Source organism: Hoeflea sp. AS60 (assembly GCF_038900115.1).
GTDB lineage: Bacteria > Pseudomonadota > Alphaproteobacteria > Rhizobiales > Rhizobiaceae > Hoeflea.
Window position 1 is genome coordinate 1 of sequence record NZ_JBBMQP010000008.1, and the last position, 57671, is coordinate 57671.

The window sequence follows — 57671 nt, forward strand, 5'->3', positions numbered from 1 at the left end:
ACTACGCCATGCTGGACGAAGCAGCCATGGCCGCATAACTTAAACCAAACGGTCTCCGGTAAATCCGGTGCGGTTCAAACAAAGTCGGAAAAATCTCGTCCATCGATCAATGGCTTAAGCGGAAATGTAAGATAATGTGTATTTTCTGACATTTGTGGATTGGTTCGATGCTTGACAATTCCGGTCTGCGCAGCCACCCATCGTCTGCAACACCGATGGTCGATATCGCCTGCGCTTGATCGGCCAACTTCGCTTTGCCTACATCGCTCGTCGCTTTTCTTTCTTCGAAGTTCTAACGTTCTTCGAACTCTTCGAACTCTTCGAACAAGTCGCAGACGAACAAACGCCCTGCGCAAATGCAGAGCGTCAGTGTGCTATTGCAGCGGATTAGGTATGGGCATCGCCCGTGTTAAATCCGCAGTATGTGATCAGTCACCGAAGTTTAGGTGACAGCAATCAACGAGCAAGGTCTCTTTGTAGAGGCTATCAAATTCTTTCCAGCCATAGCCATTGCGCCGGTGTTGGGGGCCTAAATTGTCGCTGATCACCATGCTATGAGATTTTCGGATCTTCTTTTTCCAACACGTCGGTGCAGCATCGTGTATCTGGCGATATTGGTGCCAGCAATTGCCTTTGATGTAGAAATGAAAGTGTGGGTTGGTGCGCGATCTTCCATGCTCAACGAAAACCAGACGTGGCAAACGCAGACCCTCTCTGAATTCTTTATGCGGAACAAGATGCCGATCAAGCACATTGAAGAAATGCTTGGCGTCGGATTTCAGCTCTCTATCGCTGATGTTCGCAGCGTCGTAATACGTAGCAGTTCCGAACAACCAAAATTTGCCGTCTCTAACCCAGCGGGTACCTTCGGCAACGATCCGCCTCTTCGTTTCCCAGTCCGTAATAAGTCTCTTCAAATTTTCTCCTTTGATAAATACGCATGAGCCGACCGCTTCAGTGTTTTGTGTATTTATCAACGACGAGGAAATTTATGACGGAAACTGTATTACGTGATATCTACCTGTATCTGCGGGAACATGAGCTGGTCCGCAACGAAAGCGAGTTCAGCAAGAATTGGTTGGGCAAGAGCGATTGCTACATGCGGACGCTGCGCTACAAGAAGGCGGAACCGAGTATCGGTAGTTTTGCAATCTGTGCAGTTAGGCTCGAACACACCCTCAAACAGCTGTCATCCCATTCGGTGGCAGAAGACCTTCGAAGATATGGTGAGCTTTGCCGTAATCACGTCACCGCATCAGCACCTCAAAATCTGCATCAGCTGAGAAAATCAGTTTGAGCCGGCCTCAAAGGCGGGCTGCTGTTTTCGCGTATGGAGTACTTGTCTGCGTAAGCTGGTGGTTCTGCGTCGGCGTCCTGCTTATCGCCGCATAAATACGTTTATGAAAAACTCGCTTCAGAATGAAATCAGGCACTTGATCGATGGGATAAGCGGCTGTTCGGAGGATGTTCGCATCCGCAATCGTATGGACGCGCTACAGTCCCTGCTTGATGCGGGTGACGAAATCGTTGCGCTGGCTCGAAAACTGACTAGCCAAACGGAGCCGTATATCAAAGAGCTGGCTGACAAGCCGAAACAGCTGGCAGCACCGAAACCACCTGGCACACAGAAAACGAGAAAAGCGAAGCCGAAAAGCCGGAAAGATCTGACACCGATACGACCAAAACCACCAGTCTAAAATCGGGCTGCTAGATCGCTGGTGTCGAAACAAGCCAGTATCTGACGGTTTCCACCGGCCTAGTGATCAAGCCTTAATGATTGCATTCGAATGGCAGACTGGCATAGCTGCGTCGGAGAGCTACACATTTCAGGTATTCATGTATGAGCGAGTGGAGCGACAATCAAAAAAAGTCGAACGCGAATTGGCGATCGCAGCTCTATGGGAAAATTGAAACGCAGACGAGCGAAAAAGAAAGGACATTAACGAAAGAAGAGGTCAAACGTCTGGCGAAACTGCGCGACATGCAGGATACGCTTAGACGTGGAAAAAACGTTCCCAACAGAGGATTGCAGGCTTGGCTGACAGATGGCGAGTATGCGGAACTCGAAAACGAATGGAAAACGCAGCAGGACTTTAGGAAAGAACTAAATGACAAACCAGCTGAGATTAAGACCTACGAGGCAAATCTTAAGAAGGCTATATTCAACGAGAATAGGGCCAATGGCGCTCGTTCAAAGGGTAATATAGCGACTGCTGCCAATTTCAGCAGTCGATGTGAGCGTCAGTGCGAAGAAGCATTAGAAATGCTTGAAGAACTCTTCCACAGAGACCCGTCGTTAATGGCTTGGTTTGATCGCTCTGTATCATTCGAAGTAGACGAAGCTCCAAATCCGTCACCGTCGAGTATGCCACGTGTTGTGACTTCACGTAGTTTGGACAGACAAGCTGATCACGCAAACATAATGTCGAAAGCTGATGTCAAACTGGCCGTCGTTGAGAGAGCCATTCAGCAACTGCGATTGGGTCGATAAACGCACATACGGCTTCGTACAGTGCCGTTGTCCGTTTGTGGTGGTATTTGTAGCTGCAATCCGAAAGACGCGACAGCATTCCAACTAGCCTACATTTCGATAGGTTCCCTCTACCATAAGTCGTGTCAGATGTTATCACGTTATACGGGAAGCATGACGTGTGATGAGGGGGCAATAGAATGAGCAGATGGTCCGAACAGCTAGAACAGCACGCGATATGGAAAACATTGACCTAATCCGATCTCATTTGTCTGAGGAGTTCGACGACACTAACGAGAGTACATTTGTTGAAAAGCGACGCCTATCCGAACTCATAGAACAGTATGCTGATGTAGTCCGCAAAATCCCCGCAGAACGGGCTCCGCTTAGCCGGATCGACAATCTTAACAGTCATCTTACGGGTCAGGTTGCAAACCAGACAGAGGCTTATTCGACATCTGGTGATGGTTCGCATCTCAAAACTGCAAACAACGAACTGACAACGCAACTGACAGAGTTGGGCATTCTTCGTTCGCTAATTGGCGACGCAGCTGAAGCGGGACAAATCACAACGCTGAATAAGTTGGCAGACGAATTTGTCGAAAGCGTTAGTAAAAAGCTGAAACATGTTGACGATACGATTTCAAAGCTGGGAAAGAAGATTGATGATCTATCTTCAACGCAGCAACAACTCACAGATGCATTTGCGGAGAAGAAGCAAGATGTCGATCAGATTGTCATTCAGGCGCAATCAGATTTTGCGCAAAGCCAGCAAGTGCGAGCAGACGAGGCTAAAGCTTTAGCGAATAAGCTCAAACAGGACTTTGAAGTTCGATTTGAAGAACTCCACAGTAAGCATAAAAAGTCTTTGGAAAAAATCGTTGCGGATGCGAAGTCGCAGACTGACGCGCTGAACAGCAATTCTTCGCAGCAATTGGACGAAGTCGTTTCCGATGCAAGAGAGAAACACCAAGCCATACTGGAGCTTTTCGAGCTTGTAGCGGTCGATAGCGTGGCAGCAGGCTATTTAAGGAATGCAGAAAATGAAGGCTCACAAGCCAATCTATGGCGCTGGATTAGCGTCGGCTTCATCAGCGCTGCTGTAGTGTGGTTGTTGGGCGTTTTCATATATACACAGATCACCAATTCGTCCGGCTTAGCTTGGACATGGTATCTCCCCGTTTTTTCGCTCACTATCGTCTTGCTCGGTGGAGCAGCGTACATGGCTCAGCAATCAACTAAGCACAGAATGAATGAGAAACGGGATCGCTGGTTCTATCTGCAAATGAAGGCGATTGACCCGTTTATTCGATCACTTGATGACGCCACACAGAAAGAACTGAAGAAGGAGCTGACAGCGAAGCTCTTTGGAAACGATCGAAGTGAAAGTGAACCCAACGTCATCAACGAACACGCAATCACATCGCTGACCAAAATGGTTACAGATATTTTGAAAGCTTCCAAAACATAGCAAGTGCCCTCTCTGCTGCTCTTTGCGGCTGTTTCTGTGCACTAAGGACCCTCCATATTGTGCAATGGGTTCACACTCGATTTCGCATATAGAACGAGTGGAGAAGTAATTTCGGTAGGAATTTCAATCCGTTGAAGGCAACGTAGTGGCACAACAAAGGAGAGCCACTATGTCGTTTATCACCCAAGTCAAACTCGCCGAGTTCAAATTCGGCGCACCGAAAAACCCGGTCTTCAACCGTCGTCAGAAGCTTGTTCAGAAAATCGATGATCAGATCAAGCTTGCACAGGACCACACCTACCAGCCAAGCAAGACGGTGTGGAAAAAGGACGAAGCGGGCGCAGCGTATAAGATCGAACAGCCCAAGCGCATCAAGCGTTGGTGGATCGAGCAGATCGACGGTACGGTGCTGCTGACCGTTCGCTATGGTGCAAAACCACTGGAATTTGCGAAGGGCAAGAACGCTGTCCACCTGCCGAACAAGGATGGCATCGAACCAACTCTGATCAAGCTGAAAGCGGCTGTTGAGGCTGGCGAACTGGACGATCTGTTGGAGAAGCAGGTTGGTTTTGGCAAGCGTACTGGTTAGCAAGGCGCAAGGGACCAGCAAATAAATGGCAAGACGAGGGATTGCATATTCTGCAGTCCCTTTTCATCCACAGTTTTTTGGATTAGCCTATTGAAATGATTATATTATTTAGATAACCGCATGAGTATTTCGACGGCTCTTTTGGCTGCTACAAGCGGAGTAACAAACAAATGTCCAAACTTAGTGCGCTTCCTCTGATTGTCGCATTCTCCTTCGGCATACTCGTCAAAACGGCGATTGATATCACTGGCGTGAATTTCTTCGTCAATGCACGCGCAGATGTTGCCGGAATGGACTATAGGGATTTGTACAACGATAGGGACTTTGAATGGGCAGTACAGATGGTCATCGAAAACTGCAACGTTGATGGCGAAAACATCGTTTGCTAGAAAGGGCCTCATTTGCAGACAATTTGCAGAGATCTATTTACATAATTTGACACTATATATAGCGTCAAGAAACGTAAGAATTAACTATATATAGTATAAATCGACGTTCGTTCACGTCGTGTTCTACATTGACATTGTAGGGGTCACAGGTTCAATCCCTGTTACGCCCACCATCCACCCTCTTTAGATCTAACAGTTTTTTGATCCGGGGTTCTTCCTGAAGACCATCTGAAAATCCTTCTGTCACAACTGTGGCACAGCATGGATCATTTCGATCGCAACATTCAGGAAACGCGGAGACCGCTGGCAAGTTCAGGTCAGACGCGCTGATCAACCTACCGTGTGAAATAGCTTTACATCCAAAGTAGATGCCCAACGATGGGCACGACACATGGACGCTCACCTCGACGCCACAACGCTTCCACACGACTATGCACGGCTCGATCGGCTCACTCATCACTGCCACATCCTCGAAACCGGAAACGACAGCTTCCGCTTCTAGAATGGCTCGGCGCAGGACGCCAAATCTGCCAGGGAAAAACAGGAACTTGGCCACCACACCAGACCCGAAACATAACTGAAAGGCAGGTCAAATCTCGGTGGAAATACCGGGGCATCTCTCATTGGAAATCAACAATCGTACGCTGACACCTTTCTGTTCGAGTGGATTTGATAGCGCTCAGTGTTTCCGAGCGCCGGCGTCCATTCAACCGAATACAAGATTGGTCTTCTGTGAAGGATATCAGATCGTCTAGATTGGCCGACCTTCAAGCAATCCCGTCGGGGCTGGATTTGGGAACCGCCGCGTGATCATCACAGCATAGAAGTCTTCGGCGATCCAGGACCGCAGTATGATTTTGACATCCGGCCGGTTCAGGATCGGGAACAGAAACTCAATTTGAAAGTTGCGCGACAATGTGGCCAGTGCAGCGATGCGGATGGCCTGCCGGGTGTGCCACTCTTATTGCAAGGTTCCGACCAGTTCCCGCCCCGTCTCACAGATCGCATCTGCATGAGCAAGCGCAATCCGCCGCGCATACGTGAGAACAAGCTGCTGCCCATGCCTTTCGACCACGGAATGTCCCAGATGCGCCCCAACTGTTTGATCTGACCAGATACTGCCGATTGCGACAGGTTCAGCCGCTCTGCCGCGCGCGTCATGTTGCCGTAATGAGGACCGCCCGGAAGTAGCGCAGGTGATTGTCGTTGAACTCGTCCATACATCTAAAAAACAGAACGATATCGAATAAACAATGAATTTTATCGTTCGGAACGCGTCGGCTATCACAGCGGCCAACCGACAACCCGCTTCAAGGAGACGCTTCCGTGTCGATTGCCGTCCTGCCATTTCTCGCGCCCCTTGCCCTTGCCTTCGCTGCCGTGCTGGCCTTTCGCGGGCCCGAAATGCGACCGGCGCGGGTCTTGCGAACCATAGAATGGATTACACTTGCCGCATTGGCCGCTGCGGTCTCGTCCGGGCTTGCGCTTCTTGCATCAGCTCCCGCCACCAGCGGCCTGATTGGCTTTGCGGGGTTAGGCTTCTCCATTCGGCTTGACGCGGTCAGCGCCGTCATGCTGCTGCTGGTCAGCTTTGTCGGCTGGGTCGTGATCCGTTATGCGGCGACCTACATGGATGGCGAGGCGCGGCAAGGGTCCTTCACCGGATGGCTTTGCGCAACGCTGACGGCCGTGATGATGCTGGTGATTGCCGGAAACATCCTGCAACTCCTCATCGCCTGGATAGCGACAAGCCTGTTCCTGCACAATCTGCTGCTGCATTATCCGGAGCGCGTTTCGGCGCAAAGGGCGGCCCGGAAGAAGTGGATTACCGCGCGGATCGGCGACGCGGCCCTGATGCTCGCGGCTGTCTGCCTCTATCTCCAGTATGACACGGGCGATATCGCTGACATACTCGCAGCAGCGCGCGTGAGCGAAAACCCATCCGGTGCGGCATGGATCGGCGCGGCACTGGCACTGGCCGCAATCTTGAAATCAGCGCAGTTCCCCATGCACGGCTGGCTGACCGAAGTGATGGAGACGCCCACTCCGGTTTCCGCACTGCTGCATGCAGGTGTCATCAATGGTGGCGGTTTCCTGCTGATCCGGTTCGCCGATGTGATGCTTCTGACGCCTGGCGTGCTGGCGGTTCTGGTCATCGTCGGCGGCTTTACCGCGCTGTTCGGCGGTCTGGTCATGCTGACGCAATCGGCCGTCAAGACCTCGCTGGCGTGGTCCACCGTGGCGCAGATGGGCTTCATGATCCTGCAATGCGGCCTGGCGCTGTTTCCGCTGGCGCTGCTGCACATCGTGGCTCATTCCCTCTACAAGGCGCACGCCTTTCTTGCATCCGGCGCGGCGGTGGACAGTGTGTCGGCAATCCGCCGTCCCGGCCCGGTGGCTATTCCCAATGGCGTGGCGGTCGGGCGGGCGTTCCTGATCGCGCTGGTCATCTATGCGGGTGTCGGCCTGATCTTCGGGGTAGACGGAAAATCGCCGCAGGCGATAGCTCTTGGTGCCATCCTGATCTTTGGCGTTGCCTATCTGCTGGCGCAGGGTCTGGCTGATGCCGCTCCCTGGGCCCTCACACTGCGCACCGCCATTTTCTCGGTTGCCGCGGCGGTCGGCTACTTCACGCTTCAGACCGGCGCTGAGTGGATGATGGCAGGCACCCTGCCCGCCACACCGGCGCCCGGTCCGCTGCAGTGGGCCTTGATTGTCCTCGCCCTCCTCAGCTTTGGCGTGGTGGCCGTTGCGCAGGCAATGTTCCCATTCTGGGCCTATCACCCGGCTGCAGCAGGGATGCGCGTGCACCTTTCCAACGGGCTTTATGCCAATGCCGTCTTTGACAAGCTGCTTGGCGGCTGGTCGACCAAGCAAACCTCCTGATTGATCGAAAGGACCAGACAGATGAACACGATTTCCACCCTTTCGCTCAGCTCGATTGCCATGGCTTGCGACACCGCGGCCAGGGCAATCCCACCGGTCTGGCCGCTTGCCTCTTCAGTCGCCGTCAATCCTTTTTTGGGTCAGACCGGGGAAACATTGGCCCAAGTCGGCGCACGGCTGGGCCGCGTCGGCGGCGTGCCAGTCACGATGCCACGCAAATGGTACAAGACCCGCATCGATGACGGGACCATTACCGACACGGACATCATCGCCGCACTGGACGCGCAGCAGGCATCGAGCCCGCCCGATCTGGCAGAGGTGAAGCGTCGGGCCGGCGTGGATGCCGCGACAATGTCCCCACTGCCGACCATTGCCGACCTTGTGGCGAAGGTGTCCGGTATCGACTGGCCGGGGATTGTCGCGGGCAGGTTCGGAGCCTGGGCCGCGGGCTATTTCGACCAGGGACAGGCGCTGTGGGCGGCGCCGCGCAGGCGGGGTGCCTATGACGCGTGGCGCCAGTATGCGACGCACGACCTGACGCCTGAAATCACAGGCCTCAGAGGCTTTGCCCAGTTCGTCAGTGAAACCCCCGATACGGCGGATGAGGCCAAGTTGCGCGCAGCAAACCGGTTGGGCCTGAGTGACGGCGCACTTGAAACCTACCTGCATCAGCTACTGTTTTCACTGGGAGGCTGGGCGCAGGCGGCTCGCTATCAATTGTGGCAGGCCGAACTGGCGGGCAAAAGCGACCACACCATCACCGATATTCTGACTATCCGGCTTGTCTGGGAAGAGGCGCTCCTCGCGCAATACGAAGATCAGATTGGCGAACACTGGCAGGAGGTGAAGACCGCCCATGCAACAGCTGTCGCGCCGGACACGGACCTTCAGGTCAATGCCATTCTGCAAGAGGCATGGGAGCGCGCGATACAACGCGATTTGGCCGCAACTCTTGCCACCCCGGCCCCAATGGTGGACACTGTACGTCCGGCAATGCAGGCCGCCTTTTGCATCGATGTGCGGTCCGAAGTGTTCCGGCGCGCCCTTGAGTCGGCAAACCCGGGCATCCAGACATTGGGGTTTGCGGGATTTTTTGGCCTGCGGGCATCTCACAAGGGGTACGCATCCGATGTGGATGAGTTGCGCCTGCCCGTGCTGCTGAATCCGAGCGTCACCTCATGCTCCCATGGCGTTGATGCGGGAGCGGATCAGGCTACCCGTTTCAAGGCCCGCGCGATCCGCGCATGGGGGCGGTTCAAGCTTGCTGCGGTATCCTCCTTCGCCTTTGTCGAGGCGACGGGGCCAATCTACGCCGGCAAGCTGATGCGTGACGCTCTCAACCTTGCGCCGAATGTCGCGCCGGGTGGCCCTGCACCTCGGCTGGAGCCTGCGCTGGACCTTGGAGCACAGACCGAAGCGGCGGAAACCATCCTGCGGGCCATGTCCTTCACCACTAATTTTGCACGGCTGATCATGCTGGTTGGACACGGGGCCAATGTGGTCAACAACCCATTTGCGAGCAGTCTCCACTGTGGCGCCTGCGGGGGCTATTCGGGCGAGATAAATGCCCGCTTGCTGGCTGGCCTTCTCAACAATCGCGATGTGCGCAGAGCGCTGGCCGAGCGCGGGATCAAGGTTCCCGAAGATACGCTGTTCGTGGCTGCACTGCATGACACCACCACGGACGCGGTCACGCTTTATGATGAGGACTGTGCGTCCCCGGATCATGCTGCGGATATCAGGCAGGCTAAGGACTGGTTCAAAGCTGCCGGCAAGGTGACGCGTGGCGAGCGGGCGTTGCGGCTGCCGCGGGCGGCGAACGATGGCGAGATTGCCATCCGCAGCCGCGACTGGGCCGAAACGCGGCCTGAATGGGCTCTGGCGGGATGCAAGGCGTTCATCGCTGCTCCGCGCCACCGGACGGCAGGCAAAAGTCTCGAGGGCCGTGCGTTCCTTCATGACTATAGCTGGAGCCAGGACACGAATTTTGGCGTACTCGAGCTGATCATGACCGCCCCGGTGGTCGTCGCCAGCTGGATCAGCCTGCAGTATTACGGATCGACCGTGGCTCCGCATGTCTTTGGATCAGGCAACAAGCTTTTGCACAATGTGACCGGCGGCATCGGCGTCGTTGAAGGCAACGGCGGGACGTTGCGCGCAGGCCTGCCCTGGCAGTCAGTGCATGAGGGGGAGAGCTATGCCCACGAACCGCTGCGTCTGTCGGTCTGCATTCAAGCCCCGCGCGAGGCGATGAACGATATCCTGAAACGACATGACGGTGTGCGGGCCTTATTCGACAACCGTTGGCTTCACCTGTTTGCGCTTGATGAAAGCGGTCGGATGGCCTGGCGGTACGACGGAAACCTGGAATGGTCGATCCTGACCGACGGGGCTCAACAGCCGCCTGAATTGAGGGTGGCGGGTTGAACGCTCAAAGGAGCATACCGTCGCATCTGCTGCATGGACCGGCATTTCGTTAGCCGCACCTGGAGTGTGGTCTAGTGCTGACATTAGCAAATTCTCAGCCAGAGCACATAAAGCGGGCATTCGCGGCGTATGGTCGAACGGCAGCACAGGCCGGAAGCGGAATTACGGCTTCTGTTCGCGGATGGTGTATAGATGTTGTCGAAAGTCTATCCTTACTATCCGACCTTTTGATCGACATGTGGGGCATAGCCCTGTTCGGGCTAAGCGCATTGTTTAGTTTCACGAGCTGTAAGGCCGCCAAATTTGTTCAGCAGTTTTGGCCACTCATCCGCTCATCCCCACTGAATGCGGCTCTTTCCGGATGGCAGGTTGTCGTTGCGAACGTTGACATCTGGCCGGCAGAAGCGGCCAATATGTAAGGCTAATCTCATATTCCAGTCGATTTTCATTTATATTCGTTTGACATTCGTTTTAGGTTCCCTTCTATTCGTCTGACGAGGAATGCAGGGTTTGGACTAACCTGCGATGCGCATTGGCAGTAGCTTTGTGGTCAATGTGGGAGCGAGGCTTGGGAGGGCTTCTTCTGCATGCTGGAATTGGACAATGTCTCCAAGGTTTCCAAGGGTGAAGCGCACATCAGTGACGTTTCGCTGCGGCTGGAAAGTGGAACGCTGAACGTGCTTCTGGGGCCGACCTTGTCGGGCAAGACCAGCCTGATGCGGATCATGGCAGGCCTTGATCGCCCGACACGCGGGCGGGTCATCAGCGACGGCAGCGATGTGACCGGGCTGGCGGTGCAGAAACGCAACGTCGCCATGGTCTACCAGCAGTTCATCAATTACCCGGCGATGACTGTCTATGAGAATATCGCCTCACCGCTGAGGATCGCCGGTGCCGACAAGGCGACGATCAAACGCGAAGTCGAGCGCGCCTCCGAGCTGCTCAGGCTTGGGCCCTATCTGCAGCGCACGCCACTGAATCTGTCGGGCGGGCAGCAACAGCGCACGGCGTTGGCGCGCGCCATCGTCAAGAAAGCCGGCCTGGTGCTGCTCGACGAGCCGCTGGCCAATCTCGATTACAAATTGCGCGAGGAACTGCGCGCCGAACTGCCGAAGATCTTCTCGGAATCAGGCGCCATTTTCGTTTACGCCACAACCGAACCGTCGGAAGCATTGCTTCTTGGAGGGAACACGGCAACGCTCAGCGAAGGCCGCATAACCCAATTCGGCCCGACCGTTGAAGTTTTCCGTAACCCGGTCAATCTGGTCACAGCGCAGACCTTTTCCGATCCGCCGATGAACCTGCTGGCGATGGAGAAGCATCAGGCCAAATTCATCAAGCCGGGCGTCCGCGACATCATGGTACCAGCGGGGCTTGCCCATCTTGCCGATGGTCCCTGCACGCTGGGTTTCCGTCCACATAATCTTTCGCTTGCCGCAGGGCCCGGCACGACCCCGCTGTCGGCCAAGGTGATGGTCACCGAAATCACCGGGTCGGAAAGCTATGTTCATCTCATTCATGAGGATGAGAGGTGGGTGATGCTGACCAAGGGCATCCACGATATCGACGCCGGCGAGATGCTGGAAGTTCATCTCGACACCGGGCACATGCTGGTTTTTGACCGCGACGGACATACGGTTCTCGCCCGGCCGGCGGGGGTATGAGGAACAAATATGGCCCGCATTGATCTCGACCATATCCGCCACGCCTACATGGCAAATCCGTCCAAAGACGAAGACTATGCGTTGCGCGAGGTTCATCATTCCTGGGATGACGGCGGCGCCTACGCGCTGCTCGGCCCCTCTGGCTGCGGCAAGACCACGCTGCTCAACATCATTTCCGGGCTGCTGACGCCGTCGGAAGGCAAGATCCTGTTTGATGGCCACGACGTCACCGGTCTGCAGCCGGAAGAGCGCAATATCGCCCAGGTCTTCCAGTTCCCGGTCGTCTACGACACCATGACGGTGGCCGACAATCTGGCCTTCCCGCTCAGAAATCGCGGCATGGCGGAAGTCGAAGTCCAGAAGCGCGTGGCTGAAGTTCTGGAGATGATCGATCTCGTCGATATCGCGGACCGCAAGGCACGCGGACTGACGGCAGATCTCAAGCAGAAGATCTCGCTCGGTCGTGGCCTTGTGCGCGCCGATGTCAACGCCATCCTTTTCGACGAGCCGTTGACGGTGATCGACCCGCACATGAAGTGGCAGTTGCGCTCACAGCTCAAGCTGCTGCATCGCCGCTTCGGCCACACCATGGTCTATGTCACTCACGACCAGACCGAGGCGCTGACCTTCGCCGACAAGGTGGTGGTGATGTATGGCGGCGAGATCGTGCAGATCGGGACGCCGCAGGAGCTGTTCGAGCGCCCCAGCCACACCTTTGTGGGCTATTTCATCGGCTCGCCGGGCATGAACGTGCTGCCGGTCACACTCGACGGAACAAACGCCCGGCTTGGACAGCAGGCGATCATGATGCCCGGTGCGGCAGAGCTTTCGTCCGGCAAGCGAATCGAACTCGGGATCCGCCCCGAATTCGTGAAACTTGGAACCGCGGGTATGCCAATCAGCGTCAGCAAGGTCGAGGATGTCGGGCGCCAGAAGATCGTCCGCGCCATTATCGAAGGCCATGAACTGGCTATCGTGCTGGACGAGGATTCATCCGTGCCCGCCGATCCGCACGTCACCTTCGATCCTGCCGGAATCAACATCTACGCCGACGACTGGCGCGTAAAGCTGGGAGGCTGAGATGGATAAGCCCTGGAACAACAAGGCCTGGTTCATGGTGCTGCCGATGCTGCTGCTGGTGGCATTCTCGGCCGTCATCCCACTGATGACCGTGGTCAATTATTCGGTGCAGGACACCTTCGGCAACAACCAGTTTTTCTGGGCCGGAACGGACTGGTTTTCCGATGTGCTGTCCTCGGCCCGCTTTCATGACGCGCTGGCGCGCAACCTCCTGTTCTCCGGCATCATCCTGTTGATCGAGGTGCCGCTCGGAATTTTCATCGCGCTCAACATGCCGCGCAAGGGACTGGGCGTGCCGTTCTGCCTGGTGTTCATGTCGCTGCCGTTGCTCATTCCGTGGAATGTGGTCGGCACCATCTGGCAGGTGTTCGGTCGCGTCGACATCGGCCTGCTCGGCTATACGCTCAACGCACTTGGCTTCGATTACAATTACGTCGGCGATCCGTTTGACGCCTGGGTAACGGTCATCGCCATGGATGTCTGGCACTGGACCAGCCTGGTTGTGCTCTTGTGCTATGCTGGACTGGTGTCGATCCCGGACGCCTATTATCAGGCGGCCAAGATAGACGGCGCCTCGCGCTGGTCGGTGTTTCGCTACATCCAGCTGCCGAAGATGAACCGGGTGCTGCTGATTGCCGTGCTCTTGCGGTTCATGGACTCGTTCATGATCTACACCGAACCCTTCGTTGTTACCGGCGGCGGGCCCGGCAACGCCACCACCTTCCTGTCGATCGATCTGGTCAAGACTGCCATCGGCCAGTTCGACGTCGGACCGGCTGCCGCGATGTCGCTGATCTACTTCCTCATCATCCTGTTGCTGTCATGGGTTTTCTACACCGTGATGATCACCAACGACGCCAAAGGCTGAAGGAGAGCGACCCGTGACCTATTCCGACAACACCGCTGCCTCCCAGACAAATCTTGACGCCACGGCTGCAATGGCGCGGCGGACGCGTCGTTCAAATGCGATCGCGCGCTTTTCTTTCCTGGTGCCACTGATCTACATCTTGCTATTGATGCTGCCGGTCTACTGGCTCATGAACATGAGCTTCAAGACCAACAATGAGATCCTGGGCGCCTTCTCGCTGTGGCCCCGCAATCCGACGCTTGCCAACTACCAGGTCATCTTCACCGATCCGGCCTGGTATAGCGGCTACATCAATTCGATCATCTATGTGGTGATGAACATGGTGATCTCGGTCGCGGTGGCGCTGCCCGCTGCCTATGCGTTCTCGCGCTATCGGTTCCTCGGTGACAAGCACCTTTTCTTCTGGCTCCTGACCAACCGCATGGCGCCACCGGCGGTGTTCGCGCTGCCGTTCTTCCAGCTCTATTCCGCCTTCGGGCTGATCGACACCCATATCGCGGTGGCGATTGCCCATTGTCTGTTCAACGTTCCCTTGGCGGTCTGGATCCTTGAAGGCTTCATGTCCGGGGTGCCCAAGGAGATCGACGAGACCGCCTACATCGATGGCTACTCGTTCCCGAAATTTTTCGTCAAGATCTTCATTCCTCTGATTGCGAGCGGGATCGGCGTCGCCGCGTTCTTCTGCTTCATGTTCTCATGGGTGGAACTGCTCATTGCCCGCACGCTTACCGTCACCGACGCCAAGCCGATCGCAGCCACCATGACCCGCACGGTATCGGCCTCGGGCATGGACTGGGGCGTGCTTGCCGCAGCCGGCGTGCTGACGATCATCCCCGGCGCGCTCGTGATCTGGTTTGTCCGCAACTACATCGCCAAGGGCTTTGCCCTGGGCCGGGTCTGAGGAGGCGCGCAATGGATTTCTCATGGATGGCCTGGACCGGCCCGACCGCAACTTTCTTCATCGTCATCTTCCTGTTGCTCGTCGGCATGGGGGTCTGGGAATACAAGGTGCCCGGCGGCTCGCCCCGGGTCGGAATCCTGCGCTTTGAAACCACACGCGGCGACCGTCTATTCGTCTCGCTCTTGGGTTCGGCGTTCATCAATCTCGCCTGGCTCGGACTAGTTGGTCCGAACCTCTGGTGGGCTCTTGCCCTGTCCGTGGTCTACGCCATCGGCGTGTTCCGCTACGTCTAGGGTCAATACCGGAAGCGGCAATACCGCCGGTTCCGTTTTCGCAAGTCGGGAGGAAACTGCAATGCGGAAACATTTTCTACTTTCAACAGTGGCTATGGCGCTGGTGTTCAGCGCAGGCGCCGCGCAAGCGGGCATGGAAGAGGCCAAGAGCTTCCTTGATGCCGAAATCGGCGATCTGTCGACGCTTTCGCGCGCCGACCAGGAAAAGGAAATGCAGTGGTTCATTGATGCCGCAAAACCCTTTGCCGGCATGGACATCAAGGTCGCATCCGAAACGCTGACCACCCATGAGTATGAATCCAAGACACTCGCCGCGGCCTTTGCCGCGATCACCGGCATCAATGTCACCCATGACCTTATCGGTGAAGGCGACGTGGTCGAAAAGCTGCAGACGCAGATGCAGACCGGTGAGAACATCTACGACGCCTATGTCAACGATTCCGATCTGATCGGCACCCACTGGCGCTATCAGCAGGCCCGCTCGCTGACCAAGTGGATGGCCAATGAGGGCAAGGACGTCACCAATCCGATGCTTGATCTTGAAGATTTCATCGGGCTGAGTTTCACCACTGCGCCCGATGGCGATCTCTACCAGCTGCCCGACCAGCAGTTCGCCAACCTCTACTGGTTCCGCTATGACTGGTTCAACGACGAGAAGAACAAGGCCGATTTCAAGGCCAAGTATGGCTACGATCTTGGCGTGCCGGTGAACTGGTCGGCCTATGAGGATATCGCCGAATTCTTCACCGGTCGCGAAATCGACGGCAAGAAGGTCTATGGCCACATGGACTACGGCAAGAAGGACCCGTCACTCGGCTGGCGCTTCACAGACGCCTGGCTTTCCATGGCCGGCAATGGCGACAAGGGCCTGCCGAACGGCTTGCCGGTCGATGAATGGGGCATCAAGGTGGACGAAAATTCGCGCCCGGTCGGCTCCTGCGTTGCACGTGGTGGCGACACCAACGGCCCAGCCGCTGTCTACTCGATCCAGAAATATCTCGACTGGATCAAGGCCTATGCGCCGGCATCCGCTGAAGGCATGACCTTCTCTGAGTCCGGTCCGGTTCCGGCCCAGGGCGAGATTGCCCAGCAGATGTTCATGTACACCGCGTTTACCGCTGACATGGTCAAGGACGGCCTGCCGGTGGTCAACGAGGACGGCACGCCGAAATGGCGTTTCGCACCAAGCCCGCATGGCGTCTACTGGAAGGACGGCATGAAGCTCGGCTATCAGGACGTGGGTTCCTGGACGCTGATGAAGTCCACGCCTGACGACCGCGCCAAGGCCGCATGGCTCTATGCGCAGTTCGTGACCTCGAAGACGGTCGACGTCAAGAAGAGCCATGTCGGTCTCACCTTGACCCGTGAGTCGACGATCCAGGACAAGAGCTTCACCGAGCGTGCTCCGAAGCTTGGCGGCCTGATCGAGTTCTATCGTTCGCCGGCCCGCGTCCAGTGGTCACCGACAGGCACCAACGTGCCTGACTATCCGAAGCTGGCTCAGCTCTGGTGGCAGGCAATCGGTGACGCTTCCTCAGGCGCCAAGACTGCCCAGGCAGCCATGGACTCGCTGTGCGCAGAGCAGGAGAAGGTAATGGAGCGCCTGGAGCGTGCCGGCATTCAGGGCGACATCGGCCCGAAACTCGCCGAAGAGCATGATCTGGCCTACTGGAACGCCGATGCCGTCGCGAAGGGCAACCTCGCGCCGCAGCTCAAGATCGAGAACGAGAAAGAACAGCCCATGACCGTCAACTACGACGAACTGGTCAAGAGCTGGCAGTAAGTCTTTCCGGCTCATGCCGTGACCACAGAGATTTTGATCGGGGCCTTCGGGCCCCGATCTTTTTCTTCAACCGGAATATCCTAACCATGTCTGGTCTTATGATTTTGCCGAGGATCGCACGCACAATGGAAGGAAAATCCGCATGCTCAATGTTATCGACGAGTTCCCCGAGAATGCATCACGATCAGGGTCGAGAGAAAGCTGAAGGCTGTTGATGTCATTGACGTGCTATCCAATCCCTTCATCGTGCGGGGCAACCCTGAGCATATCCGTTCTGACAACGGCAAGGATTTAGGGTTTCGCTCGCCCTGACATCAATTTGCCCTAGCTACCGGCTCAAGAAAGACATGGCAGGAGTTACAGCCCGGTGATCGCAACTGCAGAATTCATAGCTTCACGAGAGGTGGGTTTGGCCCGCTTGGCAGCGTTCACACCAATCGCTGGACAGCACTATTCTTCAGCCCGGAACTATGATCGCGGGCCAGGTCAGCACAATTCAGTCTCACAACTATCGCCCTATCTGCGCCGACGGCTTGTTACCGAAGAAGAGGCGGTTATGGCTGCCGTTCGCGGGCACGGTTTGGCAGGCGCCGAGAAATTCAACCAGGAAGTGTTCTGGCGCACCTACTTCAAGGGTTGGCTCGAGCAACGGCCCGTAATCTGGGATCTGTATCGAGACGGCTTGCAAGCAGATCTGGACCGTCTCGAGAACGACCGCGACTTTAGAAAAAGGCTTGATCGCGCCTTGGCAGGCGAGACCAGGATCGAGTGCTTCGATTTCTGGGTGAAAGAACTCCTGGAGACCGGATATTTGCACAACCACGCTCGCATGTGGTTTGCGTCAATCTGGATATTTACCCTGGAACTGCCATGGCGTCTGGGAGCAGATTTCTTTCTCAGGAACCTGATTGACGGAGATCCTGCCTCCAATACGCTGAGTTGGCGCTGGATCGCTGGATTGCACACAAGAGGCAAGACCTATCAGGCCGAAGCCTGGAACATCGCAAAGTTCACGGATCAGCGTTTCATTCCAGTAGAGGGCAAACTTTCCCCGGTTGCGGACGCTCTGGTCAACGAAGAGCCAAACGGTTTGCCGCCCATCGCTGCGATCAGGAAACCAGTTCTCCCCGACCAGCATTTTTCCACTGGTTTACTGATCACGGAAGAGGAGTGTCGGATCGAGGCGTTGCCTTTGTCTGATTTCAACATCAAGACAGTTGCGACGCTTGGTGCGAGCCACTTGCGCTCAACCTTGCCAGTCAACACCATCGTTCGTGGCTTCGAGCTCGCAGCATTGGCTGACACAGTTGAACGCCTTGGATGCTCGGCCCAAGAGTTGATCGCGAACGACCCCAAAGTTCTCCTCAATTGGGCCAAGGAAGCAAATGTATCGCAAATCCTGACAGGCTACATTCCTGTCGGCCCGCTGCGCGATTGGATGAAGCTGGCCCAGTCTCATCTCGATGCTGAAGGCGTTTCCCTTTGTGAATGGCAAAGGGAATGGGATGCGTTGATCTGGCCATACGCAACTGCCGGATTTTTCAAAGTGAAGAAACAGATCCCACGGATCCTGCAGCAACTGGGAATGCCGGATTGCTGAAGCGAGTGCGGGCTTGAAATACGGCAAGGATCAAAAGGCCGAGCACGGCCTTTTTCGACACAGGCGCTTCCTACCGTGAGCAAGCTGCAACGTTTCGCCGGCGAAGATAGACATTCTCCCGTTCCGCACCAGTTATATGATGGCGCTCTCGGCCCAAACATCTAAATTCGGACGGCTTGGTGAGGATGACAGCAGGGGCCTTTCGATCGCTAGCTGTGGAATCTCAACGGCCAGTCAGTTTCGCAATTGAAACACCGCTTCGGGTCACGCAATGAGTGGCGTTACCCGGAAGACCAGTCAGGACACTTGAATGCCCAGCAGACTTGCATACCACCGGGAGGACAAATCCGTCCTACCTCGTTTGCTTTTCCTTGTTCCCTTCATCGCCGCATTGATGGTGATAGGCCTAACGTCATATGCGCCAGCGGTCGCCGCAGATTCTGATGAAGCGTGGCAGGCGTGGACGACCGACGATTATGCGCCAAACGAGCTGATCGGTGGGATTTGGTCATCAAAGGAACAGGCATTTGTCAGCCCTTCGAAGCTTTTGGAAGCCGTTGGCGGAGCGCGATTCATCCTTCTTGGTGAGAACCATGACAATGCCGTGCATCATCATCTCCAAGGATGGATCATCCGGAACGCGCGGTTGTCGGGACATCTATCTGTGGTGATGGAGCAGATAGATGTTAGCAAGACACAGGCGCTCGAGACTTTTTTGGCGCAATCCGATCCTGACCCGATGAAGCTTGGTGAGGCGCTGGATTGGCCCAATAGCGGCTGGCCGGATTGGGAATTGTATCTGCCCGTCGCGCGCGCAGCCCTCGACAGGAGGGCAGACATTCTGCCCGGGCTCCCTGCGACAGAACAAACTCGCCAGATTGCCAAAAACGGACTTTCGATCCTGCAACCAGCTCGATTGTCAGAGCTCCAGTTGGATCAACCGCTGCCAGTTGCTGAGGCACAAGCTTTGCGACAGGAAATCGTGGAGGCACATTGCGATCTTCTACCAACGAAAGCGATTCCGGCCATGGAGTCTGTGCAGAGGTTTCGCGACGCCTACATGGCGGAGGCCATGTTGAAGGCAGGAACCAAAGGCCCGGCGGTCCTGATCTCTGGAAACGGTCATGTCAACAAAGCTCGCGGCGTGCCCTGGTATCTCGACCAAGCTGGTGCCGACGGGGTCATCGTGATTGCACTGACAGAGACCATACCTGAGGCCCGGACAGCGTCGAATACACCAGCGAACGACGACGTGGCAGACTATTTTTGGTTCACAACCCACGTAGACCGAGGTGACCCGTGCGCGATGCTGATCGACGCCCCGGTTACGTCCGAATGAAGGACCTTGACCCAGTTCTGATTTTTAGTGGCGTGAGCAAGTCTTTTGCCAGCGCCGATGGACTGGTGCAGGTTCTTCGTGGCGTTGACCTTGCTATCAGCCCAGGTGAAACGGTAGCGCTGACCGGCGAATCCGGAAGCGGTAAAAGCACGCTTCTACATATTGCCGGAGCGCTGGATACGGCAGATCAGGGCACGGTGCACCTCGCCGGTCACAATCTGGCCGGGATGTCGGATGCCAAACGCGCGGCCGTTCGACGCCATGACGCAGCTGTCATCTTTCAGCAATTCAATCTTATCCCGTCGCTAAGCGTAGCAGACAATATCGCGTTTCAGGCACGCATTGCCGGGCGCGCGGACGAAGCTTTGATAACTGACCTTGCAGACCGGCTGGGCCTGTCCGATCAGTTGCGTAAATACCCGGAAGCCCTGTCGGGTGGCCAACAGCAAAGAGTTGCCATAGCCCGGGCAATCGCTGCCCGGCCCCGCTTGTTGCTTGCGGACGAGCCTACGGGCAATCTGGATGAAGCTACCGCCGCCGAGGTTCTCGACGAGTTGCTGGCGCTGGTCGCAGACACCGGGGCCGCTCTTTTGCTGGTCACGCATTCACCGGCCATTGCCGCGCGCATGGGCCGCCGGCTTCACCTGAGCAAGGGACGCCTTGTATGAACCGGGCCTGCCTTGCCGCGCTTCTGTCGCATTGGATACGCAATCCGCTGCAGCTCTTTGCCTTTCTCGCGGGTTTGGCGCTTGCCACGGGCTTGTGGTCAGGCGTTCAAGCAATCAATGCAGAGGCACGGGCAAGCTATGACGCTGCCGCCGCAACACTTGGCGACGGGCAATTCGACCAGATCGTGCCAGCGACCGGAGATGCCATATCCCAGGAGGATTTCGTTACCCTCCGGCGCGCAGGTTGGTTGGTTTCACCAGTGCTTGAAGGGCAGATCAACGGTGTTCGGATACTGGGTTTTGACCCTTTGTCGTCACCCATTGGATTTGGTGTGTCGGAGGAGACACAAACCGGTGATCTGAGTGCTTTTCTGAACGGCGACCAGCTTTTTGCGAACGCCGAGACCGCCGGGCGATTTCAGACCGGCATCCGCGTAGTGATCAACCCTGCCGTCGCGTCCGGCATTGCGGTGGGTGAAATAGGAATGGTGCAGCGCCTGCTGAACCGCAGCTACTTGTCTCGCTTGTTCGTGCAGCCTGACCAGCCTCTGCAGCGGCCGGCACTTGCCGACATCGCCCCGCACCTGAGGCTTAAGGCCGCCAGCCAGACAGCAGATGTAGGTGAACTGACCGACAGTTTTCACTTGAACCTCACCGCCTTCGGATTGCTCAGTTTTGCCGTGGGCATTTTCATCGTCTACAGCACTATAGGGCTTGCGTTCGAGCAGCGCCGCGGGATGGTGCGGACGTTGCGCGCACTGGGGATTTCGTTGCCCCGTCTGATCACGCTGATGTTTATCGAAGTTTTGCTGCTGGCGCTGGTCGGCGCCTGTCTGGGCATCTTTCTGGGCTACATCGTTGCTGCGATGTTGCTGCCGGATGTCGCAGTGACCCTGCGTGGCCTCTACGGCGCCGATGTAGCGGGCACATTGCAGTTCCGGGCGTCGTGGTGGGGGTCTGGCATGGCCATTGCAATACTGGGATCTTTGGCAGCCGCCGCCGCAAAGCTTTGGCAGATTGCGTCGATGCCAATTCTCGCCAGTGCACAGCCCCGCGCGTGGGCTATGCGATCGGGTCGGGCGCGGGGTGTACAGGCAATCCTGGCTGCGACTTCGTTGCTATCTGCGGCTGGTCTTGCATGGTTCGGAACCGGGCTGATGGCAGGCTTTGCGCTGCTCGGGTGTTTTCTGATCGGTGCGGCTCTGACCGTACCTTTACTGATGCACCCTTTTCTAGCCTTCGCCGCCGGTGCCGCCAGGACGCCCGTTGCGCGTTGGTTCTGGGCTGACACCCGCCAACAATTGCCGGGTCTCGGTCTTGCACTCATGGCGCTGATGCTTGCTATCTCTGCCAATGTGGGCGTTTCAACCATGGTGTCGAGCTTTCGAATGACATTTGTCGCGTTTCTGGATCAGCGGCTCGCACCAGAATTGTATGTCGAGGTGGCGAATGCAGCGCAAGCCAACGCAATAGAAACGCAATTGCCGGATAGCGGCATTGTGGTCCTGCCGCTGCTTGCGGTCGACGCGCAGATTGCAAAGCAGCCAACGCGCCTTTTCGGTGTCCGGGTGGGTCCGACCTATCGCGAAAACTGGGTGTTTCTGGATGCGGAGCCAGACGCGTGGGACAGGGTCAGCGCAGGCACGGCAGCGGTGGCAAACGAACAACTGGCGCGCCGTGCCAGTCTTTGGGTTGGCGATAGCGTCGCGCTTGGGGAGGAATTGACGGTGACCCTTGCGGCAATCGTGGCGGACTACGGCAATCCACGTGGGCAGCTGGTTGTCGGAGAGGCTCTTTTCCGCAGACTGCACCCAGAGGTCGCCCCCCGTCAATTTGGGCTGCGCACCGACGATCCCGCGAGTTTGCGCAACACCCTCGTATCTGATCTGGGCCTTGCAGACAGCGCGATAACAGACCAGTCCGCGCTCAAGGCGATTTCTCTGCAGGTGTTTGACCGCACCTTTACCGTCACGGCAGCTTTGAACGTGCTCACGCTTATAGTCGCGGGGTTTGCCATGCTGATGAGCCTTTTGACACTTGCGGACCTGCGCGTGCCACAACTTGCACCGGTTTGGGCCCTTGGAATCACAAGACTCAAGCTCGGGCAGCTCGAGCTTTTGCGCACCGGAGTGTTCGCTGTGATGGTCTGCATCATCGCTTTGCCAGTCGGCCTGGGAATGGCATGGGTGTTGCTGGCAATCATCAACGTGGAGGCTTTTGGCTGGCGCTTGCCGATGTTCCTGTTTCCCGGCGAATACTTTCGCCTGTTCCTACTGTCCTTGTTGGCTGCAATTGCTGCGGCCAGTTGGCCTTCCGTGCGGTTGATGCGGTTGCCACCTGCAAGGCTTCTCAAGGTGTTTGCCAATGAACGTTAAGGTCTTTGCGTTTCTCATCTTTTGGCCCTTGAGCGCCTTGGCCCAAGGGTTTGCAGGGCTCGGCACCGACGCGGACGGCTTTGCCACGCCACAGCCGCAGCCCGAGTTCAACTTCCCGGCCGATCATGGGCCGCATCCTGATTACCGGATCGAATGGTGGTACCTGACCGCAAATCTGAAGGCGGCAGACGGGACAGCCTATGGCCTCCAATGGACCCTGTTTCGAACCGCTTTGAGCCCGGGCGAGGCCGATGGCTGGGCATCGCCTCAGGTCTGGTTCGCCCATGCTGCTGTCACGACCCCTGATGCGCATTTCGCGACAGAACGCTTTGCTCGCGGCGGGATCGGCACTGCGGGTGTGCAAGCTGATCCGTTTCATGCGTGGATCGACGAATGGGCCATGACGGGACCGGATTTGAACACGCTGAACCTGACCGCGCAGGGGGCAAATTTTGGATATGACATGACACTGGAAGCTAAGGGGCCGTTGGTGTTTCACGGGCAAGAGGGTTTTTCCGTCAAATCGGGCGAAGGACAAGCCAGCTACTATTACTCGCAACCGTTCTATCGCATCGCAGGGACGCTCGAATTGCCCTCAGGTCCGGTGGAAGTGACAGGCAGCGCGTGGCTGGACCGCGAATGGTCCTCACAACCCCTGTCAGAGAACCAGTCGGGGTGGGACTGGTTCTCGCTTTCGTTTGACAGCGGTGACAAGCTGATGGGGTTTCAATTGAACCAGCGGGACGGCACCCACTATAGCGCCTCCACATGGGTCGATGCAGACGGAGGGGCCACGGCCTATCCTGATGGTGCGTTTACGGCTGAGCCGATATCGCAGACGCGGGTCGCCGGGCGCGACGTGCCGACCGAATGGCAAGTGCGACTGCCAGACCGCGATCTGGACGTGCGCATATCGGCCATGAATACACAGGCATGGATGCCGCTGAGCATCCCCTATTGGGAGGGTCCGGTGACGGTGAATGGCAGCCATAAGGGCGTCGGATATCTGGAGATGACGGGATATGAGTGATGCGGACGATCTGGTTGCTTTTCTCACCGCTGCTCGGCAGCAATTACTGCGTGAGACGGCGGACAGCCATTACCTTGCGCACTACCCAAACTTTGCCACCGTATCGAACCCACAATAAGCGGTTTACGATTCCGCTTTGCTCTTCGAGCGCCCCCAATTTTCCCCTGCAACAAGGTCGATACCTCATCAGCGACTTGCCGCATTGGATCAGGCGCAAAATGTGCATATCTCTGGGTCGTTTGTGATTGAGAGTGGCCTAGAAACTTGTCCACGATATTTGGACTTTGGGCCGATGAAACCACTGAAATTGCGAAATCATGCCGAAGCTCGTGTAACCTCAGATCATCAAGTGCCGCCAACTTCCTTACTTTGCGCCAGATTTGCTCAATACTTATCAGCGTCATGCCCCCGATCGAGGACAAGAAATAAGCGGCGACCCCGTTCGAAGGTGTTCGGCTCGCCTGCCGGATGGCAACATAGGTGATGATTGGTGCGGATCGGGGCGGATTGCGGATTGCCTGAACCTCCACTTTTCACGATTGGTTAACCATGATCGGTCAATATTTGACCGAGGCGTTTACGGCTCGAAAAGTGTCCCCAGCCAGGAACGGAACCGGATATGGCAATAGTGACCTTCGCCAATACCAAAGGCGGCGCAGGCAAGACCACGGCGGTTCTCCTGGTTGCAACGGAGCTTGCGCGCATGGGTTTGCGCGTAGTGGTGCTCGACGCCGATCCACAGCATTGGATTTCGCGCTGGTATGAGCAACTGGGTGCCAACTGCCCTGACAGGCTCGAAGTCGTCCCCTATGTTTCTGCGGCCAACCTGGAGCGTCATGTCCGTGCGCATCGCAGCAATGCAGATTTCGTGCTACTTGACCTGCCGGGAGCCAGAAGTACCCTGCTTGCTCAGGCCCTGGGCTATTCCAACTATGTGCTGATTCCCGCGCAGGGTTCTGCCATGGATGCGCAAGGCGCTGCAAATGTCATTGACCTCCTGCACTATCTCGATGAGAAGGCGGGCATCCGCATTCCCCATTCTGTGGTCCTCACCCGCGTCAACCCGATCATCACCACCCGAGCGCTACAGGGCGTCAAAGCCTTGTTGCGGGAAAAGCGGGTGCATCTGATTTCCACGCCGATCATCGAGCGCGCGGCCTTTCGCGACGTCTTCAGTTGCGGCGAGACGCTCTATTCCATGGACCCGAAAAATGTCAGCAATCTCGCGCGCGCGCAGGAGAACGCCCAGCTTCTAGGCCAGGAAATTCTGCTGCGCCTGCAGCATGCCATTGCCATAGCTCCTCAACGAAATGAGCCGCAGCGGCTGGTTGCCTGATCCAGCCGGGCGTTTGGCCTTGAATTACCGCAGCTTGGCTTAGAAGAGGGCGTCGTCGAACAGATCGTCATCCGAAACGGCTGGTGCCAAGGTCGGTTCGGTCGTGGCCTCGCTCGCCTTGGGCCAGCCGAAAATCGCGGCATGGACGTCCCGTTCTGATTTCATCGTATAGGTGCGAAAGATATCCGCCGACAAATCATCCAGCACGTCATCCAGACCTTCGCAGTCCGGCTCATAGGACAGGGCCTCGGCAGCGAGCGACCGGCAATCGACGAGAATGGCGGTCACCTCCTGATGGAAATCAAGGCCAGCGGTGGCCGCTGCCACCTTGATGGTCACTTCCTGGCCGCGACCACAAAGATCGTCGACTTGCGCTTCGAGTGTCTTGTCCGCCTGGGTGACATGGGAGAGCGCGATCTCGATCCGGCCAACCAGTTTGGGGCCGGTACCCGCGCCATCGCCTGTGTGACCATGGCGCAGTGCGATAGCCTGTTCGTTCAGCTGGTTCAGATCCCCAAGCGCCCGGTCCGTCACCTCATCAAGCTTGGTTGAGAAGGAGCGCAGTTCGTTGGTGACGACGTTGATGGCGCGGCTTTCTTCCCCGAGCTGGGTGCAGCGCAAGTAGGTGTTGAGCGCCATATACTGAATGTCGTTGCGAACGAGCTGTATGGTCTTCACGCTCTCGACCAGTTCCTTGACCATATCACTGGCGCTGTCGCTGAGGCGGGCTGCCTCGCTTGCCGATTGCTCGATACCGGCCACCGCATCGCGGGCAAGCTCCAGACTGTTCTGCACGAAACCCATGGCAGAGCGTTCGGATGTGTCCGTCCGCGCTGGCAACATGGACTGCTGCAACTTCATGAGAACCGTGGCATCGTTGGAGAATGCCCCGATATTTTGAACGATCGTCCCGCATTGGGCCTTGAATTCGGCAGCGATCGCGGTGAGCTGATCGCGTACCAGCCGGGTGATCAGCATCTGGATACGGTCCTGATCTTCAGCCGATAGGGTCGCTGCAGCCTCGCGCGACAGATAGTCGTCAGAGATGGCAAATGCTGCCTGGCAATGCTCTATACGCTGACGCGTGACGTCACCGATTTGCAGCGACGAAAGCGTGCTTGCAAGGCGTCCCTGCACCTTCAGAGCAAGCTCTCTTACCTGATCAGCAATGTCGGCGAGCGTCTTGCGTTGTGTCTGGATCGCGTTGGCATTTTGCACCAGGTCTTGGGCGATGGCAGGTATCGCGTGTTCGTGAACTGCAAGCACCTCCCCACCGGCGTTGGCGCTATGAATCAGACCCTGCAGCGAATGAATACACTCGGCAAAAGCCTGCACCTCGCGGGTGGCAAACTGGATGCGTTCGACGATCTCCTCGGCAAAGCCCGCGAAATCGGCAATTCCGGCGCCGGTTATCTTTGCCGTCATGGCAAAGGCGCGCAGATAGCGCAGTGTGTCTTCCATCGCCAGCACCTCTGATGCGAGTGATTTGCCGTATTGGCTGATACTCTCAAAACGCTCGCGCCTGGCAAGCTGCTGCGCGGGGAGCGCGGCTATGAGCTCGCCGGTGCGCAGCAGTTCAGCGGTCGCTTCCTCTGCCTCATCTTCCCGAAGCGCGTTGGTAATGTTTTCCAGTGCTTTCAGAAGCCCTGAGAAGACATCGAGTACCGACACCAGAACGGTTCCGCCATCCAGAAATCGTTGCTCGATCTGCGCAAGAGCGTCCTCGAGTTTTTGGCCAATGATATCCGTTGGACTGGAAATATCGGCGGTCTTTTGTAATCTGCGGGTGTTCATGCTGAGCCCTCGTTGTTCTTTCAAAATGTTGGCCTGGACGGGGGATCCCCGCGCGGGCTCAGCCGAGATGCCGGCGACTGGCTGCCAGAATTTCACGTGCGATCTGCTCAAGCGGTACAACCCGGTCAACGCCGCCCCGGGCTATCGCTTCCTTCGGCATGCCAAAGACCACTGATGTCGCCTCGTCTTGAGCCAGCGTGAAGGCGCCTGCCTTGTGCATTTCATCCATGCCGCGAGCTCCGTCGTCTCCCATTCCGGTCATGATCACGCCCATGGCATTGGCGCCGGCTGATCGGGCGGCAGAGCGAAACAGGACATCGACTGAAGGCCGATGGCGCGAGACCAGTGGACCGTCCTTGACAGCGACGATATAGCGGGCACCCTGCCGTTCGAGCATCATGTGGCGGCCACCAGGTGCAATCAGCACGTGACCACGCAAAACGGGATCTCCGTGCTCGGCCTCCTTTACCTCTACCTGGCACAACGTGTTGAGGCGCGAGGAGAAGGCGGAGGTGAATTTTTCCGGCATGTGTTGGACAATGACGATGCCCGGCGCATTGGCCGGTAGCGCCACCAGAAGTTCGCGAAGCGCCTCGGTGCCGCCGGTGGAAGCGCCGACGCAAACCACCATCTCAGTGGTCTTCGCCATGGCCCGCCCCGTCGGCGGTGGCAAGACGGCGTCGGCGGTAAGCTTGGCCTGGGTTGCCCCTGCAAGCGGCGGCCGCCGGCTTACGCCCTTCACTCTGGCAGCCGCTGCGCCCTTGACCGTTTCGCGGATCATCGCACCGGATTCAGACAGATGGTCGGCCGCGCCAATCTTGGGCTTGAGAATGATGTCGACCGCGCCTGCCTCCAGTGCCTGCATCAATGTCTGCGACCCCTCCTCCGTCAGCGAGGAACACATGACAACCGGGATAGGATGCTGGGACATCAGCTTGCGCAGGAACGTGATGCCGTCCATTTTCGGCATTTCCACGTCCAGTGTCACGACGTCGGGCACTTCCTCCTGGATGCGGCGTGCGGCGACGAAGGGGTCAGAAGCCACACCCATCACCTCGATATCCCCGTCCGCTTCCAGAACCTGCGTCAATGCTTGCCGGACGCTTGCCGAGTCATCCACGATCAATACGCGTATCTTCTTCGCCATTTGCGTGCTCAGATCTTCTGAAAAACGGTATTGGCCACCTGCTTTACTGGCAGATCAAACCCGGTGATGGTTTCGGAGTGGCCGACATAGAGATAGCCGCCTGAAACAAGCTTGTCGCAAAGACGTGACAGGACCTTGTGCTGGGTCGGCTTGTCGAAATAGATGAGCACGTTTCTGCAGAAGATCACGTGCATCGGGTCACCGACGGAATAGGCCGAATCCATCAGGTTGAGGCGTGCAAAGCCCACCTTGCTGCGAAGTTCCGGGTGGATGCGAACCTCACCGCGGCGCTGATCGACAGGCTCCATGACATAGCGCCGTCGCCGGTCGCTATCGACCGGGTCCAGTATCGCCGTGGAAAACACGCCGCGCCGCGCAGTCTGCAACACATCGGTCGACAGATCGGTTGCAAGGATTGTGTAGTCCAGCCCGTGCTTGGCCTGGATGAAATCCTCCAGCACCATCGCCAATGTATAAGGCTCGGCACCAACCGAGCAGGCGGAACTCCAGAACCGCAGCTGACGGTGCCCCTTCGACAGCAGATCTGGAAGCGCATTTGCGGCCAGATGGTCGAAATGCTTCGGCTCCCGGAAAAAGTCGGTCTTGTTGGTCGTCACCGCATCGATGAGGTGAATGGCCTCTGTCTCGATACCCTCATGCTTGAAAAGATAGTCACAATACTGATCAAGGGTGGTCAGTCCGGTTACGCGCAACCGGCGGCGCAGCCGCCCCTCCAGCATCGTCTTTTTGGTCACCGGCATCTTGATTCCGCTGTAATCATAGATGTAGCGCGAAAGCAGATCGAAGTTGCGGGGACTGAGACCATCTGAGCCTACCTCGCCTTCACGAGTGGAGCGATGGCTGCGCGCGGGCGGTCTCTCCTGCAAAGCGGTGGAGCTCATGCTGGCTCCATCCGCACTTGTGACAAGGTGCCTAGCGACCGGACATCTCCGCTCGTGAACAGATTGGCAAGATCGACAATGACCACAAAGTCGGAGGTGCGCCGGACGACACCTGCGATGTAGTCAGATGGCCACCGGACGCCGATATCCGGAGCCCCCTCAATTGCGTCGCACCGGAATGCGGTCACTTCGAACACACGGTCGGCCAGCAAGCCAAGCGTAAGTGCACGCCCGTCAAGTGGCACATCGATCACCAGGATGCGCGTGTGTGGTGTCTTCTGGGTTGCCGTCATGCCCAGTCGCAAACGAAGGTCGATGACCGGCACCCCCTGTCCGCGCACGTCACGCAGACCAAGCAGGTAGTCCGGGCCGTTGGGGATCCGGAAGGGATCCTCGTGATCGAGGATCTCCCGGACGACTTCAACTGGAACGGCAAAGCACTCGTCTGCAAGGCTGAACGTTACATATTGAGCTTCAGACTCCGGATTGGCCATCACGCGCTCTCCTTGAAATTGGCGTCTTCGCCGTCAGGTCCGCCCATCGCCATGTCGATGTTAAAACCGGAGGACTTCTTCGCGGTCTTGTTAGGCTGTGCCATCTTCTTGGCGGGTGATGGAGCAGCCATCTTTGCAGCCGTTTTCTTGAGCTGCTGGACCTGCATGTTGCCAGTTGAGCTGGCGGCAGTATCAACCTTGAAGAAGGCGATCGATGCCTGAAGCTCTTCGGCCTGGGCGGCGAGCTCTTCGGACGTTGCCGACATCTCTTCAGAGGCACCAGCGTTCTGCTGGGTTACCTTGTCGAGCTGCTGGATCGCCTCATTGATCTGCGAGGAGCCGATGTCCTGCTCGCGGCAGGCAGCAGAGATTTCCGAGACCAGCTCAGCAGTCTTGCGGATATCGGGGACTAGACGGGTCAGCATTTCGCCGGCCTGGGTGGCAACCGATACGGTTTCACCAGAGAGGCCAGAGATTTCAGCCGCTGCTGCCTGGCTGCGCTCGGCGAGTTTACGCACTTCCGAGGCCACCACTGCAAAGCCCTTGCCATGCTCACCAGCACGGGCCGCTTCGACTGCTGCGTTCAGCGCAAGCAGGTCGGTCTGGCGGGCGATTTCCTGAACGATCGAGATCTTCTCGGCGATCGTGCGCATGGCAGTGACGGCCTTGTCCACGGCCTGGCCGCTTTCCTCGGCATCGACTGCCGACTGGCGGGCAATCTTCTCCGTCTGGGCAGCGTTGTCTGCGTTCTGTTTGATGTTGGCGGCCATTTCTTCCATCGAGGCCGAGGCCTCTTCGGCAGAGGATGCCTGTTCGGTCGCACCCTGTGAGAGCTGCTCGGAACCCGACGAAAGCTGCTGGCTGCCGGAAGACACGTTGTCTGAAGCCGCCAGTGCATCGCCAACCACGCCGCGAAGACGCTCGACCATCGACTCAAGCGACAGGCCAAGTGTATCTTTGTCCGACAACGGTTTCGGTGCCACGGTAAGGTCGCCATTTGCAATCTTCTCAGCGATTGAGGCGGTCTCGCGCAGGTTGGCGGTCATGATATTGACGTTGTCGACCAGATCCTTGATCTCGTCGTTGGTCTTGATCTCGATGTTCTGGTTGAGATCACCGATTGCGACAGCCTTGGCGAGCTCATTGACGCGCGACAGGCCGCGGCTGATGCCCATGGCGATCCACAAGGCGATGACAACGCCCGCAAGCAAAGCGATGCCCGTTATGCCAAACACGATGTTTCGCGTCATCTCGTACTGGACGTTCGTTGCTTGATCTGCTTCGAGCATGGCGTCACGATTACGCCCCACGGATGCGTCGATCAGGCTTTCCATCTGGTCGACGATTTCGCGACCGTCATTGCGAACCAGTCTGCCCGCCTCGGTGGCGTTGCCGAGCCGGATCTGATTCTGGATGCGTTCGTCGATCTGCGCATACTGCTGGGACAGTGTCCGCACTTCAGCCCACGCGCGGGCGCTTTCGCCAGTGGCGCTGGCCTCCAGCTTGTCAAGCCCTTCGGCAAAGGCCGCCTTGTTGCGGATGATAGCCTGCTGGAATTCATTGACGCGTGCCGGATCATCAGCAAGCACAGAATTGAGCTGTGCGCGGACAATGCGAAGTTGCGTGTCACTGAGGTTCTGTGCCTGCTGCAAACGCGCTGCCGGTCCCTGAATAAGATTAGTCACGGCCTGATTGAGATTTGAGAGGCTATAGATTCCATAGCCTGCGGTGATCGCGAGCATCAGGATCAGCAAGCCGAAGCCTAATGCGAGTTTAAGTTTAATGGTAAAGCGCATAGTGAAAATATCCTGCTTTGCGTTGCGAAAATCTGAACAAATATCCATCGACGGATCGCCGCCGTACGTCGCGAAGGTTGATGAAATCAACTCCCCGAATGCCGGTGACCGGCTTTTCAAACCCGCAACTCATTTGCAGGGAATTGTTGGGTGCCTTTCGCAGGCACCCAACGGTCGCCAAGATGGCTGATGCCGCTTATGCGCTCTGGCGAAAGTCGGCGTCGTCGCTGTCAGGTCCGCCCATCGCCATGTCGAGATTAAAACCGGAGGACTTCTTCGCGGTCTTGTTAGGCTGTGCCATCTTCTTGGCGGGTGATGGCGTAGCCATCTTTGCAGCCGTTTTCTTGAGCTGCTGGACCTGCCTGTTGCCAGTTGAGCTGGCGGCAGTATCAACCTTGAAGAAGGCGATGGATGCCTGAAGCTCTTCGGCCTGGGCGGCGAGTTCTTCGGACGTTGCCGACATCTCTTCGGAGGCACCGGCGTTCTGCTGGGTCACCTTGTCGAGCTGCTGGATCGCCTCGTTGATCTGCGATGAGCCGATGTCCTGCTCGCGGCAGGCAGCAGAGATTTCCGAGACCAGCTCAGCAGTCTTGCGGATATCGGGGACCAGACGGGTCAGCATTTCGCCGGCCTGGGTGGCAACCGATACGGTTTCACCAGAGAGGCCGGAGATTTCAGCCGCTGCTGCCTGGCTGCGCTCGGCGAGTTTACGCACTTCCGAGGCCACCACTGCAAAGCCCTTGCCATGCTCACCAGCACGGGCCGCTTCGACTGCTGCGTTCAGCGCAAGCAGGTCGGTCTGGCGGGCGATTTCCTGAACGATCGAGATCTTCTCGGCGATCGTGCGCATCGCGGTAACAGCCTTGTCCACAGCCTGACCGCTTTCCTCGGCATCGGTTGCCGACTGGCGTGCAATCTTTTCCGTCTGCGCGGCGTTGTCTGCGTTCTGCTTGATGTTGGCGGCCATTTCTTCCATTGAGGCCGAGGCCTCTTCGGCAGAGGATGCCTGTTCGGTAGCACCCTGCGAGAGCTGCTCGGAACCCGACGAAAGCTGCTGACTGCCGGAAGATACGTTGTCTGAAGCCGCCAGCGCGTCGCCAACCACGCCACGAAGGCGCTCGATCATGGCATTGACGTGACCAAGCAGCATGCCGATTTCATCGTTGGTCCTGATCTCGGCAAAACTTGTCAGATCGCCGTCGGAAACACGCTGCACCGTAGAAACCGCTGTGCTGATGCCCTTGCTGATCGACACGATGATCCAGATTGCGGCGCCGAGCGCAGCAATTGCGGCAACGACTGCAAGACTGATCACTATCGAGCGGATGCTTGTGTACTCGTCATCCGCGTTCTGGTTGGCCACCACAAGTCGCCCGCGCTCGAGTTCGAAGACCTCACCGAGCAGAGTGTCGATTTCAGAAGTCGTCGCACGTGCGGTCGTGGCAGAAATACGCTGCGCCGAATCGGGATTTCCTGCCAACATGAAGTTGCGGATCTGGTCGTCCTGCTTGCGGAAATCGGCGGTCAGGTCACTGAGCTTGTTCCAGAAGACCATGCCCTTTTCAGTGGCTTTTCCGAGGATGGTCTCGAAGGTCTTGTCGAATTCGGCGCGTGCCTTGTCGCTGTTGGCGATGTATTTTTCGGTCTCGCTGACATTGATTGCCGACAGCATGTTCTTCTGCTGACGGATCTGCTGCAACTGGGCAATATTGAGATCCTGAGCAGCGCTCAGTCGTTCGGCCGGACCGTGAAGTGCATCGCCCCACTGTGTATTGACGTTGGCCAGGCTGATGATGCTGTAGCCGGCGGTGCCCACCAGCATTAAAATTACAAAACTGAAAGTCAGAAGCAGTTTGAGTTTGATGGTAAAACGCATGGTTCCCTCACGCTCTATCAAGCGGTTGCTTTGATTGTTGATCCGCGCTGCGACGAGAAGATCGCCTGCAGGTTTGGAAGTATGATGAATTCCCCGTCTCTCTTGACGAGCGCGTGGATGTAATCTGGCCGCCAGCGCATGCCCACGATTGGCGGCGGCTCGCTGGCGGAAGCGGGAAGCCTGGTGACTTCATGCACCTTGTCGGTCCGGATGCCGATCAGGGACAACTCCCCATCGAAATCCAGTTCCGTCACCACGATCCGGCTGTCGATGGTGACCTCTCCGGCTTCCATACCGAAGGCAACCCGGATATCGGCGAGCGGAATGACCTTGCCCCTGAAGTTGATCACACTACCGACAAAAGGCATGCTTCCAGGCACACTGGTTTCCGGCAGCAGATCAAGGATCTCCTGAACGACCGTCGCCTCTATGGCGAAGGTTTCGCCGTTGAGCGTAAAGGTCAGAACCGAAAGGTCGTCCGCGCCCATGAAGACCGCGCGGTGGTCTGTCTTGATGTGTTGCTCGCTCATCCTGCTGCCCGCAATTGGGCCTCCTGTTGCTGGCCTGCTGCGATCAGATGCCCCACATCCAGAATGAGCGCGACATTGCCGTCGCCAAGGATGGTTGCACCTGAGAAGGAAGAAACCTGATCATGCAGTTTCGACATGGATTTGATCACTGTCTGGTGGTCGCCGATGATCTGGTCCACGACCAGACCGACACGCTCCCGTCCGGTCGAGATAACGACGACCTTCTGATACTGGTCGGGCTCGCTGCCGGTACGGAAGAGTTCGCGAAGACGCACGAACGGCACCAGATCATCGCGCAGCGAGATAAAGCTGCGGCCTCGCGAGCGAAGGTCTTCTTCGATCGACAACTCGAGACATTCCTCGACGGCTGACAATGGAATGACGTAGTTTCCGTGGCCAACACGGACCAGCAGCCCGTCTATGATCGCAAGCGTCAACGGAATGCGCAGCGCGATCTCCGATCCGGCACCCTGTTCGCTCTTGACGTCAATGGCACCGCGCAGGGCTTCGATGGTCTTCTTGACCACATCCATCCCAACGCCGCGGCCGGAGAGGTTGGTGACCTTCTCTGCGGTTGAAAATCCGGGCTGAAAGATCTGCTGCAACAATTCCTGGTCGGACAGAGCTTGCCCGGGCTGGATGAGCCCGTTGGACTCGGCTTTCGCGCGGACCCGGTCGCGATCGATGCCGCGTCCGTCATCCTTGATCGTGATCACCACTTCGCTGCCGGTCTGATGGGCCGAAAGCGTGACCTTGCCAACTGCAGGCTTACCCGCCGCGATGCGATCTTCGGGCAGTTCCAGCCCATGATCGATCGAGTTGCGCACAAGGTGAACGAGCGGATCGGCAAGCCGGTCGATAACGGTCTTGTCGACTTCGGTGGCTTCGCCGGTCGTCACCAATTCTATTTCCTTGCCGGTTTCGCGGGAAAGATCGTGCACCAGGCGGCGAAAGCGGCTGAACAGGCTTGCAACCGGCATCATCCGCAGCACCATCATCGTATCGCGCAGCTCACCGGCCAGGCGCTCTATTTCCTCTGACACGGACCGGAGGCCAAGATCGGTAACCGAACCAGCCATCTGACTCAGGCGCGATTGTGCGATCACCAGTTCGCCGACGCGGTCCATCATTTCATCAAGGCGAAGTGCAGGAACGCGGACATTGTCAGCTTGCTTCTGCGCCTTGGGATCACCAGTCGGCGCACGCTGGCCGTCACGGATAGCTTCAGCATCGCTGGCCTGCGTCTTCGGAGCGACGACTGCCTCGGTTGCGGCTTCAATCGCGGGTGTCACGTCCTTCAATTCCATGACCATGTCATCCATCACGAAGATGAAGACATCCTCGATGTCGGATCGCGGCTTGTCGGTGACAATGGTCGCACTCCAGCCGAGATGGAGTTGCCGCGGGTCGATCTCTTCGAGTGCGGGCACATCCCGGGTGTCCACCGTCAGGTGGCATTCGCCGAGATCGCGCAGTTCATCGAGCAGACCCAGCGGATTGGTCCCGTTGACCATGGCGTCTGCAGGAAGACGGAAATCAAGTTGCCATGTGCGCATCGCAGGCTCCGCAGCTGCAGCGGCAGTGGCCTCGGCAACCACGGCTTTGTCGTGAGCGGCGCCCACTTCGCGACCGACGGCGCGCTGCAACTGCTCAAGCAGCTTTGTGCTCATGGCATCATGATCGCCATTCGGTTGATCCAACAGGGCCTGCATATGGCCCTGAGCATCGAGAACGGCGGCGATCAGTTCAGCCGTCGCAGGCGCTTCTCCCTTGCGAACGCGGTCAAACGCCGTCTCGCAATGATGGGTGAAGGCTGCCAGCTGGTCAAAGCCGAACATCGAGCCAGAGCCCTTCAGCGTATGCAGACCGCGGAAGACGGCATCGATTTGCGCCTTGTCGCCGAGATCACGGGTCAGATCCAGAAGGCCTGCCTCTATCACTTCAAGCTGTTCGGCGGCTTCTGTTCGGAAGACCGCGATTGGATCGAGAGTATCCATCAGCCGAGAACCTTTCGGGCGATCTTGACCAGACTTTCCGGATCGAACGGCTTGGTCAGCCAGCCGGTCGCACCCGCGGCCTTTGCCTGCTGCTTGAGCTCGCCGTCGGATTCTGTGGTCAGGAAGATTACCGGCGTACCCATGTAGGCGGGCAACTGGCGCAGGTTGCGGATCATTGTCAGCCCGTCCATGTTGGGCATGTTGATATCGGTCACAATCAGATCGAAACTGCCGACCTTCATCTTCTCAAGACCATCCGCACCGTCAACGGCTTCTGTGACACTGTAGCCGGCGGTTGTGAGTGCGATCCGCGTCGTCATTCGAATGCTGGCGGAATCGTCTACAGTCAGGATATTTGCACTCATCAGTTATCTCCATTGATACGCAGTATTGAGCCGTCAACGCCGGTGCCGGCGAAACCAGCTCTTTCCAGCGTGGTGGCGAAAGCACCGTCTTGGGCTGCGCGGATACGGATCCCGAAGCCATCGGCATCAGCCGCGGTCTGTGCCGCCACCAGAAGTTGGGGCAGCGTGAGATCGCAGTTGCAATCCTCGGAAATGTTGATTTCCAGCGGATGGTTGCTGTCGCGCGCGCTCTTGAGAGCTGCGACAAGCCTGTCTCGTGTCTCGGGTACGGTCTTGATCGTCAGGGTTCCTTCAAGGTGAAGAATGTTTGTTTCCTCGGTCATGCTGCTGTTCCCAACTTTTTGACTTTCAGAGCGGCGCTCTGGATGGCTTCATGCGTGGTGGCCCAATCGCCGGCAGGCACGGCCATCTTGATGTAAAGAGTGCGGATATGAGCCCAGCGGCGATTGAAAGCCCCGACACAGTCCGGGTCGAAATGGGTGCCGCTGCATCTGAGAATTTCGCGGTGGGCTTCGTCTACCGGCCATGCCTTCTTGTAAGGGCGTTCGGAGCATAGGGCGTCGAAGACATCGGCAACGGCGACGATCCGCCCCTCGATAGGAATGTCGGCACCCGAGAGCCCGTGGGGATATCCGGTTCCGTCCCATTTTTCGTGATGGCTTTCGGCAATGATGGCCGCGGTGCGAATGATCTCTGATGAGCTGTCGCTCAGGATTTCAGCGCCAAATGCTGCGTGACCACGCATTTCCGCCATCTCGTCGGCGTCCAGAGGTCCGGCTTTGAGCAGCACCGCATCGGAAACGCCGATCTTGCCGACATCGTGCAGCGGGCTCGCAAGATAGATTTTTTCAGTTCTCTGTTCGTCAAAACCAAGTTCGTCGGCAATCATTTTGGCGACGACAGCGACCCTTTCGAGTTGCAGAGCGGTTTCCCCATCGCGGCCTGCCATTGCCTTCGACAGGCGCCAGATAATTTCCTTTTCCTGGGCGGAAATCCTCGCCATCGCGAGATTTACATCCCTTTCAAGTTCTTGCGCACGATTGGCAAGAGTCCGCTGGGCAATGCGCAAACCCAGAAGGTTGCGAATGCGGATCGACAGCTCTGCAGTGTCAATCGGCTTGGTTAGAAATTCCGTTGCACCAGCCTCAATCGCGGCGATCTTGATCGCCGGGTCCGTCTCCGACGTCAGCATAATGATTGGGATGTCATCGCTCTGCCGAATATGGCGGACCTGCGAAATCAGCTCGATGCCGTTAATGCCAGGCATGTTGTAATCGACAAGTATAAGGTCCGCCTGCTGCGTTCTCAGGACTTCGATAGCGTTGTTCGGATCCAGAAAGGCTAGAACCTTGCAATTATCAATCGTTTCAATGGTTTGTTTCAAAAATGAAAGAACCGACGGGCTATCGTCTATCGCAAATATAATCATAGTAATTCCTATGATGCGCGGCATTATATGCACGGCAAAACGTTTCGATTTTGAATTTTTAGTATTAAAATAGCCGCATCATGCAGAATTACATTCGTTTTGAATGCAGGTATATACAGCGATTAGCGTGTATAGCCGTTAACGCGAACTTAACGCTGTATCTATTTTGGAAAATCGATCAAAATTTTGCGCTGCAGTGATGGGACTGCGTTTTTGTGATACTTGGATTTGCTAGTCACGACCCTTTTTCCATTTCTGGCGCGTGACAGATGGCGATTCGCCATACAAGGTCCGGTAGCGAGCGGCGAAATATCCCATGTGGCCAAAGCCCCAGCGCGCTGCGATCTGTTCGATAGTTATGCCCCTGTCGCCGCACAGAAGCTCTTGATGAATACGGCTGAGACGGATGCGCTGGATATAGGCATTGGGACTGGTCGACAGATGTTGCCGGAACGAATTTTGCAATGTGCGAATGCTTGCTCCACATTGGCGAGCCAGTTGTTCGATCGATATGTTTTCCGCAGCATGTGCATCCATCCACTCGATCGCACGCTGCAGATGGCGGGGAAGGCTTGTGGTTTCGGTCGCCGAATTGTCGATTTTCGGCCAGAACCCGACAAAGCTTGCAACCAGGGCATCTCCCAGCAGGAGAGCCCCGTTGGGAGCGCGCGAAAATGGATGGGCAGCCCCGGGATCACCAATCAGGAGATTTGCCATGTTCCGAATCAGGTCGATCCCTTCAACGCCGATTTCAATATGGGAACGAAAATTGGCGAGCCTCTGGCCGGGAGCGCCAAGCTCGTTGCCCAAGACGTGGGAAAAGCGGCTCAACGGAACCAGCACAGCCAGCTTCTCAGACCCGGGACAAGCAGTAACTTCAACTTTGCTCGTGTCCTTCAACAGCACGGCGCTGTTTGCTGCGGCATCGATCTCGGAGCCGCCTGCTCGGAACCTGTACCGGCCGGACTGAATAAAGTGCAACTCGAAATCCTGTCCTGCAGGATTACTATAGCTGGTCTTGTAGCCAGACTGGGATACGGTTCGCCATATACGCATGTTGAGCACGGTGGTGACCTCACCGCTCAGATCGAAAGGTTCCTTGTCTTCAATCTGGTCAACCTCGAGCTGGCCAAAGAGTTTGGTAAACTCATTTACCACCGCTCGACCACTGCTCAACTGAACCGTCAGCTTGTCTACTTTGGGCATGAAAATGACTTTTAAATATAAAAAATATTGATTTTATTCAAAGATTAGCACGAATCTAAACCGGCTTTGCCGAGCAATGCAACGGGCATTTGCGCATGGATCTGTATCCAGGCGAAATTCAGAACTTGCTGCACCATCAAGTTACATTTGATACAATCAGCATCGAAGGTTCTCGGCTTTCGCCCCATCCACCAAGACGCTCGCAAGATGAAAATCTCACACTTTTGAACGCAGACTGATGACCGCTGACACCACCGTTCGCAGTGTCGTGCTCTTTGTTCTTGGCATAGCGGGCGCGGAGGTCAGCTTCAGTATGTCATTCTACCGTTCCAGCCAGGATCCCAAAAATCCCTTGATGGTGCATAAGTGTCAGCGTTAAAGCGCTGAATTGCCTTGTGCTATCGACTGAGCGCCTGATTTATCGATGGAAAGCTCCAGATAGGACCGGCGGCCACGACCCGGCCCACAGGGGCCGGGTCGATTGCCTACACAGTGTGCCGCAAGCGCATTTTCAGGTGCTTGGGTTGCAAGTAAGTCTCAAGCCCCTCGGGCCCCAGTTCGCGCCCGAAGCCTGACATCTTCCATCCACCAAAAGGTGCCTGAAGGTCGCTGGTGTCGTTGACATTGACGCCAACGGCACCAAACTCCATCCGTTCGGCCAGCGTCCAGACCCGGTCGAGATCGCCACCAAAAATATAGGCGGCAAGGCCGTATTCCAGACTGTTGGCGATTGCCAGCATTTCGGCGTCGGTCTTGAACGTCGCCATGCCCATAACCGGGCCGAAGGTTTCTTCGCTCATCGGGAGACTATCAAGCGGCGCATCCTCGATCACCGTGGGGCGATAAAACAGACCGTCGTCGAAACCGCTTCCGGTGGCACGGCCACCGCCCGCAATGACGCGGCCACCTTTGGCCACGGCATCGGCGACATGCCGGTTCATTCGGGCGATCACACCCGCGTTTTGCACGGGACCATACCCGATGGACGGATCCAGACCGTCGCCGATCACCGTTTGATCAGTGAGCGAAGCCAGGATATCGGCAAACTCGCGAGCGACGGGAGCCGCCACGAGGATCCGGTTCACGGTGATGCAGATCTGCCCCATATTGGAGAACCCGCGCCTGTGCGCTGCGCGCGCAGCTTCCTCGAGGTCGGCGTCCTCCATAACGACAAAGGGTGCATGGCCACCAAGTTCGAGGCACAGACGCTTCATGTTGACCGAAGCGGCGCGCATGATTGCCTGTCCCGCAGGTATGGAAGCAGTGGCCGACAGCGCACGGATGCGAGGATGCGACGCCAGAGCTTCGCCTGCCACCGGGCCAAGACCGGGAATATCGGCAATGGTGCCTGCCGGGAACCCTGCCTCATGCAGGCAATCGACCACCATGGCGATGGCGAGCGGGGTCTCGTGCGGGGATTTAACGATGATCGGGCAACCTGCTGCGAGCGCCGGACCGATCTTCCAGCAATAGAGGTCGATCGGGTAGTTCCATGGCACGATGGCAGCCACGACCCCGATCGGGTGATAGGTCACCAGATTGCGAATGTTCGGTGCCGATGCCGGCCGGATCGAGCCGCCAACACGGACACCTTCTTCGGCGTAGTAGCGAAGAACTTCGCAACCGAAGAGGATCTCCTTCACGTTGTCAGGCACCGGCTTGCCCTGTTCCCTGGTGAGCAGGCGAGCCATGTCATCGACCCGCTCTTCGATCAGGCTCGCTGCCTTGCGCAGCATGTCAGCACGGGCCCTTGCCGGCATGAGCGCGAAAGACGTTGCCACCGCTTCCGCGGCATCTACGCAACGGTCAACTACGGCGGCATCAGCGAGCAAAGTCGAGCCTACCGGTTCGCCATTTGCCGGGTTCACAATCTCGAAGCGATCGAGGCCAGTCGGGTGTTCCCACTGGCCGTTTATGAAAAAACCACGCTCCATCTCAGCGCGCCTTCAGCCGGCGCGAAAGCTCGGCGTAGTTCAGGTCATTCTGGGCGTTGGCTGCAGCTTTCTCGGTCGTGTTGGGGCTGACCATCAGATAGGGATCGTGGCCCGCTTCGGCGACCAGTTCTGCTGTGGTCGAATTGATCGCATGGCCGATGGCAATCGCGATCGACGTTGAAGTTGCACCTGTCTTGCCCTTAACGCCTTCGATTTCGATCCCTGCGTCACCCAGAGGCACGCCGGTATCGATCACCACGTCAGCGATTTCGTAGAGCCGCTTGCCGCTCGAATGGCGGGATGGAACGCTGGAGGAATGGGGGATCGAAGTCACAGCTATCAGCGTCATCCCCTTTTCTTTCGCGGCGACTGCGATGTCGAGTGTCACCGCATTGATCCCGGAGTGAGAAAACATCAGCATAGTGTCACCAGGATCAGTCTCGTGACTGTCGAAGATCGCTTTGCCGTAGCCTTCCTGCGAGTGGATGAAGCGGTACTGACGGGCACCGCCGTCACCCAGCACTCGGTGGAACGAGATCATCGAACTCTCAACGATGGGGCGAAACCCGGTGACTGTGCCAGTGCGCGGATACATCTCCATCGCGGCGAAGGAGCCGTGGCCGGTGCCGAAGGTAAACACCAGCTTGTCATTCATGATCGACTGCGCACAGGCACGCGCGGCCTCTTCGATCGCATCGGTCTGAGTGTCCATCACCTGGGTCAGACGGTCCAGGACCGTCTGCAGATAGCGCTTTGGCATATCGCTCATTGTTCTTTTTCCTTTTGTCTGTTCAGCTCGTGATCGCGTTCAGTGCAATCCGGAAGAGTTGGGTCTCGCCTCGGTCAAGCGCGTCGACGCCAAGCTTTTCCTGGCTCAATGCATCAACCGTTCCGTAGCAGAGCGTTGCGACAGCGAGACCGAGATCCTGGCCCGCAGCAAGAAGAGCGGAGGTCTCCATATCCAGCGCCATCACGCCGCGGTTGTTCATGTCCTGCCTCATGGCATTGGCCCGCGCCTCGCCTTTTGCATCCATTCCGAACATGTCCCGGTAGAACGCGTCATAGGTGGCATAGAGCCCCCGGTGCGAAGCCTCGCCAGCGGCAGCCGCTGCCTCTGCCAGCGCGGCAGTGATTGCAGGATCCGCACCAACTTGCTCGTCGTTGGGAACACCATAGGCAGGCGAGGTCCCGTCGAAACCAATTGCAGCGTCGGATATGAGAAACTCACCCCCGATAGCGGGCGGAAAATACATCGCCGTGCCGATCCGCACGAAGCGCTTTATGCCGAGATCAGCAAACTCGTGCATGAGCACGGTGGCAATAGGTGCTCCCATGCCGAACGCGCCTACACTTACACGTTGGCCATTCCACAAACCTGTTACGGTCTTCAGACCCCGTTTGACCGGCAGAAACACCGGGTCGGTCAAAAGCGCACCAATCCGGTCGACGCGGTCGGGATCGCCGACAAGAATCGCGCTGTCGCCCAAATCTTCGGCGCTGTGCCCTGAGTACCAGGCTTGTTTCATTGTGAATGTCTCCTTTTCCGGTCCGCAAGAACTGCGGCCGCTGCTTTTATTCCTGCGCCTGCGGCTTCAACCGGGTCTGCTCCGGCCATTTCCGCGGCGATGTATCCGCCTGCAAAGCTGTCGCCCGCGCCGGTGGTGTCGGCGATATCGATCGGGGTTACCGGGACCTCGCGGCCCTGCCCTGCATCGGTGACAACAACGCAATCGCTACCGCGTGTCTCAACCAGCACCGCCGCGGTCTCGCCGATGAGCGAACGTTCTGATGCAGAGTGAAAAATCACGTCCGCCCTTGCCGAAAGCCGGGTCCGAAGATCCGGTGGAAACGCATCGGGATCGTTCTTGACCGCCCAGTAGAGCCTCGCGTCCTGAGGGCACAGCGCGCAGATGGCGTCCATCAGTTGCGACGGTCCTACAGAAACGCACAAATGCGTTGCTCCGGCGATCAGGGCCTTCTGTGCGTCGGTCAGGACCTCGGCCCGGCCCAACGCCGGGTCGTAGAGGCACATGCAAGTTCCGTTAGCCTGATAGACCATCAGCGCAGTGGGCGAGCGTGGGCTATCGACCACGCCGATACCCTCGGTCCCGATCCCCTGCGCTTCGAGCTTGGCGACAAACCCCTCGCCCTCACGTCCGGTGCCCACCCACATGATCGGCGTTGCCTGCTGGCCGGCCCGGACAGCAGCACCCGAAATATACGTCGGACAACCTCCCGCGCGGGGCCAGGCTTCCGGGTCACGGGCCGCAATCAGGGTGGTGGTGTCCCCCACTGCCTGACCGTCGAGCCCGACCGCGAAATCGAGGCTGGCATATCCGGTGACGACAAGTCGGCTCATGCGAGCAGGCCTTTTCCGGTTTCCAGATCAACAACCTTGCCGATGTAGCGTTCGATATCCTCGAGAGACGCCTCGCCGAGATTGGCGCGGTTGGTATTCGTCGCTTCTGCGACCACGTTCACTGCAAATCCGTTGGCGAAAGCATCGGTTGCCGTTGCCCGCACGCAGACATTGGTCTTGACCCCGCAAATCACAACACGTTCAACGCCCTGCTCAGTGAGAAACAGTGCAAGCTCTGTCGCGAAGAAGGCCGAGTAGCGCCGCTTCGTGATGAGAATTTCCCTCGCCCGCCCCTGCGGTCCAAAATCCTCGAAAAACTCGGCATTGAAACCGCCGACAATGCAGTGTTGCGGCAAGCGCGGCTGCTCGAAATCAACAAAACCTTCGCGGTGACGGTCGCAGACATGCACAATGATGGATTCACCCACCTCTGCCGCAGCAATCAGAGCACGGACAGGCTCGATGACCTCAGGCGCAGAAGGATAGTAGTTTTCGCCGTCGGGATGCAGAAACGAGTTTTGCATATCCACGACAATGAGTGCGGTCTTTGTCATTGTGCCCTCCTGAGGCTACGCATTTGGGTGATGACCAGCGCGACAAGCACCATGAGATAGGGTAGCGCGCCAATCAGCCGCGGAGGCAGCCCCACGGTCTGCATCCGTATCTGCGCGGCGTCGAGCAGTCCGAACAGCAGGCAGGCGGCAGCCGTCTGCCAAGGTCGGTCACGTCCGAAGTAAAAAGCTGCAAGAGCGATAAAGCCGCGGCCTGCGGTCAGGCCCTCGTTGAAGATTCCGATGGACGCCAACGCCAGTTGGGCACCAGCAAGGCCCGAAAGGAATCCGGCAAAAGCAGTCGATGCTTCCTGCATGAGTTTCGGCTTCAACCCAACCGAGCGCACAACCGGTGCTGCGTTTCCGGTCGCCCGGATCCAGAGGCCAAAACGCGTTGCACGAAGCAGAAACGGAAGGACGGCAATCAGCAGCACCGCAAAGATCGTCAGCGGATCGAGATTGGCCAGCATCGGACCAAGCAAGGGAACAGCCTCGACAGATTGCGGAAACACATGCGGCAGAAGCGCAACCTCTGGCAGACGCAAAGTGCCCGACGACCCGTATATTATGCTCATCAAGAACCCGATCGCACCGGCGGCAAGGACATTAAGCCCAAGCCCGGCAGTGATCATGTTCGCGCCGAGCCGGGTGATGGTTAGCGCAAAGCCCCAACCGATCACCATGCTCACCAGCGCCGCAGCGAGCGTTGCAACGAGCCAGCTTCCGGTGGCTGCAGAGACGATGACCGCAACAAATGCACCGACCAGCATCTTGCCTTCGAGTGCGATATTGACGATGCCGGCCTGCCGGTTCACCAGCCCACCAATGGCGGCAAGCAGGATCGGGGTCGTGAGGACGACACCAGCCGCCAGAACCTGTTCGATCATGTTTTCGACCTCCGGCGGATGGTAATTCGGCCCAGTTCGATGACCGCAAAGATCATCACAATGCCCTGAATGATATTCACCAGATCGAGCGGAATATTGGAGAAGAGCTGGATCGTGGTCCCGGCAGAGGCGAGCGCACCGAACAGGATTGACCCGATCAACATACCCAACGGTGTGTTGCGACCCAAGAGAGCCACCGCCATGCCCGTGAAGCCGTAGCCCGCAGAAAAGCCATCCGTGAAGCGGTGCAGTTGACCCAATCCATGGGCCGCCCCGCCCAGGCCGGCAACAACACCCGAAAGCACCATCGCAAGAATGATTGTCCGTTGGACCGACACACCGACGACGCGCGAAAACCGGCGGTTCAGCCCAACCCATGCACCCTCAAGACCGGCAGATGTACGCCGTGTCCAGAATGCATAGGCAGCAAGAATAGCGAGCGCGATGAGGAAACCGCTGTGCAAGGTGGCGGGCGGCATTAGCCGCGACAACTCGGCGGCCTCGTGAACCAGCGGAGTGACATTGTTGCCGGACTGGGCTGACAGGAACGGCCCGTTCACCAGATATCCGGTGATCGCGGCGGCAATGAAGTTGAGCATGAGGGTCGACACGACCTCGTCCACTTCCAGCTTTGCCAGCAGCCACCCCGGGATGAAAAGCCATGCCGCACCAAAGATAGCGCCAATTGCGAGGCAGATCGGAGCCAGCGCCCAGCCAAGCTCTGCAGGCAGGCTGAAACCGGCAACCACAGCCGCCAGTCCGCCGATAAGAAAGGCGCCGTCTGCTCCCACGTTGAACACGCCTGCCCGGAAACAAATCGCAGTACCGATGGCTGTGAACAGAAGTGGGGTCGCAGCCGAGAGGGTCGAAGCCAAGCGCCGCGGCGAACCGAATGCCTCGGTCAACATCAAAGAAAAGGTATCCAGAGGGTTTTCACCAATGGCGAGCAGCACAACCGCGCTGACCAGCAGCGCAATCAGCAACGGCACGGCAAAACCCAGACCTCGGTTCAGCCAGTTGGTCATACGCCAGCACCTTCCATAACCATAAGCCGTCCGATGTCACGTCGGTCGGCATCCGCTCCCAATTCCCCGACAATGCGGCCTTGGGCCAGCACAACGATGCGATCAGACAACACTTGCAGTTCGTCGAGCTCTTCCGAGACGAGGAGCACTGCACCGCCTGCATCTCGGAAATCCCGAAGAATGCTGTGAATGGCCGCAATGCCGTTCAGATCCACTCCCCGGGTTGGTTGCGATACAAGCAAGAGCTGCGGCGGCCCTGCGATTTCGCGGGCAAAGACCACGCGTTGTTGATTCCCACCTGAAAGGCTGCCGACAGGATCACGCAGGGTTCCGTACTTGACCGAGAGCCGCTTGAGGCGTTCGAGTGCTACAGCTTTTCGCGCCCTCAGGCTCAGCCAGAGCCCATTTGAGATCGGAGCCGCTCGATGCGCTCCAGCAATGGTGTTTTCCTCAATCGACGCCTCAATGGCGAGGCCTTCGTGCCGCCGGTCAGCGCTGATGAATCCGATTCCCGCCGCACGACGGCGGTCAGCGTCAAGTCCCGAAAGATCAGTGCCCTTCAGTTCAACCTTGCCTGTCGCCGCCCTCAGTCCAAAAAGAGCTTCCATCAACTCGACCTGACCATTGCCCGCAACTCCGGCAAGACCAACGATCTCACCGGCATGGACGGTCAGCGAAATGTCGTGCAATGGATGCGACTTCTCGACAGATGCCGCAGACAGACCCGTGACGTTCAAAACGATGGAGCCGGGTGTGCCCCGTTTCACGTTATCGGTGACCGGGTTGTGACCGTCCACGATATGTGACGCAATTTCTTCTCCATCGGTCTCTGAGACCGCGGCAGCAAAAGCAACCTCACCTTGCCGGATGACAGTCACCCTATCGGCAAGCGCGGTGACTTCGCGGATCTTGTGACTGATGAACAGGACGGCCGTGCCGTCTTCACGAATTCGGCGGAGCAGGTCGAAAAGTTCGGTTACCTGTTGCGGCGCCAGAACTGCGGTCGGCTCATCAAGGATAAGAATTTTCGTACCGCGGCGGAGAAGCCGGATAATTTCAACAAATTGCTGGATATGGACCGGTGCTGCGCCTGCCCGTCGATGCCAATCCACCTCAATGCCGATGCGCTGTGCCAGTTCCCGACCTTGGGCTTCGGCAGCCTGCCAGTCGATGCGTGCAAACGCGCCGCGACCGAAACTCACCGGCTCATCCCCAAGAACGAGGTTTTCCAGAAGGCTCAGATCCGGGGCAAGCATGAATTCCTGATGAACCATGCCGATCCCATGAGCCAACGCATCGCCGGGGCCTGAAAAGGCCACTTCGCGATCCATAACCGTGACGTGACCGCTGTCCGGACGCTCTATGCCCTGCAGCACCCGCATGAGCGTTGATTTGCCCGCCCCGTTCTCCCCGACGATGGCATGGATTTCACCAGGTGCCACAGAGAGGGAAATACCGCGGTTCGCCTGAACCGATCCGTAGCTCTTCCAGATATTGGCAGCGCTGAGCGCGATCGTCGTCATGGCATGCTCACAGCAATAGGATGTTGGTGCGGCGGGCCGAAAACGGCCCGCCGCGTTTTGCAGATGGTTCAACCGGGGAAGCCAGTTCTTTAGTTGTAGAAATCCGGGTAACCTTGGGAAGACACGTCCCAGACTTCTATGTCACCTGCAATGATGCCGGCCTTGGCGGCTTCAACAGCTTCCATGTACTCGGCCGGGATGATGTCTTTGGTGAATTCCATATCGGTAAGACCAACGCCATTCTCAGGCAGACCGAATTTCAAGGTCTGGCCACCGGGGAACTTGTCGGCGGCATAGGCCTTGATCAGTTCTTCAGTCGCAACATCGACGCGTTTGACCATCGAGGTCAGCACGTGACCTTTCGCAAGGCCATCCTGATTGGTGTCAACACCGATGGCATAATGGCCGGTGCTTTCGGCTGCGGCGATCACCCCCAGGCCAGTACCGCCTGCCACGTGATAGATGATGTCCACGCCGCTTTCGAACATGGCATTCGCCATCTGCTCGCCCTTTGTCGGGTCGCCAAAGGTTTCGGCGTACCCAACCTTGACTTCGATGTCAGGGTTCACGGACTTCGCACCCTGAATGAAACCGACGACGAACTTGTCGATGCCGGGGCTCTTGACCGCCGGGATAACGCCCAGGATTGGCTCAGGATTGATCCCCTCGACACCCTCTGTCGTGGTCATCTTCGCGGCAAGAACGCCAGCGAGGTAGGACCCCTGATGCTCGCCAAACAGGACCGACGCAATGTTGTCGCCGGTACGGACCTGGTTGAAGATGGCCCAGGATGTTTCGGGATAATCGGGAGCCAGCGCCTGCATTGGCTCGCCATGTGCATATTCGAGGCTCAGCACGAGGCCGAAGTTCGCGTCCGCCGCGCGGCGCATGATTTCCTCGCCCTGTGCCACCACATCGTTCGACTCGATGGCGCGCCCTTCAAGGCCCGTCTCCTTGATCCCGGCGGTAAAGCCGACATTGGCGGTGTCATTCCAGGATCCGTCGCCCAGCCCGCCTTGAGCGACAATCATCGCAACCGGCGCATCGGCTGCATAGCCAGGGACAGCAACGAGGGACAGCGCGATCCCGGCAAGAAGCTTCTTGAGTATCATTTTAGTTCTCCTGTTGATCTTTGTTATTTGTATTGTCGAGCACGATACGAAGCCGGTGCGGCACCTCGTGAGCCGTGCCCCGCACCAATTCCAGATCATATGTGTAGTAGTCGGCGAGATAGACGGCCTCGGCTGCCTCGATCAGGTTTCCCTCAGGATCGTAGCTCTGCCGGATCACCACCATCAGGGCAGCAGGCAACTGGATGTTGAGCGTCTCAGCCTCCACCGGGGTCGCAAGCCGGGCCGAAACATGTTCCGAACCGCGACCAATCGACAGGCCTGCGTCCTCAAACGCTGCATACAGCGAGGCATTGCCCTTCAGCAGCTGCCCCAGCTTTTCCGCCGACAGCCGCTCTATAATCCTTTCGGGAATGAAAGACCGGTGGATGGTAGCTGCCACCCCGTCAACATACCGCATGCGGGCAAGAAGCATCGAGGGCTCATGAGCGCCGTAGGCGCGAGCCTCTTCCTTGTCTGCCGGCCCGTAGGACAACACCTTCTGGGATGCGGTGCGCCCCTGTGCGTTGACGGTTTCCGAAAAGGACATCAGCCGCGACGACCGCCGGTGCAACGCGGGCAGCGCAACGAAGCTGCCTGCCCCCTGCCGCTTGATGACGATCCCTTCGGCAACCAGCGTGTCGATGGCTTTGACCACAGTGCCGCGGCTCATGCCGAACCGGCTTGCCAGTTCTGCCTCCGTTGGAAGCTGAGCGCCTGGCGGATACTCCCCGGCCACGACTGCCTCACGAAGCGCCTCGGCAAGGACGCGATAACGGGGATGGGAAACGGTTGGTTCCAAGTTTGTCATGCACCAACTATCAGCATGAAAATTTGATTAGTCAAGTTGCCATTCAACGAAATTTGCCTGACCAAACCTAACTAACCTTACCTCAATTCACGGCAAGAGAACGGCCGTATCCGCCTGCAAATATCAGAAATTACGGCACAATCAGGCTAATCGTGCGCGAACATCACACCCGGGAGGCTGCAGGAAATTTGCTCATACGAATTTCGAGGATATCTGTGTCAGCACTGACGGAAGATGTTGGAATGCATCATCCTCATAGTCTGCATCAAACTGAAGGCAGCCCAAACCCAAGGGGTAGATCAGGGCACGATCCGGGCCTTAAGTGCTCTCGGCCTGCGCAGAAGGCTGAACTTGAGGTTCGGCATGACGCGAAAACCATTCCTCCAGAAGACCATTGACCCGCTGGGGGTGCTCGAGCGGCGGGCAATGACCAGTGTTTGGGATCATCACAAATTCGGAGCCCGCTATGCCGGCATGAATTTCCAGAGCGCACTCAGGACGGGTAACCTCATCAGCATCGCCGACAATCACCAGTGTCGGACACTTGACCAGAGGCAGGTTCTTTCGCCCGTCAGGCCGCCCGATGATCGCGTGTTGCTGCGCGCGATAGGCATCGACGCCCAGGTCGACGGCACTCTGCTTCAAGGACTCACGTTGAGATGCCTCAAGGCTGTCAACGTCCAGACAGCTGAACGCTAGACTGCGTTCATTGGCTGCGGCCATCCCCTCCTGCTCCGCAGTCGCAAGATTATCGAGCCGGCGCTCCGTATTGGTCGGGTCTTCAGGCCGGGCAGACGTGGAGATGAGGGTAAAACTGATCAGACGGTCGCGAACTGCGGGCAGCATCTGCAAAGCAATATAGCCACCCATAGACCAGGCAACGAAATGAAACCGCTGCGGCAACTGGCCGGTCACGTAATCTGCCATTTCAGCAATGCTGGCCTTTGCGTGATAGCCGGTTGGCACAAAAACATCATAGCGGCTTTTCAGGTGTTCAATCTGATAAGCCCATGATGTGTGGTCTGACTGGAGGCCGGGAAGCAGCACGACTGTCTCAAGCATTGTGTATCTCTATCTTGTCTTGGTTGAGAGCTGCCTTGATGTCTTCGGCATGATGACACGCGGCCTGCTGCGCACCTTGAATTACGCGGAGCACCGGTACTTCAGCTGCGCAGCGCGCGTTGGCAAACGAACATCGGGTGCGGAAATGACATCCGGAAGGTGGATTGAGCGGGCTCGGCAATTCGCCGGCAATCTGGGACCGCTTGCCCCTGCTTTCCGGCATCGGAAGTGGCACCGCGGAGAGCAATGTGCGGGTGTAAGGGTGCGCCGGCTGACCGAAAAGATCTTGTGTTCTGCCAAGCTCGACAATCCGGCCCAGATACATCACGGCAACCCGGTCGGCGACATGGGACACGACCGAGAGGTCATGCGAAATGAAGACCAGCGTCAGCCCCATTTCCGCCTGCAGCCTTACGATCAGATTGAGAATTTGCGCCTGGATCGACACATCAAGCGCTGACACCGGCTCATCGGCCACGATCAGATCAGGACTGAGAGCGATTGCCCGGGCGATGCCGATACGCTGGCACTGCCCACCGGAAAGTTCATGCGGAAACCGGTCGAGATGAAAAGCGCTGAGGCCAACCTGCACGGCCAATTGCTCAACACGCCGGTTGATCTCTGAAGCACTGCCTTTGCGGTAATTCACCAGTGCCTCGGCAATAATGGCGCGCGCTTTCATGCGTGGATTGAGCGATGCATAGGGATCCTGAAAGATCATCTGGAAGCGCTGCCGCGCCGCCTTCAGGTCCCTGGCATTGAGTTTCGTGGGATCGACACCATCGAATGTCATCGTGCCCGAGCTGGGCTTTTCCAGCTGCATGATCAGCCGCGCGAGCGAAGATTTCCCGCAGCCGCTCTCTCCGACCAGACCAAGTGTCTCGCCACGCGGCACATTGAGTGAGATCTGGTCAACAGCCTGCAGGAAGCGTTCGGGCCCGCCGAACTTCTCGCGTCCCAGGGCGAAGGTCTTGCTGATCTTGTCGAGCGAAAGATAGGGTGCGGAACTCATGCCCAGGCCCTCACGATTTCAGTGTGTCTGATCGCCTCGTAAACCGTGTCCGAATGGATGCAGCGGGCAGAGTGTTCTGGCCCGATCTGATGCGGTGGCGGCAAGGGATTGAGACAGGCAGCGGTCGCAAAACTGCAGCGTGGTGCGTAAGCACAACCCTCCACAACCTTGTCCAGGCGCGGCACGGATCCGGGAATTTCAGCAAGGACACCGCGGTGACGGGTTTGCGTTCCGGGAAGCGATTGCAGCAATCCGGCCGTATAGCCGTGCGACGGGCGGGCGAAGAGCTTTTCTACCGGCGCCTCTTCAACGATGCGGCCAGCATACATCACCATCATCCGGTCTGCCGTGCTCGACACCACACCAAGGTCGTGGGTGATGAAGATCACGCTCATGCCGAGGTTTTGTCTCAGGTCAGCAATAAGATCGAGCACCTGCGCCTGCACCGTCACGTCCAGTGCGGTCGTCGGCTCGTCTGCAATCAGCAGTTCGGGATCGCACGCCAGCGCCATGGCAATCATCACCCGCTGGCGCATGCCGCCGGACAATTCATGCGGATAGGCTCCAAGCCTGTTTCGGGCATCGGGGATCCGCACCAGCTCGAGCATTTCCAGCGCCCGTGCTCTGGCAGCCTCGCCATGGAGGCCGCGATGCTTGCGCACCACCTCAGCGATCTGCATGCCGATTGTGTGGACCGGATTGAGCGAAGTCATCGGATCCTGGAAAATCATCCCAATCCGATTGCCGCGCACCTGTCGCATGGTGCGCTCGCTGGCGCCCAGCAATTCCTGATCTCCCAGACGCACAGACCCCGATACGATGCGCGCGCCATGCCGTGACAACAGCCCCATGATGGACATCGCGGTGACGCTCTTGCCGCAGCCGGATTCGCCGACAAGGCTCAGAATCTCGCCTTTGCGCACCGTGAAGGAAACATCATCGAGAGCTCGCACGACACCGGAGCCGTTGGAAAACTCCAGACTGAGATTGCTGACCGTCAGCACATCCTGCCCGGCAGCGATATGGGGTGGCATTGCAGTCATAGCGATCCCCTCCTGGTCTTGCGGGGATCGAGGGCATCGCTCAGCCGATCGCCAAGTATATTGACCACCAGCACCAGCATCGACAGCAGCGCACCGGGATAGGCCATCAACTCGGGGTGAATACGAAAATAGGATCGTGCATCGGCCATCATCCCGCCCCAGCTCGGAATTTCCGGCGAGGTGCCGACACCAAGGAAACTGAGCACGGCGGACGCAATGATCGCAGAAGCGCAGGCATAGGTCGCCTGCACCAGGACCGGCCCAAGCGTGTTGGGCAGAATGTGCCGCCAAACCATGGCGAGGCCAGATGTTCCGATCGAAGTGGCAGCAGAGACATAAGGCTGCTCCCGCACCCCGAGCACCACCGAGCGCACCAGCCGCACCATGCGCGGAATTTCAGGAAGCGTGATGGCGATGATCACCGTAACCACGCCCGCATTCATCAGGGATGCCAGGGCGATTGCCAGCAGGATCGCGGGGATCGCCATCATGGCGTCGTTCAACCGCATGATCACAGCGCCACCGATCCTCGACATGCCGGCATAGATGCCAATGGCAACGCCGAACACGGTCGTCAGTCCCGCCACAGAAAATCCGACAAGCATGGATGTTCGTGACCCGAACACCGCACGCGCAAAAACATCCCGCCCCAGATGATCGCGCCCCCAGATGGCGCTTTCCGAAGGGCCGGTCAGCCGCTCTGCCGGGTTGATCGCAATCGGGTCGCTCGCGAGCAGCGGCGCAAAAACCGCGACAAGAACAAAGAACAGGAGGATCGCCACACAAAATGCAGTCATGGGCTCGCGGACGATCCACGTGATCAAACGGCCCAACCGGAAGCGCTTGGGCGGACGGATATCGGCGATTATGTTATCCGACATGGGCCCTACCCTTTCACGCGTGGATCAAACAGCGCGTAGCTGAGATCGACGAGAAGATTGATGAGGATGAGCAAGGCAGAGAAGAACAGGATGACCCCTTGGACGACCGGATAGTCGCGTCGCGTAATGGCATCGACGGTCAGACGGCCGATACCGGGAATGTTGAAGACGGATTCGGTGACCACAACGCCACCAACCAGTGTTGCAAAACCAATGCCGATCACTGTGATGACTGGCACGCCGGCACTCTTGAGCGCATGCACGACAAGAATGCGGAATGTGCCGAGCCCCTTGGCGCGGGCTGTACGGGTGTAGTTCTCGTTCAAGGCCTCGAGCATCGAGGCGCGCGTGACGCGCGCAATCAGCGCGGCAAAGACCATCGCCAGCGCAATTGACGGCAGGGTCACAGAGTAAAGCGTTGCCAGAATGCCATCTTCCAACGGCTTGTAGCCCTGCACCGGAAACCATTTCAGTTTCACTGCAAAGACATAGACCAGCAGATAGCCGATCACGAACACCGGCAGCGAAAATCCCAGCACTGCGAAAGCCATGATCAGCCGATCAACCAGCCCGTTGGCGCGCCAGGCGGCAATCACCCCGAGCGGGACCGAGATCAGGACCGTGATGATCAGCGTCACGATGGCCAGCACCATTGTGGGCTCTATACGCTGAGCAATCAGTTTTGTGACCGGCTGGTTTGAGTAGACGGAGTCACCAAGATCAAGTTGCAGGGCATTCGCGGCCCAGATGCCAAACTGCACGACAACCGGCCGATCCAGATGCAGGCGTTCACGGATCTTTTCCACCTGCTGCGGATTGGCGTTGTCTCCGGCCAGAAGCACAGCCGGATCTCCAGGCATCAGGTGCACAAGCGAGAAGATGAAAATCGCCACCAGGGCAAAGATCGGGATAGCAGCCAGAAGCCTGCCAAGAATGTAACGGAGCATCGCAAACCTCTGATATGAGGGCCACCCGACATGCACCGGATGGCCCCTATCCTACTGCCTATTGAGTACGAAGTACTTCCCAAAAGAAGGGCACGGGGCTCTCGATGAAGCCTTCGAGGTTTGAAGCAATGCCCTGCGAGGGGAAGCTCTGCCCAAGCGGAACGTAGCTCACCAGATCATGGGTCAGGATCTGCATCTGCTCGGCCAGTTGTTTCTTGACCGCAGGATCCATTTCATCTGCGAACTTCTTGCGCAGGTCCTGCAGTTCTTCCGAACAGGCCCATCCGAACCAACCATCGCCACAGGCACCTGCGACATAGACATTGGTCATCGGATTAGACTGGTCGACAAAACCCCATCCGGTGAAGAACAGGTTCCAGCCGCCATTGGCCACCGGCTCCTTGCTCGCGCGGCGCGTTGCAACGGTTGCCCAGTCGGTGATTTGCTCCTCAACCACAAAGCCAGCTTCTTCAAGCATGGGCTTGAGTACGGAGTAATAGGCGTCATGCGCAGGAATATCGGTGACGTGCATCAACAGCACCGGGGTCCCGTCATAACCACCCTCCTTGAGCAAGGCCTTCGCCTTGTCGAGATCGCGTGTCAGCACTGCTTCGGTTCCGGCATCGGACGCATAGGGCGTGTCGCAGAAGAACACCGCCGCACATTCGAGATACCGTTCGGTGGCATTACCATAAGCTGCCTGCAGAAACGGTGTTTGCTCAAGCGACCACTGCAGCGCCTTGCGGATCTTGGGATTGTCGAAAGGCGGATTGAGATGATTGACAACCAGCTGCATCGAGTTTCCCGATTGACGCGCAGCGATCGGCTTGGCCGTATCCACACCGTCAAAGAAGGCGATCATGTCCGACGGCACTTCCTCGATCCAGTCGATCTCCCCGGCAATCAGCGCGTCCACTGCGGTTGCAGTATCGGGGATATAGACCAGCTCCACCCGGTCGAAATGCGCAACCTTGCCACCCGCAGCCATGCTGGACGGTTCGGACCGCGGCAGGTAGTCCTCGAATTTCTCGAACACGGCAATGCTGCCGGGAACCCAATCTTCGGGAACCAGACGGTATGGTCCCGAGCCGATAGGCGTGACCACTGGGTCCGTAGGATCGTTGGCAGCCATGCTTGCAGGCATGATCACCGGAATGTTTGACGAGATTTTGCCGATCGCCGGGATCACCTGTCCCCAGGGTTCATTCATCTGCATAATGATCGTCTTGTCATCGGGCGCGGAAATGGATGCCATCTTGGCAAGAAGCGTCTTGCCCAAACCGTCAGCCTTGCCCCAGCGCTGAAGCGATGCGACCGCATCAGCAGCGGTGACCGGGCTGCCATCGTGGAACTTCAGGCCGTCACGCAGGGTGATCGTGTAGGTCAGCCCATCGTCCGAGAGCGTGTAGCCCTCTGCCATCTGTGGCTGGACTTCATAGTTTGCGTCCATAGAGAACAACGTATCGTACATCAGATACGCCGCATTCCGGATGGTGAAGTTTGTCGTGGCGATCGGGTCCAGCGTGTTGATGTCGCCATTCATGCGCAAACGCAACGTTTCTTCCGCGCTTGCGACTGACACGCAGGCACTCAACATGGCGCCTGCCATCATCGAGGCCAACAGTGACTTTAATCCTACCATTATAATCTCCTCCCAACCGCTCCCGGCGGCACAAAACGTTACGTTTCGCTATTCCTCAATAGCTCATTTCCGCCGGTTAATTGACGATTAGAGCGCACGAAACGATTTGTGAATACAGAGTCTGGCAACATCTGACAAGGGGCAGCAGCGGGGCAATTGCCATGAATGTGTGGATTTGCGCGGTGCAAGCAGCATTCAATGGCGACAACGTAACGTTTTGTGTATTCTGCCGCCTCCGCAGGGAAAGGGACACAATTGGCGACTATCAAGGACGTGGCGCGTATCGCAGAAGTATCGATTACCACGGTTTCGGCCACGATAAATGGCACCGCGCCCGTCAGCAAGGCATTGCAGGAACGCGTCTGGGAAGCCGTCAAGAAGGCCGGCTACCACCCCGATCCGATTGCGCGGAACCTGCGCATGGGCACCTCGAAAACCATTGGCCTGATCGTACCGGACATCGCCACTCCCTGGGCGGCGCACCTGGCCAAGGCCATGCAGCGTGCCCTGTCGGATATCGGCTACAATATGCTTTTTGCCAGCAATGACGACGATCCCGAGCGCGAGTTCCGCGAAATCGAACTGTTCAGTTCCCATCGTGTGGCAGGCCTTATCATCGCGCCGACAACCCATGGGGAAGACTACGCAGGTCGTCTGGCGGCCGCCGTCCACACACCCGCGGTTCTGGTCGACAGGGTTATCGAAAACTCGCGCTTCGATTCAGTCACGGACGACAACCATTTCGGGGCCCAACTGATCACCCGTTACCTGCTCAAGCTCGGCCACAAGGACATCGCGTTTCTGGTGGGTCGCCCCGGCATTTCCTCATCGGATGAACGCTTTGCGGGATTTCTGGAAACCATGGCAGCGGCCAACGTCGATGTCCGCGATGAACTGATCCATCACCGCATCTATCTGCGTGAGCATGCCTTCGCATCCGTTCAAAAGCTGATGACGCTGCCCCGGCCGCCAACCGCCATAGCCTGTATCAACATCGCCCAGTTGCTGGGCACCATGGCCGGGCTGCAGAACATGGGCTTGCGCGTACCGGAAGATGTGTCGGTGATAAGCTTTGACGGTTTTCACCCGGCCGAAGGCTGGAACCCGAGCATTACCGCCCTGACCCAGGACATCACCACCTTGAGTACCAAAGCCGCCGAACTTCTTCTCGCCCGCATCGAAGGCAAGGTCGACCCTCAGCCCCAGATCATTAGGGTCGCACCAAGCCTGACAGTCAGAACCTCCTGCCGGCCGGTGCCAGACGAAACCTGAGCAACTACCAGCAGCACTAATGACACCCTCGTTTACCGGGGTGCCATTCGGCGACTTTCAAGCGTAAGATCTCGGCAGCGTTGCACTGCAAAGGCGGCCGCCTTTCGGGCGCTTTCATCGCATAACTGGCTGCATAGCCACTTGCGGGAGAGCGCCGAGAAAGAGCCCGGGCGGTCACCCGCAAATTGCTGTTGCGGTCAGATAACCACAGTCACAGCGGACGGATCTTCATCGACCAGAATCCTGAGCCCGAGCGCTGCCGGGATGTCGGTGAATTCCGCGATCTGAACAAAACCCTCCGCACCCGCTGTTCCATCAACATCGACTTCCAGGTATGCCCCGTTCATCTTCACGTAGTCCGCCACGTGGCCGACAACAGTTTCGGATCCGAGCAGCGCAGAAAGATCGATGACATCCCCCTCGGCGATATTGTAGTCGGCGATCAAATCGCAAATATCCGCGTCAGCATCGGCCAGGGCAGCCGCATCGAAGACGAAGGTGTCGGCTCCATCTCCGCCTGTCAAAGTATCGCTGCCAGCACCTCCATTGAGGAGATCACCACCGGCACCGCCAAAAAGCAGATTGTCACCCGCGTCGCCTAATACCGGCGCCTCATCCGCCCCTCTGACGGTAATCGTCACCGTTGCGGTGGCTTCGCCACCATTGCCGTCGGATATGGTATAGGTGAAGCTGTCTTCCAGCGTATCGCCTTCGCCCAATGCCTGAATTGCCGCAGCAATTGTCGGATCGTAGTCGATCCGGTCGAAGGTGCCATCACTGTCGCTGTCGATCAGCGTGATGCTGGCTCCGTTCACGCTGGTAGCATCGACCTCAAGGACTTTCAGCGTATCCCCGTCTGCATCGGTGTCATTGCCGAGAACATCGGCAACATCGATCTGGAAGACGGT

52 protein-coding genes and 2 pseudogenes (1 of these 54 running past the window's edge) are annotated in these 57671 nt (G+C 57.6%); 23 read left to right on the plus strand and 31 right to left on the minus strand.

Going from position 1 to position 57671, the window contains the following annotated elements; genetic code table 11:
• Positions 1 to 428: 428 nt before the first annotated feature.
• Positions 429 to 917, minus strand: coding sequence for a hypothetical protein (locus WNZ14_RS23085; protein WP_342871038.1), 489 nt, complete (start codon positions 915 to 917; stop codon positions 429 to 431).
• A gap of 74 nt (positions 918 to 991) precedes the next feature.
• On the opposite strand from WNZ14_RS23085, the gene WNZ14_RS23090 reads away from it, so the two are divergent.
• The 6 genes and pseudogenes from WNZ14_RS23090 to WNZ14_RS23115 all read left to right on the plus strand — a co-directional run.
• The gene (locus tag WNZ14_RS23090; protein ID WP_342871039.1) at positions 992 to 1297 is read left to right on the plus strand and encodes a DUF6626 family protein; all 306 of its coding nucleotides are present in this window, start codon (positions 992 to 994) and stop codon (positions 1295 to 1297) included.
• 543 nt (positions 1298 to 1840) lie between these two features.
• A complete protein-coding gene (locus WNZ14_RS23095; protein WP_342871040.1) occupies positions 1841 to 2491 on the plus strand; it encodes a hypothetical protein in 651 nt (216 codons plus the stop codon).
• A 217-nt stretch (positions 2492 to 2708) separates the two neighbouring features.
• Complete coding sequence (locus WNZ14_RS23100; RefSeq protein WP_342871041.1) at positions 2709 to 3941, plus strand: hypothetical protein; 1233 nt, start codon at positions 2709 to 2711, stop codon at positions 3939 to 3941.
• A 169-nt stretch (positions 3942 to 4110) separates the two neighbouring features.
• Complete coding sequence (locus tag WNZ14_RS23105) at positions 4111 to 4530, plus strand: DUF6641 family protein (protein WP_342871042.1); 420 nt, start codon at positions 4111 to 4113, stop codon at positions 4528 to 4530.
• 170 nt (positions 4531 to 4700) lie between these two features.
• A complete protein-coding gene (locus WNZ14_RS23110; RefSeq protein ID WP_342871043.1) occupies positions 4701 to 4919 on the plus strand; it encodes a hypothetical protein in 219 nt (72 codons plus the stop codon).
• A 433-nt stretch (positions 4920 to 5352) separates the two neighbouring features.
• A pseudogene (locus WNZ14_RS23115) lies at positions 5353 to 5421 on the plus strand (ATP-binding protein); the annotation flags it as partial.
• A gap of 371 nt (positions 5422 to 5792) precedes the next feature.
• On the opposite strand, the gene WNZ14_RS23120 reads toward WNZ14_RS23115, so the two are convergent.
• Entirely contained in the window at positions 5793 to 6143 is a 351-nt protein-coding gene (locus WNZ14_RS23120; protein WP_342871044.1) for a LysR family transcriptional regulator, read from the minus strand.
• A 102-nt stretch (positions 6144 to 6245) separates the two neighbouring features.
• Between WNZ14_RS23120 and WNZ14_RS23125 the strand changes: the two genes are divergently transcribed.
• The 16 genes and pseudogenes from WNZ14_RS23125 (at position 6246) to WNZ14_RS23200 (ending at position 25169) form a co-directional block, all read left to right on the plus strand.
• The gene (locus WNZ14_RS23125; protein WP_342871045.1) at positions 6246 to 7805 is read left to right on the plus strand and encodes a proton-conducting transporter membrane subunit; all 1560 of its coding nucleotides are present in this window, start codon (positions 6246 to 6248) and stop codon (positions 7803 to 7805) included.
• Between the two features lie 21 nt (positions 7806 to 7826).
• Entirely contained in the window at positions 7827 to 10232 is a 2406-nt protein-coding gene (locus WNZ14_RS23130; protein ID WP_342871046.1) for a DUF2309 domain-containing protein, read from the plus strand.
• Between the two features lie 587 nt (positions 10233 to 10819).
• On the plus strand, positions 10820 to 11896 hold the full coding sequence (locus WNZ14_RS23135) for an ABC transporter ATP-binding protein (RefSeq protein WP_342871047.1): 1077 nt from the start codon (positions 10820 to 10822) through the stop codon (positions 11894 to 11896).
• 9 nt (positions 11897 to 11905) lie between these two features.
• On the plus strand, positions 11906 to 12976 hold the full coding sequence (locus tag WNZ14_RS23140; protein ID WP_342871048.1) for an ABC transporter ATP-binding protein: 1071 nt from the start codon (positions 11906 to 11908) through the stop codon (positions 12974 to 12976).
• Position 12977: 1 nt separating this feature from the next.
• Positions 12978 to 13844 carry a sugar ABC transporter permease gene (locus WNZ14_RS23145; protein WP_342871049.1) on the plus strand — a complete coding sequence of 289 codons (867 nt, stop codon included), beginning with the start codon at positions 12978 to 12980 and terminating at the stop codon, positions 13842 to 13844.
• A 70-nt stretch (positions 13845 to 13914) separates the two neighbouring features.
• A complete protein-coding gene (locus WNZ14_RS23150; protein WP_342871088.1) occupies positions 13915 to 14745 on the plus strand; it encodes a carbohydrate ABC transporter permease in 831 nt (276 codons plus the stop codon).
• Positions 14746 to 14756: 11 nt separating this feature from the next.
• Positions 14757 to 15038 carry a DUF2160 domain-containing protein gene (locus WNZ14_RS23155; protein WP_342871050.1) on the plus strand — a complete coding sequence of 94 codons (282 nt, stop codon included), beginning with the start codon at positions 14757 to 14759 and terminating at the stop codon, positions 15036 to 15038.
• Positions 15039 to 15099: 61 nt separating this feature from the next.
• Positions 15100 to 16821, plus strand: a complete 1722-nt coding sequence (locus WNZ14_RS23160) for an ABC transporter substrate-binding protein (RefSeq protein ID WP_342871051.1) — start codon at positions 15100 to 15102, stop codon at positions 16819 to 16821.
• Positions 16822 to 16879: 58 nt separating this feature from the next.
• Positions 16880 to 17112, plus strand: a pseudogene (locus WNZ14_RS23165) (DDE-type integrase/transposase/recombinase); the annotation flags it as partial.
• 76 nt (positions 17113 to 17188) lie between these two features.
• On the plus strand, positions 17189 to 18421 hold the full coding sequence (locus tag WNZ14_RS23170; protein ID WP_342871052.1) for an FAD-binding domain-containing protein: 1233 nt from the start codon (positions 17189 to 17191) through the stop codon (positions 18419 to 18421).
• Positions 18422 to 18731: 310 nt separating this feature from the next.
• Positions 18732 to 19760, plus strand: coding sequence for a ChaN family lipoprotein (locus WNZ14_RS23175; RefSeq protein WP_342871053.1), 1029 nt, complete (start codon positions 18732 to 18734; stop codon positions 19758 to 19760).
• Entirely contained in the window at positions 19757 to 20428 is a 672-nt protein-coding gene (locus WNZ14_RS23180) for an ABC transporter ATP-binding protein (RefSeq protein ID WP_342871054.1), read from the plus strand. Before WNZ14_RS23175 ends, WNZ14_RS23180 begins: the two co-directional genes overlap by 4 nt.
• Positions 20425 to 22803, plus strand: a complete 2379-nt coding sequence (locus WNZ14_RS23185; protein ID WP_342871055.1) for an FtsX-like permease family protein — start codon at positions 20425 to 20427, stop codon at positions 22801 to 22803. The genes WNZ14_RS23180 and WNZ14_RS23185 overlap by 4 nt, the downstream gene beginning before the upstream one ends.
• Positions 22793 to 23833, plus strand: a complete 1041-nt coding sequence (locus WNZ14_RS23190) for a lipocalin-like domain-containing protein (protein WP_342871056.1) — start codon at positions 22793 to 22795, stop codon at positions 23831 to 23833. Before WNZ14_RS23185 ends, WNZ14_RS23190 begins: the two co-directional genes overlap by 11 nt.
• Positions 23826 to 23951: a hypothetical protein gene (locus WNZ14_RS23195; RefSeq protein ID WP_342871057.1), complete on the plus strand. Its 126-nt coding sequence runs from the start codon at positions 23826 to 23828 to the stop codon at positions 23949 to 23951. Before WNZ14_RS23190 ends, WNZ14_RS23195 begins: the two co-directional genes overlap by 8 nt.
• A gap of 501 nt (positions 23952 to 24452) precedes the next feature.
• Entirely contained in the window at positions 24453 to 25169 is a 717-nt protein-coding gene (locus tag WNZ14_RS23200; protein ID WP_342871058.1) for a ParA family protein, read from the plus strand.
• 39 nt (positions 25170 to 25208) lie between these two features.
• On the opposite strand, the gene WNZ14_RS23205 is transcribed toward WNZ14_RS23200, so the two are convergent.
• The 28 genes from WNZ14_RS23205 to WNZ14_RS23340 form a co-directional block, all read right to left on the minus strand.
• Complete coding sequence (locus WNZ14_RS23205; protein WP_342871059.1) at positions 25209 to 26963, minus strand: hypothetical protein; 1755 nt, start codon at positions 26961 to 26963, stop codon at positions 25209 to 25211.
• A 58-nt stretch (positions 26964 to 27021) separates the two neighbouring features.
• Positions 27022 to 28110: a chemotaxis response regulator protein-glutamate methylesterase gene (locus WNZ14_RS23210; protein WP_342871060.1), complete on the minus strand. Its 1089-nt coding sequence runs from the start codon at positions 28108 to 28110 to the stop codon at positions 27022 to 27024.
• Positions 28111 to 28118: 8 nt separating this feature from the next.
• The gene (locus tag WNZ14_RS23215) at positions 28119 to 29012 is read right to left on the minus strand and encodes a CheR family methyltransferase (protein WP_342871061.1); all 894 of its coding nucleotides are present in this window, start codon (positions 29010 to 29012) and stop codon (positions 28119 to 28121) included.
• Positions 29009 to 29506 (minus strand): chemotaxis protein CheW, encoded by a 498-nt coding sequence (locus WNZ14_RS23220; protein ID WP_342871062.1) that lies wholly within the window; start codon positions 29504 to 29506, stop codon positions 29009 to 29011. The genes WNZ14_RS23215 and WNZ14_RS23220 overlap by 4 nt, the downstream gene beginning before the upstream one ends.
• Positions 29506 to 31302, minus strand: a complete 1797-nt coding sequence (locus WNZ14_RS23225; protein WP_342871063.1) for a methyl-accepting chemotaxis protein — start codon at positions 31300 to 31302, stop codon at positions 29506 to 29508. The genes WNZ14_RS23220 and WNZ14_RS23225 overlap by 1 nt, the downstream gene beginning before the upstream one ends.
• A 196-nt stretch (positions 31303 to 31498) precedes the next feature.
• Positions 31499 to 33178: a methyl-accepting chemotaxis protein gene (locus WNZ14_RS23230; protein WP_342871064.1), complete on the minus strand. Its 1680-nt coding sequence runs from the start codon at positions 33176 to 33178 to the stop codon at positions 31499 to 31501.
• Between the two features lie 17 nt (positions 33179 to 33195).
• Positions 33196 to 33708 (minus strand): chemotaxis protein CheW, encoded by a 513-nt coding sequence (locus WNZ14_RS23235; protein ID WP_342871065.1) that lies wholly within the window; start codon positions 33706 to 33708, stop codon positions 33196 to 33198.
• The gene (locus WNZ14_RS23240; RefSeq protein ID WP_342871066.1) at positions 33705 to 35705 is read right to left on the minus strand and encodes a chemotaxis protein CheA; all 2001 of its coding nucleotides are present in this window, start codon (positions 35703 to 35705) and stop codon (positions 33705 to 33707) included. The genes WNZ14_RS23235 and WNZ14_RS23240 overlap by 4 nt, the downstream gene beginning before the upstream one ends.
• The gene (locus WNZ14_RS23245) at positions 35705 to 36070 is read right to left on the minus strand and encodes a response regulator (protein ID WP_342871067.1); all 366 of its coding nucleotides are present in this window, start codon (positions 36068 to 36070) and stop codon (positions 35705 to 35707) included. The genes WNZ14_RS23240 and WNZ14_RS23245 overlap by 1 nt, the downstream gene beginning before the upstream one ends.
• Positions 36070 to 36393, minus strand: a complete 324-nt coding sequence (locus WNZ14_RS23250; RefSeq protein WP_342871068.1) for an STAS domain-containing protein — start codon at positions 36391 to 36393, stop codon at positions 36070 to 36072. The genes WNZ14_RS23245 and WNZ14_RS23250 overlap by 1 nt, the downstream gene beginning before the upstream one ends.
• Positions 36390 to 37499, minus strand: coding sequence for an HD domain-containing phosphohydrolase (locus WNZ14_RS23255; protein WP_342871069.1), 1110 nt, complete (start codon positions 37497 to 37499; stop codon positions 36390 to 36392). The genes WNZ14_RS23250 and WNZ14_RS23255 overlap by 4 nt, the downstream gene beginning before the upstream one ends.
• A 231-nt stretch (positions 37500 to 37730) precedes the next feature.
• On the minus strand, positions 37731 to 38705 hold the full coding sequence (locus tag WNZ14_RS23260; protein WP_342871070.1) for an AraC family transcriptional regulator: 975 nt from the start codon (positions 38703 to 38705) through the stop codon (positions 37731 to 37733).
• 485 nt (positions 38706 to 39190) lie between these two features.
• Positions 39191 to 40639 carry an aldehyde dehydrogenase family protein gene (locus WNZ14_RS23265; protein ID WP_342871071.1) on the minus strand — a complete coding sequence of 483 codons (1449 nt, stop codon included), beginning with the start codon at positions 40637 to 40639 and terminating at the stop codon, positions 39191 to 39193.
• Between the two features lies 1 nt (position 40640).
• On the minus strand, positions 40641 to 41408 hold the full coding sequence (locus tag WNZ14_RS23270; RefSeq protein ID WP_342871072.1) for a sugar isomerase domain-containing protein: 768 nt from the start codon (positions 41406 to 41408) through the stop codon (positions 40641 to 40643).
• A 22-nt stretch (positions 41409 to 41430) separates the two neighbouring features.
• Positions 41431 to 42165, minus strand: coding sequence for a uridine phosphorylase (locus WNZ14_RS23275; protein WP_342871073.1), 735 nt, complete (start codon positions 42163 to 42165; stop codon positions 41431 to 41433).
• Positions 42162 to 42998: a carbohydrate kinase family protein gene (locus tag WNZ14_RS23280; RefSeq protein ID WP_342871074.1), complete on the minus strand. Its 837-nt coding sequence runs from the start codon at positions 42996 to 42998 to the stop codon at positions 42162 to 42164. The genes WNZ14_RS23275 and WNZ14_RS23280 overlap by 4 nt, the downstream gene beginning before the upstream one ends.
• A complete protein-coding gene (locus WNZ14_RS23285; protein WP_342871075.1) occupies positions 42995 to 43552 on the minus strand; it encodes an isochorismatase family cysteine hydrolase in 558 nt (185 codons plus the stop codon). Before WNZ14_RS23285 ends, WNZ14_RS23280 begins: the two co-directional genes overlap by 4 nt.
• On the minus strand, positions 43549 to 44436 hold the full coding sequence (locus WNZ14_RS23290; protein ID WP_342871076.1) for an ABC transporter permease: 888 nt from the start codon (positions 44434 to 44436) through the stop codon (positions 43549 to 43551). The genes WNZ14_RS23285 and WNZ14_RS23290 overlap by 4 nt, the downstream gene beginning before the upstream one ends.
• The gene (locus WNZ14_RS23295; RefSeq protein ID WP_342871077.1) at positions 44433 to 45461 is read right to left on the minus strand and encodes an ABC transporter permease; all 1029 of its coding nucleotides are present in this window, start codon (positions 45459 to 45461) and stop codon (positions 44433 to 44435) included. The genes WNZ14_RS23290 and WNZ14_RS23295 overlap by 4 nt, the downstream gene beginning before the upstream one ends.
• Positions 45458 to 46984: an ABC transporter ATP-binding protein gene (locus WNZ14_RS23300; RefSeq protein ID WP_342871078.1), complete on the minus strand. Its 1527-nt coding sequence runs from the start codon at positions 46982 to 46984 to the stop codon at positions 45458 to 45460. The genes WNZ14_RS23295 and WNZ14_RS23300 overlap by 4 nt, the downstream gene beginning before the upstream one ends.
• Before the next feature lie 89 nt (positions 46985 to 47073).
• A complete protein-coding gene (locus WNZ14_RS23305) occupies positions 47074 to 48096 on the minus strand; it encodes a BMP family protein (protein ID WP_342871079.1) in 1023 nt (340 codons plus the stop codon).
• 1 nt (position 48097) lies between these two features.
• Entirely contained in the window at positions 48098 to 48904 is an 807-nt protein-coding gene (locus WNZ14_RS23310) for a GntR family transcriptional regulator (RefSeq protein ID WP_342871080.1), read from the minus strand.
• 318 nt (positions 48905 to 49222) lie between these two features.
• Positions 49223 to 49966 carry an alpha/beta hydrolase gene (locus WNZ14_RS23315; protein WP_342871081.1) on the minus strand — a complete coding sequence of 248 codons (744 nt, stop codon included), beginning with the start codon at positions 49964 to 49966 and terminating at the stop codon, positions 49223 to 49225.
• Entirely contained in the window at positions 49959 to 50978 is a 1020-nt protein-coding gene (locus WNZ14_RS23320; protein WP_342871082.1) for an oligopeptide/dipeptide ABC transporter ATP-binding protein, read from the minus strand. The genes WNZ14_RS23315 and WNZ14_RS23320 overlap by 8 nt, the downstream gene beginning before the upstream one ends.
• A complete protein-coding gene (locus WNZ14_RS23325) occupies positions 50975 to 52012 on the minus strand; it encodes an ABC transporter ATP-binding protein (protein ID WP_342871089.1) in 1038 nt (345 codons plus the stop codon). The genes WNZ14_RS23320 and WNZ14_RS23325 overlap by 4 nt, the downstream gene beginning before the upstream one ends.
• 5 nt (positions 52013 to 52017) lie before the next feature.
• Complete coding sequence (locus WNZ14_RS23330) at positions 52018 to 52902, minus strand: ABC transporter permease (protein WP_342871083.1); 885 nt, start codon at positions 52900 to 52902, stop codon at positions 52018 to 52020.
• 5 nt (positions 52903 to 52907) lie between these two features.
• A complete protein-coding gene (locus tag WNZ14_RS23335; protein WP_342871084.1) occupies positions 52908 to 53849 on the minus strand; it encodes an ABC transporter permease in 942 nt (313 codons plus the stop codon).
• Between the two features lie 58 nt (positions 53850 to 53907).
• Positions 53908 to 55491: an ABC transporter substrate-binding protein gene (locus tag WNZ14_RS23340; protein ID WP_342871085.1), complete on the minus strand. Its 1584-nt coding sequence runs from the start codon at positions 55489 to 55491 to the stop codon at positions 53908 to 53910.
• Positions 55492 to 55746: 255 nt separating this feature from the next.
• Between WNZ14_RS23340 and WNZ14_RS23345 the strand changes: the two genes are divergently transcribed.
• Positions 55747 to 56763, plus strand: coding sequence for a LacI family DNA-binding transcriptional regulator (locus WNZ14_RS23345; protein WP_342871086.1), 1017 nt, complete (start codon positions 55747 to 55749; stop codon positions 56761 to 56763).
• Positions 56764 to 56960: 197 nt separating this feature from the next.
• Here WNZ14_RS23345 and WNZ14_RS23350 read toward each other — a convergent pair.
• Positions 56961 to 57671: part of a VCBS domain-containing protein coding region (locus WNZ14_RS23350; RefSeq protein WP_342871087.1), annotated on the minus strand (this coding region is incomplete at its 5' end). The annotated region continues 2919 nt past the right edge of the window; the window shows 711 of its 3630 annotated nt.

Excerpts from the sequence above, each read along its gene's own strand:
- WNZ14_RS23090 (WP_342871039.1), top strand. The coding sequence starts at position 992 with ATGACGGAAACTGTATTACGTGATATCTACCTGTATCTGCGGGAACAT.
- WNZ14_RS23095 (WP_342871040.1), top strand. The coding sequence starts at position 1,841 with ATGAGCGAGTGGAGCGACAATCAAAAAAAGTCGAACGCGAATTGGCGA.
- WNZ14_RS23100 (WP_342871041.1), top strand. The coding sequence starts at position 2,709 with ATGGAAAACATTGACCTAATCCGATCTCATTTGTCTGAGGAGTTCGAC.
- WNZ14_RS23105 (WP_342871042.1), top strand. The coding sequence starts at position 4,111 with ATGTCGTTTATCACCCAAGTCAAACTCGCCGAGTTCAAATTCGGCGCA.
- WNZ14_RS23110 (WP_342871043.1), top strand. The coding sequence starts at position 4,701 with ATGTCCAAACTTAGTGCGCTTCCTCTGATTGTCGCATTCTCCTTCGGC.
- WNZ14_RS23120 (WP_342871044.1), bottom strand. The coding sequence starts at position 6,143 with ATGTATGGACGAGTTCAACGACAATCACCTGCGCTACTTCCGGGCGGT.
- WNZ14_RS23130 (WP_342871046.1), top strand. The coding sequence starts at position 7,827 with ATGAACACGATTTCCACCCTTTCGCTCAGCTCGATTGCCATGGCTTGC.
- WNZ14_RS23135 (WP_342871047.1), top strand. The coding sequence starts at position 10,820 with ATGCTGGAATTGGACAATGTCTCCAAGGTTTCCAAGGGTGAAGCGCAC.
- WNZ14_RS23140 (WP_342871048.1), top strand. The coding sequence starts at position 11,906 with ATGGCCCGCATTGATCTCGACCATATCCGCCACGCCTACATGGCAAAT.
- WNZ14_RS23145 (WP_342871049.1), top strand. The coding sequence starts at position 12,978 with ATGGATAAGCCCTGGAACAACAAGGCCTGGTTCATGGTGCTGCCGATG.
- WNZ14_RS23150 (WP_342871088.1), top strand. The coding sequence starts at position 13,915 with ATGGCGCGGCGGACGCGTCGTTCAAATGCGATCGCGCGCTTTTCTTTC.
- WNZ14_RS23155 (WP_342871050.1), top strand. The coding sequence starts at position 14,757 with ATGGATTTCTCATGGATGGCCTGGACCGGCCCGACCGCAACTTTCTTC.
- WNZ14_RS23160 (WP_342871051.1), top strand. The coding sequence starts at position 15,100 with ATGCGGAAACATTTTCTACTTTCAACAGTGGCTATGGCGCTGGTGTTC.
- WNZ14_RS23175 (WP_342871053.1), top strand. The coding sequence starts at position 18,732 with ATGCCCAGCAGACTTGCATACCACCGGGAGGACAAATCCGTCCTACCT.
- WNZ14_RS23180 (WP_342871054.1), top strand. The coding sequence starts at position 19,757 with ATGAAGGACCTTGACCCAGTTCTGATTTTTAGTGGCGTGAGCAAGTCT.
- WNZ14_RS23185 (WP_342871055.1), top strand. The coding sequence starts at position 20,425 with ATGAACCGGGCCTGCCTTGCCGCGCTTCTGTCGCATTGGATACGCAAT.
- WNZ14_RS23190 (WP_342871056.1), top strand. The coding sequence starts at position 22,793 with ATGAACGTTAAGGTCTTTGCGTTTCTCATCTTTTGGCCCTTGAGCGCC.
- WNZ14_RS23195 (WP_342871057.1), top strand. The coding sequence starts at position 23,826 with ATGAGTGATGCGGACGATCTGGTTGCTTTTCTCACCGCTGCTCGGCAG.
- WNZ14_RS23200 (WP_342871058.1), top strand. The coding sequence starts at position 24,453 with ATGGCAATAGTGACCTTCGCCAATACCAAAGGCGGCGCAGGCAAGACC.
- WNZ14_RS23205 (WP_342871059.1), bottom strand. The coding sequence starts at position 26,963 with ATGAACACCCGCAGATTACAAAAGACCGCCGATATTTCCAGTCCAACG.
- WNZ14_RS23210 (WP_342871060.1), bottom strand. The coding sequence starts at position 28,110 with ATGGCGAAGAAGATACGCGTATTGATCGTGGATGACTCGGCAAGCGTC.
- WNZ14_RS23215 (WP_342871061.1), bottom strand. The coding sequence starts at position 29,012 with ATGAGCTCCACCGCTTTGCAGGAGAGACCGCCCGCGCGCAGCCATCGC.
- WNZ14_RS23220 (WP_342871062.1), bottom strand. The coding sequence starts at position 29,506 with ATGGCCAATCCGGAGTCTGAAGCTCAATATGTAACGTTCAGCCTTGCA.
- WNZ14_RS23225 (WP_342871063.1), bottom strand. The coding sequence starts at position 31,302 with ATGCGCTTTACCATTAAACTTAAACTCGCATTAGGCTTCGGCTTGCTG.
- WNZ14_RS23230 (WP_342871064.1), bottom strand. The coding sequence starts at position 33,178 with ATGCGTTTTACCATCAAACTCAAACTGCTTCTGACTTTCAGTTTTGTA.
- WNZ14_RS23235 (WP_342871065.1), bottom strand. The coding sequence starts at position 33,708 with ATGAGCGAGCAACACATCAAGACAGACCACCGCGCGGTCTTCATGGGC.
- WNZ14_RS23240 (WP_342871066.1), bottom strand. The coding sequence starts at position 35,705 with ATGGATACTCTCGATCCAATCGCGGTCTTCCGAACAGAAGCCGCCGAA.
- WNZ14_RS23245 (WP_342871067.1), bottom strand. The coding sequence starts at position 36,070 with ATGAGTGCAAATATCCTGACTGTAGACGATTCCGCCAGCATTCGAATG.
- WNZ14_RS23250 (WP_342871068.1), bottom strand. The coding sequence starts at position 36,393 with ATGACCGAGGAAACAAACATTCTTCACCTTGAAGGAACCCTGACGATC.
- WNZ14_RS23255 (WP_342871069.1), bottom strand. The coding sequence starts at position 37,499 with ATGATTATATTTGCGATAGACGATAGCCCGTCGGTTCTTTCATTTTTG.
- WNZ14_RS23260 (WP_342871070.1), bottom strand. The coding sequence starts at position 38,705 with ATGCCCAAAGTAGACAAGCTGACGGTTCAGTTGAGCAGTGGTCGAGCG.
- WNZ14_RS23265 (WP_342871071.1), bottom strand. The coding sequence starts at position 40,639 with ATGGAGCGTGGTTTTTTCATAAACGGCCAGTGGGAACACCCGACTGGC.
- WNZ14_RS23270 (WP_342871072.1), bottom strand. The coding sequence starts at position 41,408 with ATGAGCGATATGCCAAAGCGCTATCTGCAGACGGTCCTGGACCGTCTG.
- WNZ14_RS23275 (WP_342871073.1), bottom strand. The coding sequence starts at position 42,165 with ATGAAACAAGCCTGGTACTCAGGGCACAGCGCCGAAGATTTGGGCGAC.
- WNZ14_RS23280 (WP_342871074.1), bottom strand. The coding sequence starts at position 42,998 with ATGAGCCGACTTGTCGTCACCGGATATGCCAGCCTCGATTTCGCGGTC.
- WNZ14_RS23285 (WP_342871075.1), bottom strand. The coding sequence starts at position 43,552 with ATGACAAAGACCGCACTCATTGTCGTGGATATGCAAAACTCGTTTCTG.
- WNZ14_RS23290 (WP_342871076.1), bottom strand. The coding sequence starts at position 44,436 with ATGATCGAACAGGTTCTGGCGGCTGGTGTCGTCCTCACGACCCCGATC.
- WNZ14_RS23295 (WP_342871077.1), bottom strand. The coding sequence starts at position 45,461 with ATGACCAACTGGCTGAACCGAGGTCTGGGTTTTGCCGTGCCGTTGCTG.
- WNZ14_RS23300 (WP_342871078.1), bottom strand. The coding sequence starts at position 46,984 with ATGACGACGATCGCGCTCAGCGCTGCCAATATCTGGAAGAGCTACGGA.
- WNZ14_RS23305 (WP_342871079.1), bottom strand. The coding sequence starts at position 48,096 with ATGATACTCAAGAAGCTTCTTGCCGGGATCGCGCTGTCCCTCGTTGCT.
- WNZ14_RS23310 (WP_342871080.1), bottom strand. The coding sequence starts at position 48,904 with ATGACAAACTTGGAACCAACCGTTTCCCATCCCCGTTATCGCGTCCTT.
- WNZ14_RS23315 (WP_342871081.1), bottom strand. The coding sequence starts at position 49,966 with ATGCTTGAGACAGTCGTGCTGCTTCCCGGCCTCCAGTCAGACCACACA.
- WNZ14_RS23320 (WP_342871082.1), bottom strand. The coding sequence starts at position 50,978 with ATGAGTTCCGCACCCTATCTTTCGCTCGACAAGATCAGCAAGACCTTC.
- WNZ14_RS23325 (WP_342871089.1), bottom strand. The coding sequence starts at position 52,012 with ATGCCACCCCATATCGCTGCCGGGCAGGATGTGCTGACGGTCAGCAAT.
- WNZ14_RS23330 (WP_342871083.1), bottom strand. The coding sequence starts at position 52,902 with ATGTCGGATAACATAATCGCCGATATCCGTCCGCCCAAGCGCTTCCGG.
- WNZ14_RS23335 (WP_342871084.1), bottom strand. The coding sequence starts at position 53,849 with ATGCTCCGTTACATTCTTGGCAGGCTTCTGGCTGCTATCCCGATCTTT.
- WNZ14_RS23340 (WP_342871085.1), bottom strand. The coding sequence starts at position 55,491 with ATGGTAGGATTAAAGTCACTGTTGGCCTCGATGATGGCAGGCGCCATG.